Here is a 56,305-nt window from a genome sequence, read left to right on the forward strand (position 1 = left end):
CAGGGTTACGACGTGGTGATGACGCCGGGGCAGGCTTATTATCTCGACATGGCGCAGGCCGAAGCCTGGGACGAGCCCGGCGCGGCATGGGCGGGCCATTCAGCCCCCGAACATAGCTATGCTTACGAGGCCGAGGGCGAGCTGCCGCAGGCGTTGCAGCAGAAGATGCGCGGCATCCAGGCCTGCATCTGGACTGAAAACTTTCTCTCCCGCGCCTATTTCAACCGGCTGGTCTTTCCGCGTCTTCCTGCTGTCGCTGAAGCCGCATGGACGCCGCTGGAGCGCAAGGATTGGGACCGGTTCGCAGCGATCGTGCGGATGTGGCCTATGCTGTAGGAAGCAATGCTTCCGCCTTCAGCCCGAGCAGCGCTGCGCCGATCAGGCCGGGTTCGATGCGGCATTGGCTGCGCACCACCAGCGGGCGGTCGAATTTGCGCAGGATGCGGGCGCGTACGGCGTGGTCGAGTTCGGCAAGCAGTGGCTCGACGTTGGACAGGCCGCCGCCGACCGGGACGATGGTGGCGCCGGTGATGTTGATCGTCAGCGCCAGGGGCGAGGCGACGAGATCGACATAGACGTCGATCGTCACTCTCGCCTTCTCATCGCCTTGCTGCCATTGAGCGATGATCTCTTCGCTGGAAAGATCGAGATCGTGCAGCGTCTTGTGCAGCCGTTCCAGGCCGCGGGCGCCGCCGACGGTGTCGACGCAGCCTTTCTGGCCGCAGCCGCAGGCATAGGCGGGAATGGCGACCGGCGGATTGCCGGCCGAGGAAGCGATGATCGGCCCGTGGCCCCATTCGCCGGCGAAGCCGCCGGCCTCGTTGACGAGACGGCCGTCGGCGACCAGGCCGCCGCCGACGCCGGTGCCGAGAATGGCGCCGAAGACGATGCGGTGGCCGCGACCGGCGCCGAGGCCGGCTTCGGCGATTGCGAAACAGTCGGCGTCGTTGGCGATCAGCGCCGGCAGGCCGAGTTCGGCTTCGAGATCGGCGGCCAGCATGCGGTCGTGGATGCAGGGGATGTTGGCGCAGATCAGCCGCTGCGTATCGGGATCGACGACGCCGGCGATGGAGAGGGCGATACGGCTCGGCGCTTCACCGGTTTCATCGATGATGGCGCGCAAGGTCGCGACGAAAGCGGCGAAGTCATCTCTCGGCGTCGGGCGCCGGCCGAGGGGGACGATATCAGTCTCGGAGCGGGCGATGCCACCCTTGATGGCGGAGCCGCCGATGTCGAATGAGATGATCATTGCCACACTGCCGTTTCTCTGGTCTGTGGTGTCTGCTCGCACTGTTGGCGGGGAATTACAAGCCTTCATTCCGCCGCCCGCCAGGCGCTTGCGGCGTAGAGGGGGAATGATTGGGCCAAATCGCCGTCAACAGCCATTCCCGTTCCACAAGTCATTCAATTGGCATATTGCGCGGCCAAAATCCGAGCCTGCACTTCCACCATCCACTAGTATCATGACCATCGAAAACGCCGATTCCCATAGACGCCGAAGACCCCGTCCACCCCGTCCCAAAGGTCGCCGCCTCTCATCCATCCTGCGGCAGCTGGCCGGCGACCGGAGCCGAGAGCGGATTTCGATCGGCGACCTGTTCCAGACGATGGGCGACAGGGCGATCAGCGCGTTGATGCTGATCTTCGCGCTGCCGAACGCTTTTCCGACACCTCCCGGGACGTCGGCCGTCCTCGGCGCGCCGTTGGTCTTCCTGGCGGTACAGTTGACCTTCGGGCTGAAACCCTGGCTGCCGAAGATGATTGCCGACCGTTCGATGCGGCGGGAGGATTTCGAAACCATTGTCGGGCGCATCCACCGCTGGCTCGCCTGGGCGGAGCGGATGCTGAAACCGAGGCTGGCGATCTTCGCCGAGCCGCCGGCCGAATATCTCGCCGGGGCCGCCTGCCTGCTGCTGTCGATCGTGCTGCTGCTGCCGGTGCCGCTCGGCAACATGCTGCCGGCGATCACGATCTCGGTCTTTGCTTTCGGCATATTGGGCCGCGACGGGCTCTTCGCGCTGATCGGCTTCATCATGACGGCCGTGTCGCTGGTCGTTGCCGGCGGCGTGATCTATGGCCTGGCGAAGACGGCGATCTATCTCGTCATGCAATGGTTTGCCTGAATGGGGTTTGCCTGAGCAAGCATCGGTTATTTGGCGGCGCTCATTTCAACAGGCTCGACATTTGCCGGAATTTTGTTTTCATCTGGCGCGATAGATTTCAAATCATGTTCGGCGGCGGCACGCCGGCTCACTTTGCGTGGTAGGCATTCAATGGCAAAAAGATCCGAGACCGCGGCACGCCTCGACGATGCGGCACGTGCCGGCTGGCTCTATTACGTCGCCGGGCGCACGCAGGACGAAATCGCCGCCGCGATGGGTATCTCGCGGCAATCGGCGCAGCGGCTGGTGTCGCTGGCGGTCGCCGAGCGCCTGATCAAGGTGCGGCTCGACCATCCGATCGCTGCCTGCCTGGAACTCGCCAGTCAGCTGCGGCGGAAATTCGGGCTGAAACATGTGGAGGTGGTGCCGAGCGATTCCGGGTCGTCGGCAACCGTCGGCATTGCCGAAGCGGCCGCGGCCGAGATCGAGCGGTGGCTGAAACGGGCTGAGCCGATCGTGCTCGCCGTCGGGACCGGCCGTACGCTGAAGGCGGCCGTCGACCAGCTTCCGGCGATCGAATGTCCCAATCACCGCATCGTTTCATTGACCGGCAATATCGCCCCGGATGGATCGGCTGCCTATTACAACGTCATCTTCAGCATGGCCGATGCGGTGAAGGCGCGGCACTATCCGATGCCGCTGCCGGTGCTCGTCACCTCGGCGGAAGAGCGGGAGCTGCTGCATGGCCAGCAGCTGGTGCGCTCGACGCTCGACATGAGCGCCCAGGCCGATGTCACCTTCGTCGGCATCGGCGAACTCGGCATCGACGGGCCGCTCTGCGTCGACGGTTTCCTCGAGAAGGACGAGATGATGGAGCTGATGCGCGGCGGGGCGGTCGGCGAGATCTGCGGCTGGATCTTCGATGTCGACGGCAGATTGCTCGACAACCCGATCAACGAGCGCGTCGCCTCGGCGCCGATCCCGTCCCGCGACGCGTCGATGGTCATCGGACTGGCCAAGGGCAAGCGCAAGTTCAAGGCGATCCGGGCTGCCGTTGTCGGCCAGCAAATCAATGCGCTGATTACCGACGAAGAGACAGCCGAGTTTTTGCTCAAGAGCTGAGCAAAAAATACACCATTTGAATCAATAGCATACCTATTTCCTTCGGCACCGCAGCAACGATTGCCGATTGACATTCTTTGCTGCTTGGTGAGTAATTGCCCATGAGCGAAGCGAATGCTCACACCCATCTTCTGGGAGGAAGATATGACATTGAGAACTTTTCTGCTGGGCGCCTGCTCAGCGCTGGCGTTTGCCGGCATGGCTTCGGCCGAGACGCTGACGATCGCAACCGTGAACAACGGCGACATGATCCGGATGCAGAAGCTGACGGATGATTTCAAGGCGAAGAATCCCGGCATCGACCTTGAATGGGTTACCCTCGAAGAGAACGTGCTGCGCCAGAAGGTCACGACCGACATCGCGACCAAGGGCGGCCAGTACGACGTTCTGACGATCGGCACCTATGAGGTTCCGATCTGGGCAAAACAGGGCTGGCTGCTGCCGCTCGACAATCTCGGCGCCAACTACGACGTCGACGACCTGCTGCCGGCGATCCGCAGCGGCCTGACCGTGGACGGCAAGCTCTATGCTGCGCCGTTCTATGGCGAAAGCTCGATGGTCATGTATCGCAAGGACCTGTTCGACGCCGCCGGCCTGAAGATGCCCGACGCGCCGACCTGGGATTTCGTTGCCGACGCTGCCCGCAAGATCACCAACAAGGACAAGGAAATCTACGGCATCTGCCTGCGCGGCAAGGCCGGCTGGGGCGAGAACATGGCGTTCCTCACGGCCATGTCCAACTCCTTCGGCGCCCGCTGGTTCGATGAAAAGTGGAAGCCGCAGTTCGATCAGCCCGAGTGGAAGGACACGTTGGACTTCTACGTCAAGCTGATGAAGGATGCCGGCCCTCCGGGCGCGTCCTCCAACGGCTTCAACGAAAACCTGGCGCTGTTCCAGACCGGCAAGTGCGGCATGTGGATCGACGCAACCGTCGCCGCTTCCTTCGTCGCCGATCCGAAGCAGTCGCAGGTCGCCGACAAGGTCGGCTTTGCCCTCGCCCCGGACAAGGGCCTCGGCAAGCGCGGCAACTGGCTCTGGGCCTGGAGCCTCGCCGTCCCGGCAGGTACGCAGAAGGCGGAAGCTGCCGAGAAGTTCGTCGCCTGGGCGACGAGCAAGGACTACAGCAATCTCGTCGCCGAGAAGGAAGGCTGGCTGAACGCACCTCCGGGCACCCGCAAGTCGCTCTATGCGAATGCGGACTACCAGAAGGCGGCGTCGTTCGCCAAGATGACGCTCGACTCGATCAACTCGGCCGATCCGACCAAGCCGACCGTCAAGCCGGTCCCCTATGTCGGCGTCCAGTTCGTGGCGATCCCGGAGTTCCAGGGCATCGGCACGGCGGTCGGGCAGCAGTTCTCGGCAGCGCTTGCCGGCCAGATCTCGGTCGACCAGGCCTTGCAGAGCGCACAGCAGCTGGCGACGCGTGAAATGACCAAGGCCGGCTACATTAAATAATACCTCCCGAGCCAAGAGGCGGATCCTTGACAATCCGCCCCTCTGGGCCGCCGATGCCCGAATTGCATCGGCGGCCGCTTTTTCAGACAAAGCTTTCCTGCGGCCGCTCCCCGCTTCAGATCAGATCGGTGATTGCCATGGCAACCTTGCATACCCGCTCCGCCGCGCGCCTGATGATTGCGCCTTCCGTGCTGCTCCTCTTTGCATGGATGATCGTCCCGCTGGCGATGACGATCTATTTCTCGACCCTGAATTACAATCTGCTCAATCCCGGCATGGAAAGCTTCGTCGGTTTTCTGAATTACGAATATTTCCTGTCCGATCCGGCCTTCTTCGCCGCGCTGGTCAATACGCTGCTGCTCGTCGCCGGCGTGCTCTTGATCACCGTCATTGGCGGCATCGCCTTCGCGCTGCTGCTCGATCAGCCGATGTATGGGCAGGGCATCGTGCGCATCCTTGTCATTGCGCCGTTCTTCGTCATGCCGACCGTGGCGGCACTGGTGTGGAAGAACATGTTCATGAACCCGGTCAACGGCCTCTTTGCGCATCTTGCCAAGGCGTTCGGCCTGCAGCCGATCGACTGGCTGGCCAATGCGCCGCTGTTCTCCGTCATCCTCATCGTCGCGTGGCAGTGGCTGCCCTTCGCCACCCTCATCCTGCTGACCGCGTTGCAGTCGCTCGACGAGGAGCAGAAAGAGGCGGCCGAAATGGATGGCGCCGGGCCGATCTCGAAATTCATCTACATCATCCTGCCGCATATGGCGCGCGCCATCACCGTGGTGATCCTGATCCAGACGATCTTCCTGCTTTCGGTCTTTGCCGAAATCCTCGTCACCACCAATGGCGGGCCGGGCACCGACAGCACCAATCTCACCTATCTCGTCTATGCACAGGCGCTCCTGCAGTTCGATATCGGCGGCGCATCGGCCGGCGGCATCGTCGCGGTCGTGCTTGCCAATATCGTCGCGATCTTCCTCGTCCGCCTCGTCGGCAAGAATCTGGAGGCTTGAGATGGCCAGAAAAGTCACAACGCAGCGCAAGGTCATCGTCACCGCGATCGCCTGGACGCTCGGCATCCTGATCTTCTTCCCGATCCTCTGGACCTTCCTGACGAGCTTCAAGTCGGAAGCCGATGCCATCGCCTCGCCGCCGCAATTCCTGTTCTTCCACTGGACGAGCGAAAACTATGCGGAGGTGCAGAGCCGGTCGAACTATCTCAGCCACTTCATGAATTCGGTGATCATTTCCTTCGGCTCGACGCTGATCGGCCTGATCATCGCGATCCCGGCCGCCTGGGCGATGGCGTTTTCGCCGACCAAGCGGACCAAGGACGTGCTGATGTGGATGCTGTCGACCAAGATGATGCCGCCGGTGGGCGCGCTGATCCCGATCTATCTGCTGTTCCGCAATTCGGGTCTGCTCGACACCCGCACCGGCCTGGTGATCGTGCTGACGCTGATCAACCTGCCGATCATCGTCTGGATGCTCTACACCTATTTCAAGGAAATCCCCGGTGAGATCCTCGAAGCGGCCCGCATGGACGGCGCATCGCTGATGAAGGAGATCGTCTACGTGCTGACGCCGATGGCGGTGCCGGGCATCGCCTCGACGCTGCTTCTGAACATCATCCTCGCCTGGAACGAGGCGTTCTGGACGCTCAACCTCACCGCCTCCAAGGCGGCGCCGCTGACGGCCTTCATCGCCTCCTATTCCAGCCCGGAAGGCCTGTTCTACGCCAAGCTGTCGGCGGCCTCGACCATGGCGATCGCGCCGATCCTGATCCTCGGCTGGTTCAGCCAGAAACAACTCGTCCGCGGCCTGACCTTCGGCGCAGTGAAATAAGAAAAGGGAGAGAAACATGGGCAGCATTACCCTTCAGAAGGTTTCCAAGGTCTTCGGCGAAGCCAAGGTCATCCCTTCGATCGATCTCGACATCAAGGATGGCGAGTTCGTCGTCTTCGTCGGCCCGTCGGGCTGCGGCAAGTCCACGCTGCTCAGGCTGATCGCCGGGCTCGAGGACGTCTCCGGCGGCAAGATCGTCATCGATGGCCGGGACGCCACCGAAAAGGCGCCGTCGGAACGTGGCCTTGCCATGGTGTTCCAATCCTACGCGCTCTATCCGCATATGAGCGTGCGCAACAACATCGCCTTCCCGCTGAAGATGGCGGGCGTCGACAAGGCGGAGATCGACCGCAAGGTGACGGATGCCGCCCGGGTGCTGAACCTGACCGACTATCTGGAACGCAAGCCGCGTCAGCTTTCCGGCGGCCAGCGCCAGCGCGTCGCGATCGGCCGCGCCATCGTCCGCCAGCCTTCGGCCTTCCTGTTCGACGAACCGTTGTCGAACCTCGATGCCGCGCTGCGCGTCAATATGCGCCTCGAAATCAGCGAGCTGCACCAGCAGCTGAAGACGACGATGGTCTACGTCACCCACGACCAGGTCGAGGCCATGACCATGGCCGACAAGATCGTCGTCTTGAACAGGGGCAATATCGAGCAGGTGGGCTCGCCGCTGGAACTTTACAGCCGCCCGCGCAACCTTTTCGTCGCCGGCTTCATCGGCTCCCCGAAGATGAATTTCATCAAGGGCCAGAACGCTGCCCAGCTCGGCGCCCATACGATCGGCATCCGTCCCGAACATGTGCTGTTGTCGATGGAAAGCGGCGACTGGAAGGGCAGGGTGGTGGTCGCCGAGCATCTCGGCTCCGACACCTTCCTGCATATCGATGCCGAGGGCATCGGCATGGTGACGGCGCGCGGCAGCGGCGATTTTGCCGCCAAGGCCGGCGATACGGTCTACCTGACGCCGGACCGTTCGCGCATTCACAAATTCAACGAGGGCGGTCTTGCCATCTGAGGCGGCGGCCGGCTGGGGGCAGGCATGCGAGCCGGGCGATGGCGTCCGGCCGTCTCGGCAAGACCTTCAAGAGGACTGAAACATGACGTGCAAATTATCGCTGGCAACACTTTCCGACGCGGCGCGCACTGCCGCCATTCCCGGATATGACAGGGCGTCGCTGAAAGCCGGCATCGTGCACTTCGGCGTCGGCAATTTCCATCGCGCCCACCAGGCGATCTATCTCGACGATCTCTTCAACACAGGCGCGGATCACGACTGGGCGATCGTCGGCGCCGGTGTGCTGCCATCCGATGCCGCCATGCGCGAAAAGCTTGCGGCGCAGGATTTCCTGACGACGGTGGTCGAACAGGACAACAACAAGACGGCGGCGCGCGTCACCGCGCCGATGATCGACATCCTGCCGGTCGGCGATCCCGCCGCGATCATCGCCAGGCTTGCCGACCCCGAGATCCGCATCGTCTCGCTGACGATCACCGAGGGCGGTTATTTCATCGATGCATCGGGCACCTTCAATCCGGCCCATCCTGATATCGCCGCCGATGGGCACAGCCCCGACGCGCCGAAGACGGTCTTCGGCCTGATCGTCGCCGGCCTGAAGGCGCGCAAGAACAAAGGCCTCGTGCCTTTTACCGTCATGTCCTGCGACAACATTCCCCATAACGGCACCGTCACCGCCAATGCCGTGGTCGGCACGGCCGCCCTTTCCGACTCTGGCTTTGCCGAGTGGATCCGCGCCAATGTCGCCTTCCCGAATGCGATGGTCGACCGCATCACGCCGGCGACTGGCCAGCGGGAGATCGATTTCCTCAGGGACAATTTCGAGATCGAGGATAATTGGCCGGTCTACTGCGAGGAATTCAAGCAGTGGGTGCTGGAGGACAAGTTTACCGCCGGCCGCCCGGCGCTGGAAAAGGTCGGCGTCACCTTCGTGCCCGATGTCACGCCCTATGAGCATATGAAGATCCGCATCCTCAACGGCGGCCATGCGGCGATCGCCTATCCGGCGGCGCTGATGGACATTCATTTCGTGCATGATTCCATGGAAGATCCGCTGATCCGCGCCTTCCTCGCCAAACTCGAGAAAGACGAGATCATCCCGATCGTGCCGCCGGTGCCGAACACCTCGCTGACGGATTACTTCGCCCTGATCGAGCATCGCCTGCTCAATCCGAAGATTGCCGACACCATTCCGCGGCTGGCTCAGGACGGATCGAACCGCCAGCCGAAATTCATCCTGCCGTCGACGCTCGACAATCTCAGCCAGGGCAGGGACGTCGTCGGCCTGGCGCTGGTTTCGGCGCTCTGGTGCCGTTACTTCGCCGGCAAGACCGACAGCGGCAAGGATATCGTCTTCAACGACGCCAGCGCCGAGCGCCTGCATGCGGCGGCTGTGAAGGCCAAGGACGATCCGTCGGCCTTCCTCGTCTTCGACGACATCTTCGGCGAAGTGGCGAAATCCGAACTTTTCCGCAGGCGTTTTGCCCATGCTCTCAAAACCCTGTGGGAAAAGGGCACGCGGGAGACGCTGCAGCTCTATCTCGACGGCAAGCTCGCAGTGTAGGGAATCCGGATGCCGCCGTCCGTCCCGTCTTGCGGGTAAAGCGGGACGTCGCGCGTGCGAAATTGAACTCAGGTTGGATCCTCCATGGCTGATGCTGAACCACGGCTGATCATCTTCGATTGCGACGGCGTGCTCGTCGACAGCGAGCCGATCTCGATCAGCGTGCTGGTCGCGGCGATGAACGATCTCGGCGTCTCGATCACCGAGGACCAGGCCTATGAGCGGTTTCTCGGCCGCAGCCTGTCGACGCTCGTCGACAGGCTGGAAACCGAATTCAACGTCCATGCCGGGGAAGAATTCCTCGAACGCATCCGCACCGATCTCTATGCCCGTTTCCGCACCGAGCTGAAGCCGATCAAGGGTATTGCCGCGACGATCGATGGGCTCGGCCTTCGCTGCTGCGTCGCCTCCTCAAGCCAGATGGAGCGAATCCGGCTGTCGCTGTCCGTCACCGGACTGCTCGACAGATTGCCCGATATCTTCAGTGCGACGATGGTCAAGCGTGGCAAACCGGCGCCCGATCTTTTCCTGCATGCGGCGCGCGAAATGCAGGTGGAGCCTGCTCATTGCATTGTCGTTGAGGACAGCCCGGCCGGCATTGCCGCCGCCAAGGCGGCAGGCATGACGGTCTTCGCCTTCACCGGCGGATCGCATGCCAACTTCGCCGGTTATCGCGCCGAACTCGACCGGCTTTCGCCGGAAGTGGTGTTTGACGCCATGCCTGAATTGATACACCTTGTCCGCAACCATAAGCTGGACGGGATCAAGATTTGATGCGGGATCATGTGGTTGCGGTGGATGTCGGCACCGGCAGTGCGCGCGCCGGCGTCTTCGATGCCCGCGGCCGCCTGCTCGCCAAGGCCGAACATCCGATCGTGATGAACCGGCCGCGCGAAAACCATGCCGAACACGATTCCGAGGACATCTGGTCCGCCGCCTGCACGGCGGTGCGCAGCGCCATGGAGCAATCCGGCATCGCTGCGGCCTCGGTCGGCGCGATCGGCTTCGACGCCACCTGCTCGCTTGTCGTGCGCGACATCGAGGGCCGGCAGCTCAGCGTTTCCACCGGCGGCGAGCGGCGTTTCGACACGATCGTCTGGCTCGATCACCGGGCGCTGAAGGAAGCCGATTTCTGCACGGCGACGGAGCACGCCGTGCTCGAACATTCCGGGCACGTCATGTCGCCCGAGATGGAGATGCCGAAGCTGATGTGGCTGAAGAAGAAGCTGCCCTCCACATGGGAAAAGGCCGGCTACTTCTTCGATCTCGCCGATTTCATGACGTGGAAATCGACCGGATCGACCGCTCGGTCGCGCTGCACGCTGACGGCGAAATGGAATTATCTCGCCCATCTCGAAACGGGCTGGCAGCAGGATTTCCTGGAGCGGATCGGTCTCGAGGACCTTCAGGCGCGCGGCCAGCTGCCGGATGAGACGGTGCCGGTCGGCGGCAGCGTCGGCCGGCTGACGCTCGTTGCGGCAGAGGCGCTGGGGCTGACCACGGACTGCCATGTCTCGGCCGGGATGATCGACGCCTATGCCGGCGCGCTCGGCGCACTCGGCGGTTATGCCGCCGATCCGGTGAAACGCGAGCACCAGCTGGCGCTGATCGCCGGCACGTCGAGCTGCATCGTCACCTTCTCCAGGCAACGCAAGCCGAGCCATGGCATGTGGGGTCCCTATTACGAGGCGGTCTTCCCGCAATCCTGGCTGGTGGAGGCCGGCCAATCGGCGACCGGCGCGCTGCTCGACCACATCGTTCGCATGCATGCTGCCGGCGGCGAGCCAACGGCGGCGCTGCATCAGAGGATCGTCGCACGCATTGCCGAATTGCGGGCCGAGGAAGGCGATGCTTTCGGGGCGCGCATTTTCGTGCTGCCGGATTTCCACGGCAATCGTTCGCCGCTCGCCGATCCGCACGCCGTCGGCGTCGTCAGCGGGCTCAGCCTCGATACGTCCTTCGATGGCCTCTGCACGCTTTACTGGCGCACCGCCGTGGCGATTGCGCTCGGCATCCGCCATATCCTTGAGATGATGAAAGAATACGGCTACGTGCCCGATACGCTGCATATTGCCGGCGGGCATGTGAAGAACCCGGTGCTGATGGAACTCTACAGCGATGCCACCGGCTGCAAAGTCGTGGTGCCGAAGATGAACGAGGCGGTGCTGCTCGGCACGGCGATCGCCGCATCCGTCGCCTGCGGTTTGCACGGAGATCTGGCGGCGGCCGGCGAGGCGATGTATCCGGGCGGCGACGAACGGCTTCCCGACAAGACGAAGCAGGCGCTCTACGACCGCGACTACCGCCGTCTTCTCGCCATGCACGGGCACAGGGCCGAACTGGAAACAATGCAGTAACGGTTCAGTGGTTTGCCGCCTCGCCGAGGACGGTCGCGAATTCCATCATGCGGCGGCGGCGCAGACCGGCCTCTTCTCCGACTTCGAGGATGACCGATTCCGACAGGCAATCGAGCAGCGCGATCAGCGGCGGAAGATTATCGAGATCCGGCGCGCGGGCGGGCGGCAAGGGCAGCATGACATTCGACTGGTCTGCCATCCAGTCCGCCTGCTGCGGTGAAATGAGCACGACCTTATAGCCGTAGCGCCGCGCGGTTCGGGCAAGCAGCCGAGCCTTGGCGAAGCGGCGACAATCGATGATGACGAGCAGCGCATCGTCGACCGCCAGCCGGGCGAAGAGCTCGGCAAAACGGTTGTCGGCGCCATCGAGCGTGCGCACGCCGTCACGGGCTTGCGTCAGCCGCTGGCAGAAATGATGGGCAAGGCTCGCAAGCCGGGCATGCGTGGCGATCGACACTTCGCGGGCGGTGCTGATCAGGCTGACGGCTTCGGACCAGTGCGGCTGCGCCGTCAGATGATAGATATGGTGGAGCGCCTGGATCTGTTCGGCAACCAGCACGGCGAGCGGCTTTCCCTCGGCGGCGTCCTGATGCAGCTCGCTCATGGCGCTTTGCAATTGCGCCGGCGATGTCGTCACGGTCTCGCGAATCTCCACTTTGACACTGTCCAAGCCCTGATAGCCGAGCGCGCGCAGGAAGCGCCCGACGGTCATCGGCGAGAGATCCAGCCTGTCGGCGACTGATGCAGCCGTCTCGAACGGCAGGTCGTTCAGGTGTTCGGTGAAATATTTCGCGATACGGCGTTCGGCCGGTGTGCCGGTTTTTGCGTATTGCCTGAGTTTTTGGACAAAGTCTTCCACATCAGCCTCCCCCGTTTTACCTCAGAGGCGTTCCGTGGATGCGCTGTTGCGACCCCTTGTCTTTGCAACTATTTCGGAAGCTGCTTCTCAGGCCCATGCATATTGATACGCGACAATACTATATTAGCATTTAATTTTCGACAAGTTTTCTATTACCGCCTGCAATTTTATTCTCTCTTGTCGGTGGCATCAATCTTGCCTACATCTTCCGCGCAACCGGAGACGCCTGAGACATGATCCTTGACGCCGCTCGACTATCGCTGACCAATTTGTTCGCGCCGGAAACACGCTCGGTCTTCTGGAAAGTGCTCGGCCTGACGGTTCTCGTGCTGGTCGGACTCTGGTTCGCGCTGCGCGGGGCCTTCATGGCTTTCCTCTTTCCCTGGCTCACCAGCTTCGTTCCCGATGTGCCGGATTGGGCGGGATGGCTCGCCCTGGTTTTCGCAATCCTTGCCGGTATCGGCCTTGCGCTGGTGCTGGCGTTGTTGCTTTCGCCGGTCACGGCGCTGATCGCCGGCCTGTTCCTCGACGATGTCGCCGATGTCATCGAAAAACGCGACTACCCCAAGGATACGGCGGGCACCGCCATGCCGCTCGGCCCGGCGATGGCAAGCTCGATCAAGTTCCTCGGCGTGGTGATCCTCGGCAATATCGTGGCGCTGCTGCTGCTGTTCATCCCCGGCGTCAATCTGGTCGCCTTCTTTCTGGTGAACGGCTACCTGCTCGGACGGGAATTTTTCGAATTCGCCGCCATGCGCTTCCGTTCGCCTGGGGAGGCGCGGCTCTTCCGCGCCAAGCACGCCTCCACCGTCTTCCTTGGCGGGCTGGTGATCGCGCTGTTTCTGGCGATCCCCTTCGTCAATCTTCTGACACCGCTCTTTGCCGCCGGCATGATGGTGCATCTGCACAAGATGGTTTCCGCACGCGACGCCGGTTTTCGGGTGTGAGGTTCAGCCGGGCAGGGCGGCGGCGTCATACATCGCCGCGAATTCGGCGCTCGGCGGAATCGGCGTGATGATATCGATCAGCACGCCATTCGGATCGGCGGTGATGAAGTGCCGCTGGCCGAAATCCTCATCGCGGATCTCGCGGAGAATTGGCAGGCCGGCGCTCCGGCAGGTTTCGTAGACACGATCGACATCCTCGACCTCGAAATTGAGCAGCAGGCCGCGAACGCTGGCGCGAGCGAGGTCAGGAATGGTCTCATGGCTGCTGTCGAGGATGGCGAGCGCGACATGCTCCGTCTCGGTCGATTGCAGGTGGATGTACCAGTCGTTTTCGAACAGCGCCCGAAAGCCGAAGTGGCCGCTGTAGAAGGCGGCGGTGCCCGAAACATCGTCCGTCATGATCACCGGGTAGTAGCTGGTCGATTTCATGTCTCGCTCCTTTCTGTTTTACATGCAGCCTGTATGTTTTTGGCTATTAACATACATGCAGTTTGTATGTAAATAGGTGCCATGAGCCGGAGCAATCGCGAGAGAACGGAACAGACAAGGCAGGCGCTGATCGACGCCGGACGGTGCATCTTTGTCGAGAAAGGCTATGCCGAAACGGCGACACCGGAGATCGTGACCGCGGCAGGGGTGACGCGTGGGGCGCTTTACCATCATTTCGAAGACAAGAAGGCGCTCTTCCGCGCGGTGATCGCGTGCGAAATGCAGGAGGTGGCCAGGACAATCGAGGCGTCTTCAGCGCCGGAGGATGGACCGCGCGATGCGTTGATTGCCGGCGCCTCGGCCTATTTCGCCGCAATGGCGCAGCCCGGGCGAACACGGCTGCTGCTGATGGAGGCGCCCGCCGTTCTCGGCTTGCCGGCGACTGCGGCGCTGGAGGCCGAGAATGCGGAGGCGAGTTTGCGTGCAGGACTTGCGGCGCTGATGCCCGCGGCAGGGGCCTTGCTCGACCCGCTGACATCGCTGCTGTCGGCCGCCTTCGACCGTGCGGCGATCGCGATCGAAGCGGGCGGGGAGAGGCGGGATTACGAGCAGGCGATTGCAGCCTTACTCGACGGCCTCGCCGATCACCTGCGGCGGTAGCTCGACGAGCGGGGCCGGCACATCCCAACTCTTTTCCGGCGACTTGCAGAGATCGGCGATGACGCAGCGCTCGCATTCGGGACGGCGTGCCTTGCAGGTATAGCGGCCGTGCAGGATCAGCCAGTGATGGGCGTGATAGAGGTAATGTTGCGGGATCACCTTCATCAGCCGCGCTTCGACCTCGTCAGGCGTCTTGCCGGGGGCAAGCCGGATGCGATTGGCGATGCGGAAGATATGCGTGTCGACGGCCATCGTCGCCTGGCCGAAGGCCATTGAGAGTACGACATTGGCGGTCTTGCGGCCGACCCCCGGCAATTTCACCAGTTCGTCGCGCGTCTCCGGCACCTTGCCGGCGAAATCATCGACCAGCATCTGCGAGAGTGCGATGACGTTTTTCGCCTTGTTGCGATAGAGGCCGATCGTCCTGATATGGTCGCGCAGCCGCTCCTCGCCGAGATCGAGCATCTTTTCCGGGGTATCGGCAACCTTGAAGAGCGCGCGGGTCGCCTTGTTGACGCCGACATCGGTCGCCTGCGCCGACAGCGCGACCGCGACGACCAGGGTAAAGGGGTTGGTGTGCTCGAGCTCGCCCCTCGGTTCCGGCCGCTGCACCGAGAAGCGGCGGAAGATCTCCTCGCGCTCGGCCAGTGAATAGGCGGTCTTCACCGCCGCAGCCGCCGGCTTGCGGCGGGCGATCACATTCGAATTTTGCGACGGTCCGGTCACGGATTTGGGTTTCGGATTTGCCATGGAAACTCTATACTCAGCAGCCATGATGGAAAGCAACGCCGACAGCTCCCACGAGCAGCCTGTTTTCGCCGCCGAGCTCTTTCCCCACCGGTCGCTCGGCCGCCGGGGCTTCAAGGTGCTGCTGATCCTGTCCGGTTCCGTCTGCTTCTTCTACGGCATGTTCTTCATCGCCACCGGCGCCTGGCCGATCGGCTTCTTCTTCGGGCTGGATTTCCTGCTTCTCTACGGCGCCTTCTGGCTGAGCTACCGCTCCGGAAGGGCGCGTGAGGAGGTGACGGTGTCGCGCACCGACGTTTCGGTGCGCAAGTTCGCGCCATCGGGACGGATGGTGGAGCATCACTTCAATCCGTTCTGGGCGCGCTTCCTTATTCGCCGGCATCACGAGATCGGCATCCTTTCCATGCAGATTTTCGGAGAGGGCCGGCGCACCGATATCGGCTCCTTCCTCAATCCCGACGACCGTGAAAGCTTCGCCAAAGCCTTCAAGGGCGCACTCGCCACAGTCAAGCAGCGTATCTGAGCCCATCTGGTGGTGCGCAAGAAACGGGTGGTTTGCGAACACCCTATTGATTATCTCCTTATGACAAGGAGAAAGACGATGAATATGATTGCGAACCTGCAAACAGACATCACGCCTGACGGCCCTGATTATGACATTGTCCGCCGCGTGATCGAACTCATCACCGAGGATTATCGCGACCAGCCTTCGCTGGAGGTGATCGCGGCGCGGCTCAATCAGTCTCCGACCCAGCTGCAGAAGACCTTCACCCGCTGGGCCGGCCTGTCGCCCAAGGGTTTCCTGCAGGCAGTGACGCTCGATCACGCCAAGCGGCTGCTGCGCCAGGATGACATGCCGCTGCTGGAGACCTCGATCGAGGTCGGCCTCTCCGGGCCGAGCCGGCTGCACGATCTCTTCGTCACCCACGAGGCGATGTCGCCTGGCGAATGGAAGGCGAAGGGCGGGGGTCTCACCATCCGCTACGGCTTCCACATCTGTCCCTTCGGCATCGCCCTGATCATGGTGACCGACCGCGGCCTTGCCGGCCTTGCCTTCAGCGATTCCGGCGACGAGAAGGCCTGCCTCGAGGATATGACCTGCCGCTGGCCGAATGCCCAATATGTCGAGGACCTGCAGGCGACGGTTCCCTATGCCGCCCGCATCTTCGAGCCCGGCAAATGGTCCTCGGAACAGCCGCTGCGGGTCGTGCTGATCGGCACGGATTTCCAGGTCAGCGTCTGGCAAAGCCTGATGAAAATCCCGTTCGGCAAGGCCGTCACCTATTCCGATATCGCCAGGGATATCGGCCGGCCGACGGCGCAGCGCGCCGTGGGGGCGGCGGTCGGGGCCAACCCGATCTCCTTCGTGGTGCCATGCCACCGGGCAGTCGGCAAGAACGGCGCGCTGACCGGTTATCATTGGGGGCTCACCCGCAAGCGGGCGATGCTTGGCTGGGAATCGGCGCACGCTTGAGGGTAGAAGCGGAGGTCGGTCGTCGCTTGTCGCTCCGACCGTTCGCTCCTGGCGTCGCTCACCCCCTCATCGCCTCGCTATCGCTCCGGCACTTCTCCCCGCTGGGGAGAAGAGGGATGCGGCGATATTTCCGCCAGTTCCAGCAACGCCCGTGCCGCGCTCTCGTCCGTGATCAGCGTGTTGCAGCCGATGCGCTTGATCGTCGCGCGGATGGCGACGGCACGGTGGGCGCCGCCGGAAGAGAGCACGATATGTTTGGCCTCCTTCAGCGTGTCGAGATCGACGGACATGACCCGCCGATTGATCGAATGGTCGACCGAATTGCCGTCCTCGTCGAGGAAGTTGAACATCGTGTCGCAGACGCAGCCGGCATCGATCAATTGCTGCAGCTCGGCCTTCGAGATCCAGCCCTCCGACAGCGAAGTCGAATGCGGGCCGATATCGCCGCAGCTGACGATCGCCAGATCGAGGCTCTCAGCCAGACGGTAGATCGTGTCGAGCCCGCATTTCTCAATTAGATTGCGCTTGGTCTCGACGGAATCGACGAGGAGCGGCGCCAGGAACATATAACATTCGGCGCCGAGCTGGTTGGCTAGCCGCCATGTGTAATCGATGGGGTTCGTCTGATGCACGGCGACGATGCCGCCCAAGAGCGAGACGACCTTGCAATTGGCGCGGCGCGGCGGCCGGAAGCTCGACAGCGAGGCGGTCATGGTGCGGCCCCAGCCGACTCCGATCGTATAGTCGTCGGGGATGGCTTCGGACAGGAACTGGCCAAGCGCCAGGCCGACATTCTTTGCCAGCGCATTGACGTCGCCGTTGACCGGTGCGGGGACGACGATCGCCTCGTCAAGACCATAGGCGCGCTCCAGTCTCACCGAAAGCTCGACGCAGTCGCCGATCGAATCGTTGATCCAGATCTGGACTTCGCTGCGCTTCATCGCCTCGTCGAGCAGGCGGATGACAGTGGTGCGGCTGATGCCGAGCTGTTCGGCGACGTCCTTCTGGGTTAGGCCCTCATTGTAATAGAGCCATGCGGCCCTCAGCCGCAGCGAGGATGCCTCCGAATAGGCGGTGTGCGTGCCGCGTTTGAGCTTGACCACATCTCCTCCAGCCGAATTTCCGCCCTAAATCCCTCTTGGGATGAACGGCTGTCACGGCGCGTTTGTTGGGGGGATAATGACGGGTGTGACACTTATGTCAATTGAAATGCACAAATGTCCTTGACTTTTCCTTGGGCGAGCGGCGATAGTCCTGGCGATACGAAATCGTTCTGTCCGTCCGAGGAGGACATAGTGCGGGCATGCCGAAAGTCACGACCGGCCTTCCAGCCGCAGGCGGCATCGCCTGCGTTCGGTGTGCGGTTTGCCCGCGGGAACACGGCCACTGTCCTTCACGTTTATGAATCATCCGTGACGGATGCGCGCCTTTTCGCCTGCAGCATGCAGACAACCTGTCGGTAGATCACCTTTGCCGGGCGGAACTCGCGCCGGTCGCAGCCCAAGTTCAACAAGGATTATTGACCATGACATCCAAGCTTGACCAACTCCGCGAGATTACCACCGTCGTTGCCGACACCGGCGACATCGAGGCCGTCGCCCGCCTGAAGCCTGTGGATTGCACGACGAACCCGAGCATCGTGCTGAAGGCATTGGGCACGCCGATGTTTGCCGACGCTATCAAGGAAGCCGTCGCCTGGGGCAAGAAGCAGGGCGGCAATTCCGAAGCCGTGTCTTCGGCCGTCGCCGACCGTCTCGCCATCTCCGTCGGCGCTGCGCTGGTGAAACTCGTCCCCGGCCGCGTCTCGACCGAGGTCGACGCCGATCTGTCCTTCGATACCGAGGCTTCGCTTGCCAAGGCGCGCTCGATCATCGCCGCCTACAAGGACCGCGGCATCGATCAGGACCGCATCCTCATCAAGCTCGCTTCCACCTGGGAAGGCATCCGCGCCGCCGAAGTGCTGCAGAAGGAAGGCATCGACTGCAACCTAACGCTTCTCTTCAGCAAGGCCCAGGCGATCGCCTGCGCCGACGCCAAGGTGTTTCTGATTTCGCCCTTCGTCGGCCGCATCCTCGACTGGTACAAGAAATCAACCGGCAAGGATTACACGGCCGAGGAAGATCCGGGCGTTATCTCCGTCCGTGAAATCTACAACTATTACAAGGCGAACGATATCAAGACGATCGTCATGGGCGCCTCCTTCCGCAGCGCCGGCGAAATCGAAGCCCTTGCCGGCTGCGACCGCCTGACCATCAGCCCGAACCTGCTCGACGAACTCGCCAACGATGAAGGCAATCTGGAGCGCAAGCTCTCGCCGGAAGGCCGCAAGCCGGATCCGAAGGTTTCTGTCGACGAGAAGACCTTCCGCTGGATGATGAACGAAGACGCGATGGCGACGGAAAAACTCGCCGAAGGCATTCGCGCTTTCGCCAAGGATCTGGGAACATTGCGCACCATGGTGCAGAAGGAACTGCAGCTCGCCGCCGCCTGATAGCGCACGGCATGCAATCGAAGGCGCGGCTGCCGCTGGCAGGCGCGCCTTTTTCGTGCTGTTATCAACGACATATGCTGTCGGAGACTGGTATGGCGGATGAGGAACGGGCAAATTCGCTTGCGGCATTTGCCTATAAGCATGCGAGCTTCATCATATCAGTCCTTGCCGGGCTGGCGGTCTTCCTGGCTGTGACCTCGCGCGACGTCAGCGCCGGCAACATCCTGTTCGGCTGGAATGTCAGCGCCGGCGTTTTTGTCGCGCTCAGCTGGCGCAAGATGCTGCGGGCGACGGTCGAAAGCATCCGGAAACGCTCCGCGGATCTCGATTTCTCCGACACCGTCCTTTTGGCTCTTTCGATCGGTGCAGCACTTGCCAGCATCGCCGGCATCGGGCTCGAGCTTCATTCGATCAAGGAAGCAACACCTGACGTCGCGCTGGCGCGCGCAGGGGCTGCGGTACTGACGATCCTGATCTCGTGGATGTTTCTGCACACGCTCTTCACCATCCATTACGCCCATTATTTTTATGGCGGTGCCGACGAGGTGGGCGGCCTCAAGTTCCCTGATGGGATCGAAGAGCCAGGCTACTGGGATTTCCTCTATTTCTCCTTCACCATCGGCGTTGCCGCGCAGACGGCGGATGTCGCGGTCAGCTCGACCAGCATGCGCAAGCTGACGCTGCTGCATGCCGTGCTGTCGTTCCTGTTCAACACGACGATCCTGGCGCTGGCGATCAATGTCGGGGCGAGCCTGCTATAATGCACGCTATCGCCGTAGCCGTGAGGATCCGAGCCAGAGAGCCATCACAGTCGAAAGGCAAGGTCGAATAGCTGAACGCAGGAGGGTATGATGGAAAGCGCCTCAAGCCGGCCTGGACCGGCGGATCTCATTCTTCTCGCAGGCAGGCTTCTGCTGTCGCTGATCTTCCTGCATGAAGGTTCGGTACTCGCGGCAAATCTCACCGCGACCGTCGACACCTTCGCAACACTGGGGCTTTCGGCGCCGGTTGCATTTGCCACCATCGCCCTTCAGATCGGCGCCGGCCTTTCGCTCGCGACGGGTTTCCTCAGCCGGCTCGGCGCATTCGCATTGGCGCTCTTCTGCCTGGCGACCGCCTTGCTCTTTCACACGAATTTTGCAAGCCAGAACGAGCTCCTGCATTTCGAGAAGGACCTGGCGATTGCCGGGGGCATGTTCGTGCTGGCGGCGTCAGGTGCAGGATCGGTATCGATCGACAATCTGCTGCGAAAGCGAACAAACAGATTGCATCCCTGGCTGCGGGCGGTGCTGTAACCGAAGCTTCGCGCGCCATCCCCCGGCGCAATAAAATCGAACAAAACCGAACAAACGATAGCGTCGATGAGGGCTACACTGATGGCGACAGGTCAGGAGTGTGCCAGTGATGTCTTCCGTGCAAAGCAATCAGCAAAAGCCAATTCTCGTCTTTCTCGGAAAAGGCGCTGCCTGCAATATCGTCTCGACATTGAATGAGAACGGATATGCCGCGACGGCTGTATCCTCGGTGCCGGAACTCTTCGACGCCTTGCGTTCGGAGCGATATCTGCTGGCCGTAACGACGCGGCCGGATATCGATATGGTCAGAAATATCAAGGCGATACCGGTCGTCAATCTGGAGGTATTTTTCCATGCCGCCCAGCCGACGGCAAAGTCCGTTCACGCGTCGAAGGAATTCGACGGCGCCGCCTTTCTGAAAGGGGTCGCGGCCCTCACGGAGTCCAGAACGAGCAGGATTGCGGCGGCCCAATGCCGTCGAGATCTATGATGCGGCGAGCAACCGTCTCCTGGCTTCCTACGTCACCAAGCAATATCCCAATGCGATGAATATCGGCGCAAGCTTCACGGCGATGGATGCTTCCATGGTGGGCATCCGCAAAGGCGCCGACGCTCTCCTTGCCGAGTTGAAATAGGCCGAGGGTCGAAAGGGCTGGGGCGTGCTCAATGCGCCGCTGCCCTGACGTTCACCGCTGGTGGTCAGGCACGGGACGGCGCTCACCTCACAAGATCGCCTGGCCGGCCATCAGCGCAAGGACGAGGAAGATCAGGAAGATCACCAGCGCAATGCCGAAGAGAACGCGGGCGATGGTCGCAGTGGCTGCAGAGACGCCGGAAAAGCCGAAGAAGCCGGCGATGATTGAAATCACGAAAAATATCAGAGCCCATTTCAGCATGGCATCATCCTTTGCGTTTGCTGGAAGACGCGGCAGCCGCGAAATTGTTCCCGATCGCATGCGATGAGATCGCCACCGCCGCCGCCCAAGCGAATATGAACGCGCTGAAACTTGGCCTGCGCCGCTCCGGATCCGGCCTTTCCCGCCGCTCAGCCGTGATTGATCATCACGTGGCGCACGGCGGTGTAATCTTCGAGCGCATAGACCGACATGTCCTTGCCGTAGCCCGATTGTTTGACACCGCCATGCGGCATCTCGTTGGCCAGCATGAAATGCGTGTTGATCCAGGTGCAGCCATATTGCAGCCGGGCGGCCGTCTTCATGCCGCGGCCGATATCCTTGGTCCACACCGAGGAGGCCAGGCCGTAATCGCTGTCGTTTGCCCAGGCGACGGCATCGTCGGCATCGGAAAAGCGGGTGACCGAGACAACAGGGCCGAAGACTTCGCGGCGGACGATCTCGTCGTCCTGCAGGGCGCCTGAGATGACGGTCGGGGTGAAGAAGAAGCCCTTGTCGCCGGCGACCTTGCCGCCGGTGGTGATTTCCATGTGCTTGTGTTCGGAAGCGCGGGCGACGAAGCTTTCGACACGGTCGCGCTGGCGCCTGGAGATCAGCGGGCCGATTTCGTTTTCTGTGTCGTCGGCCTGGTTGAAGCGGATGCTTGCGACGGCCGAGGAGAGATCGGCGACGAAATTGTCGTAGACCTTGGCGTCGGCATAGATGCGGCAGGCGGCGGTGCAGTCCTGGCCGGCATTGTAATAGCCGAAAGTGCGGATGCCTGACACGACGGCATCGATATCGGCGTCGTCGAAGACGATGACCGGGGCCTTGCCGCCGAGTTCCAGGTGGGTGCGCTTGACCGTCTTGGCGGCGGCCTGCAGCACCTTCTTGCCGGTGGCGATATCGCCGGTGATCGAGACCATGCCGATCTTGGCATGGTTGATCAGCGCGTTGCCGACGCTTTCGCCGCGGCCGAGAATGACGTTGACGACGCCTTCGGGCAGGATCTCGGACAGCAGTTTCGCCATCTTCAGCGACGTCAGCGGTGTCTGCTCCGAGGGCTTGAAGACGACGGTATTGCCGCCGGCGATCGCCGGCGCCAGCTTCCAGGCCATCATCATCAGCGGATAGTTCCATGGCGCAATCGAGCCGACGATGCCGATCGGATCGCGGCGGATCATCGAGGTGTGGCCGGGCAGATATTCGCCGGCGGCCGGTGCGTGCAGATTGCGCACGGCACCCGCGAAGAAGCGATAGCAATCGACGATCGCCGGGATTTCGTCGTTCAGCACTGCATTGATCGGCTTGCCGCAGTTCAGCGCCTCGAGCGTGGCGAAGCCGGCGGCGTCCTTTTCGATGGCGTCGGCGATCTTCAGCAGATAACCGGAGCGCTCGCCCGGCGTTGTCTGTGACCAGCCGGCGAAGGCCTTTTCGGCGGCTTTGACGGCGGCGTCGATCTGAGACAACGAGGCTTCGGGAAGGTCGATCACCGTCTCGCCGGTCTTCGGGTTCAGGATGTGCTCTTCCGTCTCCGTGCCTGTTTCGAAGCGCGAACCGATCAGCATCTGGGTATCCATGATGTTCTCCCTGTTATTTGCCGCCGCCGGCGATCTGGTCGCCGTCGCGGGTGAGGTAATAGGCTGCCAGGATCGGCAGGAAGGTGACGAGGACCACCACCATGGCGACCACATTGGTGACCGGGCGCTGGCGCGGGCGGATGAGTTCTTCGAGCATCCAGATCGGCAAGGTCGATTGCTGCCCGCCGGTGAAGGTTGTGACGATGACTTCGTCGAAGGAAAGCGCGAAAGCCAGCATGCCGCCGGCCAGAAGGGCGGTGCCGATGTTCGGCAGGATGACATGACGGAAGGTCTGGAAGCCGTCGGCGCCGAGATCCATCGACGCCTCGATCAGCGAGCTGGAGGTGCGGCGGAAGCGGGCGACGGCATTGTTGTAGACGACGACCACGCAGAAGGTGGCGTGGCCGAGCACGATGGTCCAGACCGAAAAAGGGATGTCGAACAGGCTGAAGGCGGAGCGCAGCGCAATGCCGGTGATGATGCCGGGAAGCGCGATCGGCAGGATGACCAACAGCGAGATCGCCTCGCGGCCGAAGAACTTCGTCTGGCTGACGGCCGCCGCGCAGAGCGTGCCGAGGACGAGCGCGATCGCCGTGGCAATGACGGCGACCTGCACGGAAAGACCGAGCGCCGACCAGACATCCGGCCGGTTCCAGGCGACGGTGAACCATTGCAGCGTCAGGCCGGGCGGCGGCCATTGATAGCTCTTTTCCTCCGTCGTGAAGGCATAGACGAAGATCAGCAGGATCGGCAGGTGCAGGAAGAGCAGGCCGCCGCCGGCGGCGATCTTCAGCGGCAGCGGCGATCTCTTGAGGTCAGAGCGCATCGAAGGCCCCCAGTCTTTTGGCGAGCGACAGATAGAGCGCCATGATGACGATCGGCACGACGGAGAAGGCGGCGGCGAGCGGCACGTTGCCGGCCGTTCCCTGCTGGGCGTAGACGGCCTGGCCGATGAACAGCCTGGACGAGCCGATGATCTGCGGGATGATGTAATCGCCCAATGTCAGCGAGAAGGTGAAGATCGAACCGGCGACGATGCCGGGCAGCGCGAGTGGCAGCAGCACGGTGCGGAAGGTCTGGCGTGGCGTGGCGCCGAGATCCGCCGAGGCCTCGATCAAATTGCCGGGCACTCGCTCGAGGGCCGCCTGCGTCGGCAGGATCATGTAAGGCAACCAAACATAGACAAAGACGATGAAGGTTCCGAGATAGCTCACCGAGAGCGAATTGCCGCCGACGACAGGCAGGTTCAGGATGCCGTCGAGCAGCCAGGAGAGATGGAGCTTCTCGAAGATCCAGGTGAGGATGCCTTCCTTGGCGAGGATCAGTTTCCAGGCGTAGATCTTGACGAGATAGCTCGACCACAGCGGCAGCATGACTCCGAGATAGAAGAGCACCTTCCATTTGCCTTGCGCATAACGCGCCGCGTAATAGGCGATCGGGAAGGCAATCAGCGCAGAAGCGACGGTGACCAGTACCGCCATGACGACGGTGCGGATGATGATGTCGAAATTCGTCGGGCTCAGCAGCTGGGCGTAGGTCGCAAGGGTGAATTCGTAATTCACCAGCCCGGAGAAATCGTCGATCGAGAAGAAGCTCTGCAGCAAGAGGGCGATCAGCGAGCCGATATAGATGATGCCGAGCCAGAGCAGCGGCGGCGTCAGCATCAGGAAGAGCAGGAGCTTCGGGTGGCGCCAGAAGACATCCGACATCCGGCCGAAAAACCCGCTACGCCCCGGAAGGATCGATGTCTTGCCGCCTGAGAGGGTGAGCGCCGTCATGCCGCATCGTCCATGTAGTGGATATCGGCCGGCTGCCAGGCAAGCCGGATACCGGCGCCGACATCAGGCACAGGCCCACCGGCCGGCAGCATCACATGCAGCCGGCTGCCGCGCAGATCGACGCCGAGACGGGTGGCGGCGCCGAGGAAGCTCGCATGTTCGACTGTGGCCTCGATGCCGTCGCCTGCCAGGCGGATCGCCTCGGGCCGCAGGCTCGCCCAGCGTTTCTCGCCGCCGAGCGAGGCCATCAGTTCAGGCGCGATCACATTCGAGGAGCCGACGAAATCGGCGACGAAACGGGTCTTCGGGCGGCGGTAGATATCCTGCGGCGTGCCTTCCTGGACGATGTTGCCATTGTTGAAGACGGCGACGCGATCGGCCATGGACAGGGCCTCACCCTGATCGTGCGTGACGAAGACGAAGGTGATGCCGAGCGCGCGCTGCAGGCTCTTCAATTCCTCCTGCATCTGCTCGCGTAGCTTCAGGTCCAGCGCGCCGAGCGGCTCGTCGAGCAGCAATACCTTCGGCTTGTTGACGAGGGCGCGGGCGAGCGCCACGCGCTGCCGCTGGCCGCCGGACAGCTGACCGGGTCTGCGGGCGCCGTAACCCGGCAGCTTGACGAGGTCGAGCGCATCGCCCGCCGCCTTCATCCGCTCCGCCTTGCCGACGCCCTTGACCATCAGCCCGTAGGCGACATTGTCAAGAATGTTCAAATGCGGGAAGAGCGCATAATCCTGGAACACGGTGTTGACGTTGCGGCGATAAGGCGGAACGCCGTCTGCGGTCTCGCCGAAGATCTGGATATGACCTGATGTCGGCTGCTCGAAGCCGGCGATCAGCCTCAGGCACGTCGTCTTGCCGGAGCCGGAGGGGCCGAGCATGGCGAAGAATTCGCCCGGCGCGATCTCGAGATCGACGCCGTCGACGGCGCGAACCTGGCCGAAATGGCGCGATACCTGCTGGAAACGGACGGCTGACGTCATGGGGAACTCCGGGGTCACTATGTTCGCGATGTCGGCCCCTCATCCGCCCTGCCGGGCACCTTCTCCCCGCAGGCGGGGAGAAGGAGACTCCTGGCGCCGTTTTTCTTCACAGGGCTTGCGCAGGGCACGTCCCCTCTCCCCGCAAGCGGGGAGAGGGTTAGGGTGAGGGGCTAGGACGCAATTACCGCCCGCCGATCACGCCGATATAATCCGAGACCCAGCGGTGGTACGGCACGCATTCGCTCTGTGTCGTGCATTTGGCGACCGGGGTCTTCCAGAACTTGATCTTGTCGAAGTGATCGAAGCCGTTGGTGGCGCAGCCGGTATCACCCATCAGCGCGTTGCCCTTGCAGGCGGCGGGAACGGAGGGCACGGCGCCGAACCAGGCGGCGGCGTCGCCCTGGACCTTGGCCTGCAGCGAATGTTCCATCCACATATAGGCGCAGTTCGGATGTTCGCTGTCAGCGTGCAGCATGGTGGTGTCGGCCCAGCCGGTGACGCCTTCCTCCGGGAAAGTGGAGGCGATCTTCTGCTTGTCGGCCTGCAGCAAGTTCACCTGGAACGGCCAGGAGCCGGAGGCGACGACGCCTTCGTTCTTGAAGTCGTCGATCTGGATCATCGCATCGTGCCAGTAGCGCGAGACGAGCTTGCGCTGGCCGCGCAACAGGTCGAGGGCGGCCTTGTATTGGTCCTCGGTCAGTTCGTAGGGATCCTTGATGCCGAGATCCGGCTTGTGGGCCATCAGATAGAGGGCGGCGTCGGCGATATAGATCGCGCCGTCATAGGCCTGGACGCGGCCCTTGTTCGACTTACCATCAGGCAGGGTCTCCTCCTCGAAGACGACCTTCCAGCTGGTCGGCGCCTTGTCCTTGAAGGCGTCGGTATTATACATCAGCACATTCGGGCCCCAGAGATAGGGCACGCCGTAATGTGCGTCGCCGACCGTATACCACGGGCCTTTCTGCAGGCGTTCGTCGACGGTCTTGAAGCTCGGGATCAGATCGGTGTTGATCGGCTGGACACGCTTGCCGGCGATCAGGCGCAGCGAGGCGTCGCCGGATGCCGTGACGAGATCGAAGCCGCCCTCGTTCATCAGCGAGACCATTTCATCCGAGGTGGCGGCGGTCTTGACGGAAACCTTGCAGCCGGTCTCCTTTTCGAAATCGGTCACCCAGTCGTAGTTCTTGTCGGTTTCACCGCGTTCGATATAGCCGGCCCAAGCGACGATGCTGACCGCTCCTTCGCCCTTGCCGAGCGCCTTCAGCGGTTCGGCGGCAATCACCTGCGTCGCGAAGCTCAGGCAGGCGAGCGCTGCCGTGCAGGATTTCAAGAGATGCGTCATCATCCGTCTCCCGGTTTGGTGCCACTTTTCGTGGCCGTTCGTTCCCGCTTATGAAGGTGAGCCGAAAAAGCCGCTTTCGCAAATTCATTTATCAGAAAGGCGATATCGGAAATTCCGATATCAACGTATGCGGCCGGAGCGCATGCTTTCGGCGATCCCGACGAAATCGCGTGCTGCCTGCGGCAGGCTGGAGCCCTTGCGCCAGACCATGCCGACCTGGACGACCGGCAGCGAGCCGGAAACGTCCCGGCTCTCGATGCGGTCGCCTTCCAGCGACCACGGGCGGTAGACGAGATCGGGCAGCAGCGCCACACCGGCACCCGTCGCCACCAGGCTGCGCACCGCTTCCACCGAGCGGGTGCGGAAGGCGACATGCGGGCGGGCGCCGAGGGCCGAGAGCAGTTTGCCGGTATTCTCCTCGATTTCGTCGACCGTCAGCATGATCAGCGGTTCGCGGGCGATGTCGGCGACCGAGATGATGTCGGCCGACACCAGTGGATGGCCCATCGGCAGCCAGAGGCGATAGGGCGAGGTTTCGAGGATTTCGGCCTGCAGCGCCATACGGTCGCGCAGGTTTGAGATCACCATGACGGCGACGTCGAGTTCGCCGCCGACCAGGAGATGTTCGAGGTAACCGCCATTGTCCTCGATGGCGCTGACCTCGATGCCCGGGCAGGCGCGCCGGTATCGCGCCAGGAGGTCGGAGAGCACGTAGCCGGCAACGAGCGAGGTGACGCCGATGTTCAGCGTGCCGGAAAGGGCGCTTTGCTGGCCGGAGAAGCTGGTGCGCGCATCGGAGACGGAGGCCAGGATCTTCGTTGCGTGACGCAGGAACTGATGGCCGTTATGCGTGATGGTCAGGCCGCGCGGATGGCGCTCGAAGAGCGCAACGCCGAGGTCGGTTTCGAGCTCTTTCAGCGCCTCCGTCACCGAGGATTGGGAGATCGACAGGTTCTGTGCGGCGCGCGTTACCGAACCCTGTTCGGCGACGGCGACAAAATATTGAACCTGGCGAAGCGTGAAGGCCATCAGCGTTTAGAGCATGGCGGAACAGGCCGTGGCAAGCGGCCGGAAAATGCGGACCTTTTTTGGTCTTTTCTCAAAATGGCGCAGGCTTCGCATCCTCACTTAAACTTTCGGAAACGTCATTTCCTTAGCATTATCAGCACTTGTCCTGCGTTGGAGTTTCAGATGGCGGAGCAGTTGGCGTGAAGGCCTTACTGCGCATGTTCCGGCCTTCCCGGAAATTGGCAATCATCATCGGTGGAGTCGCTCTTCTGGCGGGCGTTTCCGGCGGCGCGGCCGTTTATGTCGGCAAGGACAAGCTGATCGGTGCCGCCGGCGGCGGCTCCGGGCTCGAATGCAGCGACGTCAATCTGGTGACGATCCGCAAACAGAACCACATCTGGGTGCGCAAATACATCAAGACCGAACCGACCGACGGAATGACGCGCGTCAGGACCGCGCTTCGTGTCGCCCAGGCCGTTTATGCCGCGCAGAAGCCGGATCTGGTCCAGGTGGTGGTGCTCGACGAGAACGGCCCGACATTGCGCTCCGACATCCGCGGTCGGGCGATCGGCGCCGATGTCGTCTATATCCCGCATCCCGACAAGACCGTTCCCGGCCTCGACGACAAGTCCTATACGGCGCGCTACTATGACGGCAGGGCCAGTGAAAACGGGCTGTTCTTCGGCGAGCGGATCGATCTGCCGATGGATGAGATCGCCATGATCAGCGCCGGTTTCAAGGATCCCGAGGATTGCGTCGACCCGGTCGCGGTCGGCTCGACCACAAACGCGGCAAAGGGCAAGGAAAAGAAGTCCGCAGGCGGCGCCCATGGCGCAGCGCCGGCGGCCGAACCCGAAAGCGAGGCGGCGCCTGCCGCCGAGGGCGGTGCCGATGTGGTAGCCGAGGCACCGGCGGAAGAGCCGCCGGCGGAAGCGCCAAAAACCCACTGAACGCAAAACGGAGCGCCGGTCGGCACTCCGCTTATTTTGTTTGACGTTTTATTCCGTCAGTCGGCCTTGTTGCGGCGGGCCGGGAAGAGGATGACGTCGCGGATCGAGGGGGCGTTGGTCAGCAGCATGATCAGGCGATCGACGCCGATGCCGAGGCCGCCGGCCGGCGGCATGCCCTGGTCGATCGCATCGAGGAATTCCTCGTCCAGCTGCTTTTCCTTTTCGCCGCGGGCATGCGCCTGTTCGAGCTGTTCGACCATGCGGCGGCGCTGCTCCTCGGGATCGTTGAGTTCCGAAAAGGCGTTGCCGAGTTCCCAGGCGTTGCAATAGGTCTCGAAGCGCTCGACGAGCCGCGGTTCGCCCGGCACTTCCTTGGCGAAGGGTGAGATGTCCTTCGGGAAATGCGTGACGTGAGACGGCTGGATTAGCGTCGATTCAACCATCTCCTCGAAGATGAAGGCAAGGCATTCACCCCAGGTCCAGTCCTTCTCGACCGCGAAGCCGGCAGCCTTGGCGGCGGTGCGCGCTTCCTCGTCGGTCTTGATCGCGAGGAAATCGATGCCGGTCGATTCCTTGACGGCGGCGGGCATCGGCACGCGCTTGAACGGTCCCTTGAAGGACAGGCGCTTGTCGCCGAAGTCGAATTCCGTCGTGCCGTGAATGGACAGCGCCAGGGTCTCGAACAGCCGCTCAACGAGATCCATCATGTCCTCGTAATCGGCATAGGCCCAGTAACATTCCATCATCGTGAATTCGGGATTGTGCCGGGTGGAGACGCCTTCGTTGCGGAAGTTCCGGTTGATCTCGAAGACCTTGTCGGTGAGGCCGGAGACCAGCGTGCGCTTCAGGAACAGTTCCGGCGCGATGCGCAGATACATGTCGAGCTTCAGCGTGTTGTGATGCGTCTTGAACGGCTCGGCGGTGGCGCCGCCATAGATCGATTGCAGCATCGGCGTCTCGACTTCCATGAAGCCGTCATTTTCCATGAAGCGGCGGATGCCGGAGACGATCTTCGACCGCTGCTGGAAACGCAGCTTCGAATCCTCATTGGTCAAGATGTCGAGATGGCGCTTGCGATAACGCAGCTCGATGTCGGAGAGGCCGTGCCACTTCTCGGGCATCGGCAGCAGCGACTTGGTCAGCATCTCGATCTTCTGGGCGTTGATCGTCAGCTCGCCGCGCTTGGTGCGGCGCACGATGCCGGTGATGCCGATGATGTCGCCGATGTCGATCATCGGCAGCAGGGCGCGGGCCTCTTCCGGTGTCGTGTCCTTGTGGCTGAAGATCTGGATCTTGCCGGAAGCGTCGCGGATATCCATGAACATGCCGGAGTTGCGCGAGGAATAGACGCGGCCGGCGACGGTGACGACATCCTGCGTCTCGACGTCGGGTTCCAGAGATTCGTACTTGGCGCCGAGCTCGGCATTGGTCAGCGTCCGGTGGAAATGCGCCGGATAGACGTCGCCGATCTGCTCGCGCAGCAGCTTCAGCTTCTGGGCACGCACCTCAGTCGCGTCGGAGGAAAGGGTGTTTTCGGTCTTGTCGTTCATGTCATTCGCCTCATCGATGCGGCACGAATTCTAAATCAATGGTTCCGCGGTTCGAAGCGCGGCGGCTGGCTCGGCTCAACCGTCCCCCTTGTGGGGAGGGTCGGAGCGAAGCGGAGGGGAGGGGTTTCTTGAAAAAAAGCCCCTCCCCAACCCCTCCCCACAAGGGGGAGGGGCTCCACAGTCATTTCGAGCCGACGAGAGCGGCGACGGCTTGGGCTGCGAGCTTCAGGCGCTGGCGCACCACCGAGCGGCCGAGGATCGCCATGGAATCGAAGAGCGGCAGGGAGCGCGACGAGCCGGAGACCGCGACGAAAAGCGGCGAGACCACGACCTTGAGCTTCTTGCCCATGCGGTCGGAGATGGCGCGCAGCTCCGCCTCGATCGTCTCGACATTCCATTCCAGGATCTTTTCGAGATCCGGCTGAACGGTGTTGAGAATCTCCAGAATCTCTTCCGGCGGCGACTTGATCTTGGCGAAGTCGGACGGCTGCAGGCCGAGGTCGGACTTCAGCAGGAAGCCGGCGAGGTCGGGCAGTTCGCCGAGCTTGGAAATACGCGTCTGCGATAGGCGCAGGCCAGCCCGCAGACGGTCGTTTTCCATTGCCCAGCTCAGCACTCGCGCCTGGAACTCCTCTTCGGAAAGCTTCTCGCGGATCCAGCGGCCGTTCAGCCAGTCGAGCTTCTGGATATCGAAGATCGCGCCGGCCTTGGAGAGGTTCTCGGGGTCGAACTTCTCGGAGAGTTCGTCTATCGTCAGAAGCTCTTCGCCTTCGGCGATCTGGATGAAGAACAGGCCGAGGAAGTTCATCAGCGCTTCGGGGATATAACCGAGCGCGGAATAATAGGAGATCGAGGTCGGGTTCTTGCGCTTCGACAGCTTCGACTTGTCGGCATTGCGCATCAGCGACAGATGCATGAAGACCGGCTGGTCCCAGCCGAAATAGCGATAAAGCAGGATGTGCTTCGGCACCGAAGCCAGCCATTCCTCGCCGCGCGCCACATGGGTGATCTTCATCAGATGGTCGTCGATGACGTTGGCCATGTGATAGGTCGGCATGCCATCGGCCTTGATCAGCACCTGCATGTCGACGGAATCCCACGGGATGGAGACATCGCCGTAGACGCCGTCGGTGAAGTCGCAGGAGCCCTCAGCCGGGATCTTCATGCGGATGACGGTCGTCTCGCCGGCGGCCATACGCGAGGTCACTTCCTCGGCCGTCAGGCTGAGGCAGAGACCGTCATATTTCGGCGGCTTGCCGGCGGCGCGCTGCGCCTCGCGCATCTGTTCGAGGCGCGCGGGTGTGCAGAAACAGCGGAAGGCATGGCCCTTGTCCAGCAACTCGTCAGCGTAAGGCTGGTACATCGGCTTGCGGTCGGACTGGCGATAGGGGCCGTAAGGACCGCCGATATCGGGGCCTTCCTTCCATTCCAGCCCGCACCATTTCAGCGCGTCCAATACCTTCGTTTCGAATTCCGGGGTCGAGCGCGTGGCGTCGGTATCCTCGATGCGCAGGATGAACTCGCCGTCGTGCTTCTTGGCGAAAAGGTAGTTGAAGAGAGCGATGTAAGCGGTGCCGACATGCGGCTCGCCGGTCGGCGAGGGAGCGATGCGGACGCGGACGCCGGAAGTTGTCATTGGTATGGCCCGTCAATGAACGCCGGACGGCTTTCCAGGGAAAGCGACGTTCGGCCGAAGGATGCAGATATCTTCATCGGCAAACCGGCCGAAAAGGGGCATGCGCCCGCACTATCCGCCGATCGTCCGTTCGGCTGGCCTTAGGCCATATTCAACCGGGCGCGTCAAGAAAAACCACGTCTGCAAAGGCCCGAGGGCGGTGAGGGACGGCGCACCGGTTGCGGCGCGCCGTCCAGCTTCAGTCTCAGTGAGCGCCGCCGCGTTTGCGGTTGCGGGCGTTGCGCGCGATCATGTTCAGCACTTCTACCGCTGCCGAGAAGGCCATGGCGGCGTAGACGTAGCCCTTCGGCACATGGAAGCCCATGCCTTCGGCGATCAGCGTCGTGCCGATCATCAGCAGGAAGGCGAGCGCCAGCATGACGATCGTCGGGTTCCTCTCGATGAAGTTGGCAAGCGGGTTGGCGGCAACCAGCATGACGGTGACGGCGGCGATGACGGCAATCACCATGATCGGCAGATGCGGCGTCATGCCTACGGCGGTGATGATGCTGTCGACCGAGAAGACGAGGTCGAGCAGCAAGATCTGGCCGATCGCCGATGCAAAGCCCGTCGTGACAGATGTCGCGATGAAATCCTCCTGATGGTCTACAGGATCGACCGTGTGGTGAATTTCCTTGGTGGCTTTCCAGACGAGGAACAAGCCGCCGGCGATGAGGATCAGGTCCTTCCAGGAAAAGCCGTGGCCGAAGGCCTCGAACAGCGGTTCGGTCAGTTGCACGATCCAGGCGACGGTGCCGAGAAGGGCCAGGCGCATGACCAGCGCAAGACCGATACCGATCTTGCGGGCTTTCTCCCGGTGCTCGGGCGGCAGTTTGTTGGTGAGAATGGAAATGAAGATCAGGTTGTCGATCCCGAGAACGACTTCCATCACCACCAGCGTGATGAGCGCCACCCAGGCGGCCGGATCCTGAATGAGCGTCATGATTTCCTGCATCAGCGTATATCCCTCTTGCGTCACATGATTGGATGACGCGCGCAATGTAGTGTCGGCGGCCTGCCACGCAAGCGCCGCAAGGGGGTATACGAAATTGGTGTGACTTTTATTCCTTGATCGGCAACCAGATTTCGGTGACGCCCATGCCGGTATGGGGATCGAAGCGTTCGTCATAGCGCTCGAACATATCGGGTGTGGCGCCGTGCTCGAGGCCGGAGGTCGGCCACCATGTGCCGAAAATCCGGTTCATGGTCACGGAAATGCCGGAGACATGGCCGCGATGGGTGAAGACGACGTAGCGCTGCCCCGGAAGCTTGAGCGTGGCAAAATCCGCCGGCAGATCACCGGCGTCGGCCACTTCCGCGGCGGCCATATAGCGGAACTTCTCCGCTTCGCCGTCGATATGCGTGCAGATGCCGTAGGCGACGTTGCCTTTCTGGCCTGATATATGGCCGAAATGGGCATTGAACTTCTGCCAGAGAGAGGGAATGGCGGCATTGCCGCCATAGGGATAGATCTCCTGCAAGCCGGCTAAGAGCATCGGCGGCAGGGTTTCGAAGCGGGGCGGTTCGAGGTCGTTGAGGTGGGCGGGGTCCATTCTGATCGGCTCCAGCAAGACAAGGTTACGGGCGTGCCCCTGTTTGCGCACAGCATCCGGCGTCATGCCGAACTGGTCGCGGAAGGCACGGGTGAAAGCCTCGTGCGAGCCGTAGCCCGCGCAAAGCGCAACCTCGAGAATGGTGGATGAACCCCCGACAAGCGCGGGCACGGCGCGGCTGAGGCGCCGCCCTCTGATATAGCCGCTGATCGAGTGGCCGGTGGCCAGCCCGAAGACGCGCGACAGATGGTAGCGCGACAATCCGGCTGCTTCCGATATCTCTTCCAGCGACAGATCGCTTTCGAAATGGCTCTCTATGAACCATATCGCCCGTGCGATGGCGCTCATCCGTACTCCCCTGGTTGCGGCTTCTTCCTTAGAAAAAAGTCGGCAGCCGGGTTTGATCGTTGTTGCGCAGTTTCGGCCGAAGGGAAGCGACCGTCAAGGATGCAGTCAGCCGGCGCCGTGCCGGCGGGCGCCGTAGGCGGCCATGAAGACGTGGATCGCGCCACGGATGACGCGGTCGATTTCCTCGCGGGACGGGGGCTCTTCCATGCTTCCGAACAGGCGGAGCTTGAAGAAGCTGCCGCTGGCGAGATCGAGAAACTGGCCGGCGGCCAGATCGATGTCGTCGATCTTGAGCGTGCCTTCGGCGACGTGCCGTTCGAGGAAGTCGCGCATGATGGTGCGCAGGTTTACCGGGCCCTTGAAGAAGCGTTGACAGAGCACCGGCATGCGGTCGCGCACGCCGAGAACGGTGCGCATCGCATTGATGACCTTTTCGTCGGTCATGTGGGTGACGAAGCTTATCCCGAATTCGTAGAGGCCGGCTTCAGGATCGTCATGTTCGGCAAGGGCGGTGCGCACGGCGGCCACGAAGGCGGCGCGCTCGTCCTCGATCATCGCCGAAAACAATTCTTCCTTATTGGTGAAATAGACGTAGAGCGTGCCCTTGGAGACGCCGGCCTCGCGCGTCACGTCGTTCATGCTGGCGGCGTCGAATCCCAACTTCATGAAGACGCGCTTGGCGCCGGCGAGAATCTGCTGGCGCTTGGCCGGATCTTCGCCCGCGGCAAATCGGCCTCCTCCGACGGGGGGACTGAAGACGGCGGCGTGGTCGGGTTTCAGCGTCATGTCTCTTTAACCGTGTTCACGGTTTCGTATTTTCTTTAAAAGAAATCGAACCGATTGGTTCTATACATCTTGATATGACGGTAAAACAGGTTTAAGTCAACTGAACCGAACCGTTCAGTTCGATTATTTACTCCAAGATCGGTAAAGTGGTCATGTCGAGCAACCAGAAAAGCAACGTCGCGCGGATCGTCAGCGAAAATGCCGGAGCCGAAGAGGTGAAGGCCGAAGTCGCAAGCGTTGCCGAGGCTCCGACGGCGGAAGCCCGCGAGGTTCCATCAGCGCCTGCGCAGTCGGCGCCGGCTTCGGTCGCCGCGCCCGCGGCTGCCAAGAAGCGCCGCAGCCCGGTGCTGCCGATCGTCGTGCTCGCCATTCTCGCGGGCGGTGGCTGGTATGGTTACGAATGGTGGACGAACGGCCGCTTCATGGTGTCGACCGACGACGCCTATATCGAGGGCGATATCGCAACGATTTCGCCGAAGGTCACGGGCTACGTCGCGAAGGTGAATGTGGTCGCCAACCAGGAAGTCAAAGCCGGCGACGTGCTCGCCACGCTTGATAATGGCGACTATCAGAACGCTCTCGACCAGGCGCAGGCCCAGATCGCCACCGAACAGCTTTCGCTGCAGCGCGTCGACGCGCAGATCGAAGGCGCCAATGCCAGCCTTGCGCAGGCGCAGGCGCAAAAGGTGGCACTCGAAGCGGCCGTTCGCGGTGCCGAGATCACCCAGAAGCGCCAGAGCGAGCTGCAGGCGAAGTCGGTCGGCACCGCCGCCGATCTCGACAATGCCAATATCGCGCTCGACCAGGCCAAGGCCAATCTTGCCGGCGGCGACGCCAACATCACCGCCGCGCAGGCCAACATCACCATTCTCCAGGCCCAGCGCAAGGAGGCCGAAGGCTCGGTCCGGTCGCTGGAAATCTCGCGCGACAAGGCCGCCCGCGACCTCTCCTTCACCGTGCTCAAGGCGCCTTATGACGGCATCGTCGGCAACCGCTCGGTCCAGGAAGGCGATCTCGTTTCGCCCGGCCAGCGGCTGATGGCGCTCGTTCCGGTGCATGAGCTCTATATCGACGCCAACTTCAAGGAAACGCAGATCCAGCATCTGGTTCCCGGTTCGAAGGTCAACGTCCATGTCGACGCCTATAGCGACCATCCTGTCGTCGGCACCGTCGAATCGATCTCGCCGGCGTCCGGCTCGGTCTTCTCGCTGCTGCCGCCGGAAAATGCCACGGGCAACTTCACCAAGGTGATCCAGCGCGTGCCGGTACGCATCGCGCTGCCGCAGGATGCGCTCGATAGCGGGCGCCTGCGGGCGGGCCTCAGCGTCGTCGTCGACGTCGATACCCGCACGGCGCCGAACAAGTAAGCCTTTAAAAAAAGGCGGAGGTGGTCCGATGGCCGGAAGCGCGACAGCAACAGCGGGGACGATCCCGGCAGCGCCCGCCCACGCCGACGAGCGCATGGATCCGAGGAAGCTCATCGCCTTCTTCGCGATGGTGCTCGGCATGTTCATGTCGATCCTCGACATCCAGATCGTCTCGGCCTCGCTTGCCGAAATTCAGGCCGGCCTTTCGGCCGGCAGCGACGAAGTCGGCTGGGTGCAGACGGCCTATCTGATCGCCGAAGTGATCATGATCCCGCTTTCGGGCACGCTGGCGCGCATCATTTCGACGCGGTATCTCTTCGCGATCTCGGCGGCCGGTTTCACCATGGCGAGCGCGCTCGCCGCGACGGCGACGAATATCGACCAGATGATCGTCTACCGCGCCATTCAGGGTTTTATCGGCGGCGGCATGATCCCGTCGGTGTTCGCGGCCGCCTTCACCATCTTCCCGGCGTCGAAGCGCAGCATCGTTTCGCCGATCATCGGCCTGATCGCGACGCTGGCGCCGACCATCGGTCCGACGGTCGGCGGCTATCTCAGCCACGCCTTCTCCTGGCACTGGCTGTTCCTCGTCAATATCGTTCCCGGCATCATCGTTACGATCGTCACCTGGAACTTCATCGATTTCGACAAACCGGAACTGTCGCTCTTCAAGAAGTTCGACTGGTGGGGACTGATCTCGATGGGCATCTTCCTCGGCACGATGGAATATGTGCTCGAAGAGGGCAATTCGAACGACTGGTTCAACGACAGTTCCATCGCGATTGCCGCCGTCGCCTCCGGCGTTGGAGCCATCGTCTTCTTCTATCGCGCCTTCACGGTGGAGTTCCCCGTCGTCGATCTCAAGGCCTTTGCGAACCGGAATTTCTCCTTCGGTTCGATCTTCTCCTTCGTCATGGGCATCGGCCTCTACGGCCTCACCTACATCTACCCCGTCTATCTCGGCCGTATCCGCGGCTATGATTCGCTGATGATCGGTGAGACAATGTTCGTCTCCGGGCTTGCGATGTTCTTCACCGCGCCGATCGCCGGCAAGCTGTCGACCAAGATGGACCTGCGCCTGATGATGGTGATCGGCTTCACCAGCTTCGCTGCCGGCACCTACATCATGATACACCTGACGGCGGATTGGGATTTCTACGAGCTCTTCATTCCGCAGATCCTGCGCGGTTTCGGGCTGATGATGTGCATGGTGCCGATCAACAATATCGCGCTCGGCACGATGCCGCCCTCGCGCATCCGCGGCGCGTCCGGCCTGTTCAACCTGACCAGAAACCTCGGCGGCGCCGTCGGCCTTGCCGTCATCAACACCGTGCTCACCAACCGCCAGGACGTGCATTACGAGCGGCTGCGGGAGAATATGGACTGGGGCAATCCGGCGGCCATCGATCAGATGAACAACATGGCCGCCAATTTCAACACATACGGCATGGATGGCGCTTCGGTCGCGATCAAGCAGATGGTCGGCCTTGCCACCAAGCAGGCGGTGATCCTCTCCTTCAGCGACGTCTTCCTGATCCTGACCGCGCTTTTCGTTGCGATGATCTTCGGTGTCGCCATGATCAAGAAACCCGCGCCGCAAGGCGGGGGAGGCGGTGGCGGCCACTGACCTCCGGCCTGCCGCCCCTTGAAAAGGCCCTCTCCGGAGGGCCTTTTTGCTTGCCGCTTTCCGGCCGGTATGTCATCAGCATCTAATCCTCGGTCGGCTGGTCCGAAGTGGACCGGCCGGAAAAACAGTGCGCCAATCGGCCCGGTCTATTTTTTGATTTACGTACATCAAATTTGGCGCTAAGGGTCTCGTCAGGAGGAATGATGAGGCCAACAGTTCACGATATCGCCGCCGCTGCCGGGGTCAGTCTTGCGACTGTCGACCGGGTTCTCAACCAGCGCCCGGGCGTGCGCCACGTCACGCGGGCGAAGGTCGAGACCGCAATCCGCGAGCTCGGTTATATCAGGGACGTGGCTGCCGCCAATCTTGCCAAGGGGCGCACCTATCCGCTGGTCTTCATTCTGCCGGCCAGCGACAATTCCTTCATGCATGGGCTGAATGCCGAGATCCGGCAGGCGGTCCTGCGCTCGCCGGCCGAGCGCACCGATATCCGCATCATCGAGGTGCCGGCCTTCGATCCGGCCGCCCTCGTCGCAGTGCTCGAAGGGCTTTCCCGGGAAAAGCCTTGCGGCATCGCGATGGTCGCGACCGATGCGCCTGAGGTGCGCGCCGTCGTCGACAAGCTGGTGCGCGAGCGCTTTCCCATCGTCACCCTGGTTTCCGATCTCACCGGGTCGCTGCGCCATCATTATGCCGGTGTCGACAATATTGCGGCCGGCCGCACGGCGGCCCGTCTGCTCGGCCGCTTTCTCGGGCCGCGAAAGGGTGAGATCGCCGTGCTCGCCGGCTCCATGCTGGTGCGCGACCATCGCGAGCGGCTGGAAGGCTTTGCCTCTGTCATGGCCGCGGAATTTCCCGATCTTGCTGTCCTGCCGGTTCTCGAAGGCCGCGACGACCCCGAAGCCGCCCACAGGCTCGTTGCCGATGCGCTCGGGAATGCCGGCATCGTCGGCGTCTACAGCCTCGGCGCCGGCAATCGCGGCCTCATCCGGGCGCTGAAGGAGAAGGCCGTCGACCGGACGCTGACCGTGATTGCCCACGAGCTGACCGTCCACACGCGCGCAGCGCTCATCGACAACACGATCGATGCGATCCTCAATCAGGACGCCGGCCATGAGGTGCGCAGCGCCATCCGCATATTGAAAGCCAAGGCGGACGGGCTTGCCGTCATCGACGCGCAGGAGCGCATCCGCCTCGACATATTCGTGAAAGACAATCTGCCGTAACGGCAAAGGAGAAGACCCCATGTATCTCGGTCTCGATCTCGGAACCTCCGGCGTCAAGGCGATGCTGATCGACGGCGATCAGACGATCGTCGGCTCGGCCAATGGTTCGCTCGACGTTTCCCGGCCCCACTCCGGCTGGTCGGAGCAGGAGCCGTCCCACTGGGTGCGTGCGACGCAAGAGGCCGTCGCGGGCCTGAAGGCGAAGCACCCGAAAGAGCTTACCGCGGTCAAGGGCATCGGCCTTTCCGGCCAGATGCACGGCGCGACGCTGATCGATGCTAGCGACAAGGTCCTGCGCCCCTGCATCCTCTGGAACGACACGCGTAGCCATGTCGAAGCCGCGGCCCTCGATGCGGATCCGCGCTTCCGCGCGCTCACCGGCAATATCGTCTTCCCCGGCTTTACGGCGCCGAAGCTCGCCTGGGTCGAGAAGCATGAGCCCGACATTTTCTCCAGGATCGCCAAGGTGCTCCTGCCGAAGGACTATCTGCGTCTTTGGCTGACTGGCGATTATATCTCCGAAATGTCGGATTCGGCCGGCACCTCCTGGCTCGACACCGGCAAACGCGCCTGGTCGGCCGATCTGCTCGCTGCCACCCATCTTTCCGAGGAGCAGATGCCGGCGCTTGTCGAAGGCACCGAGCAGGCCGGTACGCTGCGGCCCGAACTGGCGGCGCAATGGGGCATATCGGGCAATGTCGTCGTTGCGGGCGGCGCCGGCGACAATGCCGCATCGGCCTGCGGCATGGGGACCGTCAGCGATGGCGCCGCCTTCGTCTCGCTCGGCACGTCGGGCGTGCTCTTTGCCGCCAACGGCTCCTATCTGCCGAAGCCGGAAAGCGCCGTGCATGCTTTCTGCCACGCGCTGCCGAACACCTGGCACCAGATGGGCGTCATCCTGTCGGCCACCGATGCGCTCAACTGGCATTCCGGCGTCACCGGCAAGTCGGCCGCCGATCTCACCGGCGAGCTTGGCGAGACGCTGAAGGCGCCGACCGGCGTCACCTTCCTTCCCTATCTCTCCGGCGAGCGCACGCCGCACAATGATGCCGTCATTCGCGGCGCTTTCATCGGCCTCGAACATGAAAGCAGCCGCGTCGTTCTCACCCAGGCGGTGCTCGAAGGTGTCGCTTTCGCCATCCGCGACAATCTCGAAGCGCTGCGCTCGGCCGGCACCGGCATCTCCCGCGTCACCGCGATCGGCGGCGGTTCACGCTCGCATTACTGGCTGGCGTCGATCGCGACCGCGCTCGGTGTTCCGGTCGACCTGCCGGCCGACGGCGATTTCGGCGCGGCCTTCGGTGCCGCCCGCCTTGGCCTGATCGCCGCGACGGATGCCGATCCGATTGCCGTCTGCACGCCGCCGGTGACCTCAGGTACGATCGAGCCGGTGTCGGCGCTGAGCGGCGCTTACGAGGATGCCTACACGCGTTACCGCGCACTCTATCCGGCGATCAAGTCGCTGGCGCATTGAGAACTGGAGCCAGCGGCCCCCTCATCCGCCTGCCGGCACCTTCTCCCCGCTGGGGAGAAGAGACTCGCAGCGGCGCCTCATTCCCCTTCTCCCCTGGGGGAGAAGGTGGCCCGAAGGGTCGGATGAGGGGCCGGATGGCACAAACGACAAGACTGAATTACGGACCCAAGGAGACCCAACATGAGCACCGGATTTTTCGGCGATATCCAAAAAGTAAAATACGAAGGCCCCGACAGCACCAATCCGCTGGCCTTCCGCTACTACCAGCCTGATGAAATCGTCATGGGCAAGCGCATGGAGGACCATCTGCGCTTTGCGGTGGCCTATTGGCACACCTTCACCTGGCCGGGCGGCGATCCCTTCGGCGGCCAGACTTTCCTGCGCCCCTGGTTCGAAGACACGATGAAGGCCGCCAAGCTCAAGGCCGACGTCGCCTTCGAATTCTTCTCGCTGCTCGGCGCGCCCTATTACTGCTTCCACGACGCCGACGTGCGTCCGGAAGGCAAAGACTTTGCCGAGAACACCAAAAACCTCAACGAGATCGTCGACTATTTCGCCGAAAAGCAGGCCGCTACCGGCACCAAGCTGCTCTGGGGCACGGCGAACCTTTTTTCGCACCGCCGCTATATGTCGGGTGCAGCCACCAATCCGGATCCGGATGTCTTTGCTTTCGCGGCTGCGACGGTCAAGACCTGCATCGACGCCACGCAGAAGCTCGGCGGCGAGAATTACGTGCTTTGGGGCGGGCGCGAAGGCTATGAAACCCTGCTCAACACCGATATCGGCCGCGAGCTTGACCAACTCGGGCGCTTCCTCAACCTCGTCGTCGAATACAAGCACAAGATCGGCTACAAGGGCACGATCCTGATCGAGCCGAAGCCGCAGGAGCCGACCAAGCACCAGTATGATTACGACGTCGCGACCGTTTACGGTTTCCTCAAGAAGCACGGCCTCGAAAACGAGGTGAAGCTCAATATCGAGCAGGGCCATGCGATCCTTGCCGGTCACTCCTTCGAGCACGAGCTGGCGCTTGCCAATGCGCTTGGAATCTTCGGCTCGATCGACATGAACCGCAATGACTACCAGTCCGGCTGGGATACCGACCAGTTCCCGAACAACGTTCCCGAAATGGCGCTCGCCTATTATCACGTTCTGGCAGGCGGCGGCTTCAAGACCGGCGGCACCAACTTCGACTCGAAGCTGCGCCGCCAGTCGCTCGATCCGGCTGATCTGCTGATCGGTCATATCGGCGGCATGGATTGCTGCGCCCGCGGCCTGAAGGCCGCTGCCAGGATGATCGAGGACAAGGCTCTGTCGCAGCCGCTCGCCGATCGTTATGCCGGCTGGGAATCCGCCGAGGCACAGAAGCTGTTCCGCGGCGAATATTCGCTGGATGAGATCACCAGCTGGGTCGAGACCAAGGACGTCAACCCGCAGCCGAGATCCGGCAAGCAGGAGCTGCTCGAAAACGTCGTCAACCGTTACGTCTGATCAAGTGCGCCGGCGGCCAGCGGTCGCCGGCGCAATTTTTGTAGCCGGCTCTATCTCTGTTCAGCGTTTCAACCAGTTGCGCGACGGTGCGGAGACGGAGTTTCGGACCACCAGATCCGGCCTCAGCAGGATTTCCGTTTCGGTCGGCCGGCCATCGGATAGGAGCTCGAGCAGCAGCGCCATCGCCTGTTTGCCGATCGCCGTTCGCGGCTGGCGGATCGTCGTCAGCGGCGGGGATATGAAGACGGCCTGCGGCACGTCGTCGAAACCGGTCACCGAAAAATCCCTTGGGATGTCATAACCTCGCGCGCCGAGGCCGACCATGACGCCGATCGCCGTCTGATCGTTGACGCACATGAAGGCTGTGGGAAGCGTGTCGCGCATGAAGAGTTGCTCCACAGCATGCCGGCCGCTTTCGATCGTGCCGTCGCCTTCGAGCACGATCCTCATGTCGGGTGGGACGCCGGCGGCGTCGAGACCGGCATCGTAACCCATGCGGCGCCTGGAATAGGCAAGCCGGGTGCGCGAATCGCCGATGAAGGCGATCTTGCGATGGCCTTCGGCCAGCAGCAGGTCAACCGCCTTTCGCGCCCCCTCGGTATCGTCGACGCCGACATAGGGAATGCCGCCATTGAAGACGGGCTCGAAAACGCCGACACTCGGCGGCAGCCGCGCCGTCATCGTCTGATGCCCGAAGGGCAGGATGCCGGTGAACAGGATCAGCCCGGCAGCCTGGTTGGAATTCAGGAATTTCAGGTATTCGAGCCCGCGCTGGGCGTCGTTCTGCGTATGGCCGATCAGGATGCCGTAGCCATGCGCGCGCGCCTCGTTTTCCAGCCCGACGAGAATGTTGGAGAAGTTGGGGTCGCCGATGTCGGGCGCCACCACCAGGATCATATTGGAACGGCCGAGCCTCAGGCTGCGGGCCATCGCATTGGTGGTGTAGCCGGTGACGGCGATCGCCTGGTTGACCTTGAGTCGGGTGGAGTTGGCGACCTTCTCCGGCATGTGGATCGCCCGGGACACCGTCGCGATGGAGACCTCGGCGATCCGGGCGACGTCTTCGATTGTTGCGGGCGTGGAATTCGACACTGAGCTCTGCCTTGGGCTGTCTTCGCCGCGACACTACACAGACTTGTCGACAGGTCAAAGGCAGGCTTCAACGGATCTGCGTAAATCCACCATGTAAACCTTTACATGCCTGATGTAAAGGTTTACATAAACTCCAAAGCGGACGGGAGCCGCAGCGCATAGCATCCGAAAACAGCAAGCGGTTTTCAGAATGGGAATGTGCGCTAGTTCAAGGTGATGGAGCGGCTCCGGCAGGTTCTGCCGGATGCAAGGCGCTCTTGGGGGAGGGCATAATGACTGTGGAGATCGCCGACACCGCACCCGTGGTGCTGTCCGCCAGGCGTATATGCAAATCCTTCAGCGGCGTGCAGGTGCTTTTCAGCGTCAATTTCGATCTCCGCGCCGGCGAAATCCATGCATTGATGGGTGAAAACGGCGCCGGCAAATCCACGCTCGTCAAGGTATTGTCCGGTTTCGAACAGCCGAGTTCCGGCGAGATCCTGCTTGACGGCAAGCCTGTCGTCCTGCCGCCCAATGGCGCTGCCGAGGCGCTCGGCATCGTCATCATTCACCAGGAATTCAATCTCGCCGAACATCTGACCGTGACGGAGAGCCTCTTCCTCGGGCGCGAAGTCACCCGCTTCGGCGTGCTCGACCGCAAATATATGCGCTCGGAGACCCGCAAGATTCTCGATGTGCTCGGTTCGCATGTCGATGAGAATGCGCTTATCAGCACGCTTTCCATCGCCGACAAGCAGATGGTCGAGATCGCCAAGGCAATCAGCCGCGATGCGCGGGTCGTGTTCATGGACGAGCCGACCGCCGTCTTGTCGCGGGAAGAGACCAATATGCTCTTCAGGCAGGTTCGCAAGCTGCGCGATCAGGGCACCAGCTTCGTCTTTGTTTCGCATAAGCTCGACGAAGTGATGGAATTGACCGATCGCGTCACGGTGCTGCGCGACGGCCAATGGATCAAGACGTCGCCGACATCCATTCTGGACGGAGAATCGATCGCGCAGCTGATGGTCGGCCGCGAGCTTTCCAGTCTCTATCCTGCTAAGGTCGAGCCCGATGTCGACGAGGAGATCGTCCTGAGCGTTGCCTCGGTGTCGACGGGCTATGTCAGGGATGCGAGCTTCGAGGTGCGCAAGGGCGAAATCATCGGTTTCTCCGGCATGATCGGTTCCGGCCGCACCGAGTTGATGGAAGCGATCGCCGGGTTGCGGAGCCGTCTCGAGGGTGAGGTGGTCATCAAGGGGGCGGCTGTTCCCTCCGGCGACGTGCATGCCGCCAATCGCTGCGGCCTGGCCTATATGACCAAGGACCGCAAGTCGAAGGGCCTGCTGCTGCGCTCCGGCATGGTCACCAATCTGACGCTGCAATCGCTCGGACGGCATTCTCGCCGAGGATATCTCAGCCCCGGCAGCGAAGCGGCCGCGATGGCAAAGGCCAAGCGCCGTTTCGACATCAGGGTTCGCGACGGCAACATCGTCGCCGGCCGGATGTCGGGCGGAAACCAGCAGAAGCTGCTGCTTGCCAAGGTGATGGAGACCGAGCCCGACATCATCATCATCGATGAGCCGACGCGCGGCATCGATGTCGGCACCAAGCAGCAGATCTATCATTTCATCTCGGCGCTCGCCCGGGACGGCCGCTCGATCATCATCGTCTCATCGGAGATGCCTGAAGTCATCGGCCTCTGCACGCGGGTGGTGGTGATGCGCGAAGGGTATATCGTCGGCGTGCTCGAAGGGGATGAGATTTCCGAGCAGGAGATCATGCGTTACGCCGCCGGACTGAAGAGGAAGGCGGCGGCCTGAGGGCCGAAGCGGACAGATAAGATGCCCAGAAAAGATGGGATGGGAGGTTGGTTTTGGAAATGAGTGTCAACGAGGAGACCAGGGAAATCCGGCGCCGATCCTGGCGGGATGTCGACCTGCGTGCGGTCGCGCCTTTCGTCGCCCTGGCGCTGCTTCTGATCGTCGGAGCCCTGGTCAATCCCAATTTCATCGGCATCACCAACCTTGCCAATGTCGCGACGCGCAGCGCCTTCATCGCCATCATCGCCGTCGGCGCGACCTTCGTGATCTCGGCCGGTGACCTCGACCTGTCGGTGGGCTCGATGGTGGCCTTCGTCGCCAGCCTGATGATCCTGCTGATGAATTCGGGCGCCATCGAAAACCCGGCGCTGATGCTGACGGTCGCGGTGGTCTTCACCATGGTCGCCGGCTCGCTTTGCGGCCTGGCGAATGGCCTGATCACCACGGTGGGCAAGATCGAGCCGTTCATCGCGACGCTCGGCACGATGGGCATCTATCGCGGCCTGACAACATGGCTGTCGCAGGGCGGCGCGATCACGCTGCGCTCCGCCGATATCCAGACGCTCTATCGTCCGACTTATTTCGGCACGATCGCCGGCGTGCCGGTGCCGATCGTGGTGATCCTGGCGGTGACGGCGGTTGCGGCCTTCATCCTCTACCGCACCCGATACGGGCGCCATGTCGTCGCAGTCGGGTCGAACAGCGATGTCGCCCGCTATTCCGGCATCGCGGTCAACCGCGTCAGGACGATCGCCTTCGTCATCCAGGGCCTGTGCGTCGCCATTGCCGTGCTGCTCTATGTTCCCCGTCTCGGCTCGACATCGGCGACGACGGGCATCCTGTGGGAGTTGCAGGCGATCACGGCGGTCGTCGTCGGCGGCACGGCGCTGAAGGGCGGCGCCGGCAGGGTCTGGGGCACGATCTGCGGCGCCTTCATTCTCGAACTCGTCGGCAACATCATGCTGCTTTCGAATTTCATCAGCGAGTATCTGATCGGCGCCATCCAGGGTGCGATCATCATCATCGCCATGTTCGTCCAGCGCTCGCTGGTGCGCAAACCATAAGGCAGACGGTTCTCGGATTGGCCGGGCTTCACAGGGCACCCGGCTCGGATTGGACAAGTCCCTGATATTTTTGGGAGGAAATAAGCATGCGCAAGCTCATGTTGGGTCTGGCCGTTGCGGGGGTGGCTTTTGCCGGCGCAGCCTACGCCCAGGACAAGAACTACACGATCGGTGTGTCCATTCCGGCCGCCGATCACGGCTGGACCTCTGGCGTCGTGTTCCATGCCGAGCGTATTGCCAAGAAGTTGATGGCCGAACATCCGGGCCTGAACGTCATCGTCAAGACCTCGCCGGATGCCGCCACGCAGGCAAACGCCGTGCAGGATCTCGACACGCAGGGCATCGATGCGCTCGTCATCCTGCCGTCGGATCCCGATCCGCTGGTCAACGCCATCAAGGAAGTCAAGGGCAAGGGCAAGTTCGTCGCGCTTGTCGACCGTGCACCGTCGAACAACGACAACTCCGTGCGCGACCTTTATGTTGCCGGCAACAATCCGGCGCTCGGCGAAGTCGCCGGCAAATATATTGCCGAAAAGACGCCTGACGCCGAAGTCGTCGTCATCCGCGGCCTGCCGATCCCGATCGACCAGCAGCGCCAGGACGGTTTCGACAAGGGTATCGCCGGCTCCAAGGTCAAGATTCTCGACCGCCAGTACGGCAACTGGAACCGCGACGACGCCTTTAAGGTCATGCAGGACTATCTGACCAAGTATCCGAAGATCGACGTCGTCTGGTGCCAGGATGACGACATGGCCGTCGGTGTTCTGCAGGCCATCGAGCAGGCCAAGCGCACCGACATCCAGTATGTCATCGCCGGCGCCGGCTCCAAGGACATGGTCAAGAAGGTCATGGATGGCGACAAGCTGATCCCGGTCGACGTTCTCTATCCGCCGGCAATGGTCGGCACGGCGATGGAGCTGACGGCCGCCGCGCTCTACGATCAGGTCCCCGTTCATGGCAACTACATCCTCGATGCGACGCTCGTCACCAAGGAGAATGCCAAGAACTTCTACTTCCCCGATTCGCCGTTCTGATCGCGATCGGAGATGTGCGCCCATTCGAAAGAATGGGCGCCTTTCTGTCTTTCCATAGGCATGCAGCCTGAAAATGCTGCACGTACCTCTTGCCCGCCAAAGCCCATCATGATTAGCTCGCAGCCATATCGCATCCGGGCTTGCGCCAGATCCGAGAGCGAGGGCGAAGAGGCACCTTGCGCCCGCCAAATTGCGTGCTACAACACTTCAGAAACGTTTACGGTCGATATTTCAGGGAGGAATCTGACATGAAGACGATCAAGGGCCCCGGCCTTTTCCTTGGCCAGTTCGCGGGCGATGCCGCGCCTTTCAATTCCTGGGATGCGATCACCAAATGGGCGGCCGACATCGGTTACAAGGGCGTCCAGGTGCCGACCTGGGCGAGCCAGCTGATCGATTTGAAGAAGGCTGCGACCTCCAAGGATTATTGCGACGAATTCGCCGGCAAGGCCCGCGAAAACGGCATCGAGATCACGGAACTCTCCACCCATCTGCAGGGCCAGCTCGTCGCCGTTCACCCGGCCTATGACGAAGCCTTCGACGGGTTCGCAGCCTCCGAAGTGCGCGGCAATCCGAAGGCGCGCCAGGAATGGGCGGTCGAGCAGGTCAAGATGGCGCTGACGGCATCGAAAAACCTCGGCCTCAAGGCGCATGCGACCTTCTCCGGCGCGCTCGCCTGGCCCTTCATCTATCCCTGGCCGCAGCGTCCCGCCGGCCTGGTCGAAACAGCCTTCGACGAACTCGCCCGCCGCTGGACGCCGATCCTCAACCATGCCGATGAGAACGGCATCGACGTCTGCTACGAGATCCATCCGGGTGAAGACCTGCATGACGGCATCACTTTCGAGATGTTCCTGGAGCGCGTGAAGAACCACCCGCGCGCCAACATGCTCTACGATCCCTCGCACTATGTCCTGCAGTGCCTCGATTATCTCGACAATATCGACATCTACAAGGACCGCATCAAGATGTTCCACGTCAAGGATGCGGAGTTCAATCCGACCGGGCGTCAGGGCGTCTATGGCGGCTATCAGGGCTGGGTGGAACGCGCCGGCCGCTTCCGCTCGCTCGGCGACGGCCAGGTCGATTTCGGTGCGGTGTTCTCGAAGATGACCGCCAATAATTTCGACGGCTGGGCCGTGGTCGAATGGGAATGCGCACTGAAGCATCCTGAGGACGGCGCCCGCGAAGGGGCCGAGTTCGTCGCCGCCCACATCATCCGCGTCACGGAAAAGGCCTTCGACGATTTTGCCGGCAGCGGCACGGACCAGGCGGCGAACCGGCGGATGCTGGGGCTTTCCTAAACAGGGCATCTGGTGGGTGCCCCTCACCCTAACCCTCTCCCCGTAAACGGGAGAGGGGGCTTGCCCGACCAAACGTTGAGAGCGGAAAAGACGCTGCGGCATATCCCCTTCACCCCGCTTGCGGGGAGAAGATGGCGGCAGCCGGATGAGGGGCGCGCATCCGCACCAGGCTAAATTTCAGGAGGAATCAATGGCAATCGAAGCATCATCCGAACAGACCCGCGAGCCGCGCATCCGGCTCGGCATGGTGGGCGGCGGCGCCGGCGCGTTCATCGGCGCGGTGCACCGGATCGCGGCGCGTATCGACGATCAGTACGATCTCATCGCCGGCGCGCTGTCGTCGACGCCCGAGAAGGCGGTTCAGTCCGGCCGCGACCTCGGCCTCGATCCATCGCGGACCTATTCCAGCTACCGCGAAATGGCGATCCGCGAGGCGAAGCTGAAGAACGGCATCGAGGCGGTGGCGATCGTCACGCCGAACCATGTGCATTACGACGCGGCCAAGGAATTCCTGAAGCGCGGCATCCATGTCATCTGCGACAAGCCGCTGACATCCAACCTTGCCGATGCGAAAAAGCTGAAGAAAATTGCCGACGACAGCGGCGCGCTCTTCGTGCTGACGCATAATTACACCGGTTATCCGATGGTCCGCCAGGCGCGCGAGATGATCGCCAACGGCGAACTCGGCGATATAAGAGTCGTCCAGGCCGAATATCCGCAGGATTGGCTGACCGAGGCGGTCGAGCAGACCGGCCAGAAGCAGGCCGCCTGGCGCACCGATCCGGCGCAATCCGGCGTCGGCGGCTCCACGGGCGATATCGGCACCCATGCCTATAATCTCGCCGCCTTCATATCGGGCCTGGAACTCGACAGCCTGGCTGCCGATCTCGACAGTTTCGTTCCCGGCCGGCGGCTGGATGACAATGCCCATGTCATGCTGCGTTTCAAGGCGAAGGGCTCGGAGAAGCCGGCTAAGGGCATGCTCTGGTGCAGCCAAGTGGCGCCCGGCCATGAAAACGGCCTGATGGTGCGCGTCTACGGCAGCAAGGGCGGGCTGGAATGGACCCAGAAGGATCCGAATTATCTATGGTACACGCCGTTCGGCGAGCCGAAGCGACTGATCACCCGGGGCGGCGCCGGTTCGGGCGCGGCTGCCGGCCGTGTCACCCGCGTGCCGTCAGGGCATCCGGAGGGATATCTCGAGGCCTTTGCGACGATCTACACGGAAGCCGCGCATGCGATCAATGCCCGAAAGAAGGGCAAGGCCGTCGACAAGGCGGTGGTCTACCCCACCGTCGATGACGGCGTGAAGGGTGTGGCCTTCGTCGAGGCTTGCGTCGCGTCCTCGAAGAAGAACGGCGCCTGGGTCAAGGTCTGAAACTACCGATCCGCGTCGCCCAATGAAAAACGCCGAGGCGGCTCAAAGTCGCCTCGGCGTTTTCACGTATGCTGATCAAGCAGCAGCAGTGCGGCCGCGCTTCAGCAGATTATCGACGCTGAGCGGTCCTGCACCCGCCGCCACCAGATACAGAAACACGAAGCAGAACAGGATCGCCGCGACGCCGCCATTCTGCGCGGGGTAGATGCCCTTCGAGGCATGCCCGATGAAGTAGGCGAAAGCCATCAGGCCGGAGAGCACGAAGGCTGCGATCCGGGTCTGGAACCCGACCAGAACCAGGAAACCGAGGGTGAGTTCGATAAGCCCGGCGATCCAGGAGAGCGAGCCCATGGGCGGCACGCTGGCGGCGGCCGGGAAATGCAGGATCTTCTGTGTTCCGTAACTGAACAGCACAAGTGACGAGACGATGCGCAGCAGGCTCAACAGATGCGGCTGCAGCAGGTGGATCGAAGACAGCATCGGATTCCTTTCATGTTTGCGATATCCTGGCTGTGTCCGCGATCACAGGCGCGACGGCAAGTCACGAGTGCTGACATTCGTGTTATGAGGGCAGTCAGAGCGAAAAGCGCGACGGGCCGGGGTGAGGCAGCGCTGCAGTCCTTGCCGATCTGCGTTCCGACTGTAACGTTACAGTTTTTCTCCGTCCGGGCCTGTACTTTGCTTTCCGGCTTGGCTAAATCCGAGCGCAAACGCTCCATTCACACGCTGAGACGGGATTTACAGATGATCGATGCGAAGACGCTTGCAGGCCGCCTTCCCGGCGATTTCACCTTCGGCGTCGCCACCGCCGCCTTCCAGATCGAAGGCGCGGCCAAGGCCGACGGGCGCAAGCCGTCCATCTGGGATGCCTTCTGCAATATGCCCGGCCGCGTCTACAATCGCGACAATGGCGACGTCGCCTGCGATCACTATAACCGGCTGGAGCAGGATCTCGATCTCATCAAGGAGATGGGTGTCGAAGCCTACCGCTTCTCCATCGCCTGGCCGCGCATCATCCCCGACGGCACCGGTCCGGTGAACGAGGCCGGCCTCGATTTCTACGACCGGCTGGTCGACGGCTGCAAGGTGCGCGGGATCAAGACCTTTGCGACGCTCTATCATTGGGATCTGCCGCTGCTGCTTGCCGGCGACGGCGGCTGGACGGCGCGCTCGACGGCTTACGCCTTTCAGCGTTATGCCAAGACGGTGATGAACCGTCTCGGCGATCGTCTCGACGCTGTCGCAACCTTCAACGAGCCGTGGTGCATCGTCTGGCTCAGCCATCTCTACGGCATCCATGCCCCGGGCGAGCGCAATGTGCAGGCGGCCCTTCATGCCATGCATTATATGAATCTTGCCCACGGTCTCGGCGTCGAGGCGATCCGCTCGGAAGCCCCCAACGTGCCTGTCGGGCTCGTGCTCAACGCCGCCTCGGTCATTCCCGGCTCCGACAGCCCGGCCGATCTCGCCGCCGCCGAACGCGCACATCAGTTCCACAACGGCGCCTTCTTCGATCCCGTCTTCAAAGGCGAATATCCGAAGGAATTCGTCGAGGCGCTCGGCGACCGCATGCCCGCCATCGAAGACGGCGACATGAAGCTCATCAGCCAGAAACTCGACTGGTGGGGCCTGAATTACTACACGCCCGAGCGAGTGACCGACGATGCCGAACGCAAGGGCGATTTCCCCTGGACGGTGAAAGCGCCGCCCGCCAGCGACATCAAAACCGATATCGGCTGGGAAATCTATGCGCCGGGATTGAAGCTCCTGGTCGAGGACCTTTACCGCCGCTACGAACTGCCGGAATGCTACATCACCGAGAACGGCGCCTGCGACAACACCGGTGCCGTCAACGGCGAGGTCGACGACACGATGCGTCTCGACTATCTCGGCGACCATCTCGATGTCGTGGCCGGCCTCTTCAAGGACGGCTATCCCATGCGCGGCTATTTCGCCTGGAGCCTGATGGACAATTTCGAATGGGCGGAAGGCTATCGCATGCGCTTCGGTCTCATCCATGTCGACTATCAAACCCAGCTGCGCACGGTGAAGAAGAGCGGCAAGTGGTATCGCGAACTTGCAGCACAATTCCCGAAGGGCAATCACAAGGCGGGTTAGGTGGGGCGGCTGACGTTGCTTCCCTGAATTTTTCGCAAAGAAATAGGTCCTCGCAAATCTTCAACAGGTGGTTGCTTAAACGTTTTTGAACCCTTGACTGGCAAAGTCGGACGGTCAGGGAGTCGTAATGCAGACAGCCGGAAAGTTGCAGAGCAAGGGATTGGGTATAGGCCGCCACATCGCCGTGACGGGCGTGCTGTTTTCCTTTGCCGTCATCGTCGCGATCGCCACCATCATGGTGCTGACAGCGCTCGAACGCGTGGCCGAAAATTCCAATCTCCTCGATGACGAGCGCTCGCGCGAAACGACGATCGGGGCGTTGAAGACTTTCGAGGACCAACTCGGCGCGACGCTCGACGATTACGCCGCCTGGGACGACGCCGCCGCCAACGTCTATGCGCCCGACGGCATGGCCTGGACGGTGAGCAATTACGGCGAGATGTCGGTCAACAGCGCGCTTTTCGACATGGCGATCGTCATCGATGACGGGAAGATGCCGATCATGGCCTATCGCGACGGCAAGCCGATGGAGGAGCCGTTTGCGGATTTCTTCACACCGTCGCTCTGGACCTTGTTCGAGACGGTGAAGGCAGCCGGGCCGACCGGAACTCCGCAGGCGGTCGGCTTCGTCACCACCAAACGGGGTATTGCCGCTGTCGGCGTGGCGCTGGTGCGAAAGAAATCCGGTGCGCTGGATGCGCCTGCCGGGAAGCACCGCTATCTCGTTTTTGCCCGCCATCTCGATAACGACAGGGTGGCCGCGCTCGGCCAGACCTATGTCATCGGCGGGCTGAGGCTGGCGCCGGCGAATTTCGAGGCCAATTATTCCGTGCCGATCGTCGATCCGGCCGGGGCAACGCTCAAAAAGCTGGTCTGGACCTCGCGGTCACCCGGTGATGTCGGCTATGCACAGGTGCGGCCGATGGTCATTCAGGCGCTCGGCCTGGTCGGACTGTTCTTCGTGGTGCTGCTGGTCATCGGCTGGCTTGCCGGCCGCCGGTTGAAGGCCGAAGAAAACAACGCTCGCGAAGAGGCGCTGCGCGACCGGCTGAGCGGCCTTTCCAATCGCGACGGTCTCGGTCTTGCCGTCGACCGCTTCGTCGTCGAGGCGCGCCAGACCAAGCGCAACGTGCTGCTCCTCTATCTCGACCTCGACGGTTTCAAGGAGGTCAATGACAGCTATGGCCACGGCACCGGCGACCAGTTGATCCGCGCGGTCGCGGCCGGGCTGGACGTGCTAATTCCGCAGGGCGCGGTTCTCGCCCGCATCGGCGGCGATGAATTTGCGATCGCCTTTCTCTCGGATGGCGAGAATGCCGCGGCCCTGCAACTTTCCGAGCAGATCCTCGATTTTCTCGTCGAGCCGCTGGAGATCGGCCGTCGTGTCGTCGTCGTCGGAGCCAGCATCGGCATCGCCATGTCGCCTGCCGGGACGATCGAGCGCGAGGAACTGGTGCGCCGCTCCGATCTTGCCATGTACAAGGCGAAGGAAGCCGGCCGCGCGCGCATGACGCTCTACGATCCGTCGATGGATGCCGATCGGGAGCAGCGCAATGCGCTGGAACTCGATCTGAGGATGGCCATCGAAAGCGGCGACCTGACGCTCGCCTACCAGCCGCTGATCGATGCGGCCTCCTATGCGCCGACCGGCGTCGAGGCACTGGTCCGCTGGAACCGTCCGGGTCACGGGCCCGTCTCACCCGAGGTTTTCATCCCGATCGCCGAGACCAGCGGCCTGATCGAATCGCTCGGCCTGTTCGTGCTGCGCAAGGCTTGCGAGACAGCCAAGCAATGGCCGGAACTCAATGTCTCGGTCAACGTCTCGCCGGGTCAGTTCCGCAATCCCGCCTTCGCCGATTATGTGCGCTATGTGCTGAAGCAGACGGAAATCGAGGCCGGCCGTATCACGCTCGAGATCACCGAAGGTTACATGATCCAGAACCCGCAGCGCACCCGCCAGTCGATCGAACGGCTGAAGGCGCTGGGGGTCAAGGTGGCGCTCGACGATTTCGGCTCCGGCTTCTCCTCGATCGGATATCTCAGGCAGTTCGGCTTCGACCGGATCAAGATCGACCGCTCGCTGGTCATGGGGGTCAACGAGGATAGGCGCCAGCGCGAGATGCTACAGGCGACGGTGGCGCTCGCCCGCTCGCTCGACATTCCGGTGACGGCCGAGGGCATCGAGACCGAGGAGCAGGCAATCGCCATGCGCCTCTTCGGCTGCGATTGCCTGCAGGGTTATTTGTTCGGAAAACCGATGACGGCCGATCGGATAACCGAGATGCTTCATGAGCGGCATGCCGCCGAGCCGTCAGGCCGCCGTCTCGGCGCAGCCTGACGGGCGGACAGGTTCCCGTAAAATGCGGCTGATCCGGAAAGGATCCTCGCTCAGCTGCCGATATGGCGCTGGCCGCGCTTCCGGGCGAGGGCGATCTGGTGCTGCCGCTGACGGTAGCGCAGCCGATCCTCTTCCGTGCGCGTATGATAGCAATGGCTGCAGGAAACGCCTTCCTCGTAGAGCGGCGAGGTGATTTCCTCTGCAGTGATCGGGTTGCGGCAGGCATGGCACAGCCTGTGTTCGCCTTCCTTCAGTCCGTGCTCGACGGAGACGCGTTCGTCGAAAACGAAGCAGGCGCCGTCCCAGAGGCTTTCCTCCTGCGGCACTTCCTCCAGATATTTCAGGATGCCGCCCTTCAGATGGTAGACCTCGTCGAAGCCCTCGGCCTTCATGAAGGCGGTGGCCTTCTCGCAGCGTATGCCGCCGGTGCAGTACATGGCGATTTTCGGCTTGTTGTGCAGGCCGGAATTCTGGCGCACCCAATCGGGAAATTCGCGGAAGGTCTTCGTCTTCGGGTCGAGCGCGCCGCGAAAGGTGCCGATTGCCGTCTCGTAATCGTTGCGGGTGTCGATGACGATCGTATCGGGATCGGAAATCAGCGCGTTCCAGTCCTGAGGCGCGACATAGGTGCCGACCACCTTGTTGGGGTCGATATCCTCGACGCCCATGGTGACGATTTCCTTTTTCAGCTTCACCTTCATGCGCAGGAAGGGCATTTTCGAGGCGCGGCTTTCCTTATGCTCCAGCCCAGAAAATTCCGGCTGGGCGCGCAGGAAGGAGAGCACGGCGCCAATGCCGGCATCCGGGCCGGCGATCGTGCCGTTGATGCCCTCATGCGCCAGAAGCAGCGTTCCCTTGACGCCGTTCTCCTCGCAAAGCGCCTGCAGCGGCGCCTGGAGGCTGGCAAAGCGCGGCACGGAAACGAAATGGTAGAGTGCGGCCACGAGGAACGGGCTGGTATGTGTCAGGCTGTCGGTCATGGGGCGGAAATACAGAAAATCGGCGGCTCGCGCAATTGCCTTCGCCGGTGGCGGCCTTGGCTTGAGCGATTACGCTTTCGGCTGCCATTCGGAAAACGGCCGCACGCCAAAGCTTCGGTCGGGAGTGTCGTCGAGGATGCTGATGAACTCGATCGAGTGTCCGTCGGGATCCTTAAAATAGATAGACAACGCCGGCATCCAGCCGAGAACCACCGGCTCCGTTGCCGGTTCACCCGTAAAGCCGAGAGGCTCGACCCCTTTTGCCTTGAGGAGGGCGGGCGCCTGCAGCATGCCGTCGGCGGTCATGCGGAAGGCGATGTGCAGCCGCATCTTCAGGGGCCCGGTTCCGGTTTCCCAAAGGCCGAGCATGCCGGTCTTCCTGTCATCCACCCAGAGGAAAGCGACTTTGCGCTCCTCGAACAAGGCCGCCGGTTCGAGCCCGACGACATCGCGGTAGAAGTCCGTGGAGGTCTGGAGATCGGCAACGGTCAGATGGGTCTCGTAGAGCCCGAGCAGCTTTGGCGTCGCGGTATTTTCGGCGGTCATTTCTTCCTCGCGGGTCAGGTCTCTGCTTTTCGACCGCCGGAGGCTAGGACCTCAAGGTTGGTTGAGGTCAATAGGTTTTCTTGCGATATTTCAGAGGTGCTGGCGCAATTGAAATTATAACGCCGCCTCTCAACTGCCGGCCGTCAGCCAGAGAAGCTCGATGCGCTGCGCTTCCTCGTCGGGATCATCGGCAAAGACGGTTTCGGCTTTGACAAGCGCTTGGCGCCGGTCTTCCTGCTGGCGGAAGATGATGGCGTCGAGCAGATGGGCAAGGTCGTCATTGCGGGTGAAGAGCTGCGGCTCGGCCTCGACCAGCTCGCAGAGCACGGCAAGATCGTGAATGTGGCCGAGATCCTCGACGAGTTCCTTGGCCGCATCGCGTTTGGCCTTCATCGCGCCCGGCCAGACATCGCGCAAGAGGCTATGATAGAGCCGGTAGTCGTAGGTGCGTTTGCGCAGATTGTGGAAGTCGTCGGCCGATGCTTCGCCGTGGCAGGCCGCAAGCGCCGCCTTGGCCTTTCGTGCGGTGCGTCGCCAGCTCTTCGCCAGCTTGCGGGCATTCTTGCGGTGGCCGCCGTTAAATGAGACGGCATCCAGGGCGGCGATCGCCTCCTTCAGAACATCCGAGGTTTCCGCCAGCCGCTGTTCCAGGCCGATTTCGG

The 56,305-nt window shown here is 62.2% G+C and carries 52 protein-coding genes and 2 pseudogenes (2 of these 54 only partly in view); 32 read left to right on the forward strand and 22 right to left on the reverse strand.

Annotated elements, in window-relative coordinates; translation table 11 throughout:
- On the forward strand, positions 1 to 336 hold the final stretch of the coding sequence (locus QMO80_RS15865) for a beta-N-acetylhexosaminidase (protein WP_283200199.1). Its footprint begins 1,575 nt before the window's first position; 336 of the gene's 1,911 nt are visible here — the last part of the coding sequence; its start codon lies off the left edge, out of view; the stop codon is at positions 334 to 336.
- Here the strand turns inward: QMO80_RS15865 and QMO80_RS15870 are convergent.
- The gene (locus QMO80_RS15870; protein WP_283197412.1) at positions 326 to 1,249 is read right to left on the reverse strand and encodes an ROK family protein; all 924 of its coding nucleotides are present in this window, start codon (positions 1,247 to 1,249) and stop codon (positions 326 to 328) included. The two genes, QMO80_RS15865 and QMO80_RS15870, sit on opposite strands and share 11 nt — an antisense overlap.
- Positions 1,250 to 1,544: 295 nt before the next feature.
- On the opposite strand from QMO80_RS15870, the gene QMO80_RS15875 reads away from it, so the two are divergent.
- The 9 genes from QMO80_RS15875 (at position 1,545) to QMO80_RS15915 (ending at position 11,457) form a co-directional block, all read left to right on the forward strand.
- Positions 1,545 to 2,123 carry an exopolysaccharide biosynthesis protein gene (locus QMO80_RS15875; RefSeq protein WP_283200200.1) on the forward strand — a complete coding sequence of 193 codons (579 nt, stop codon included), beginning with the start codon at positions 1,545 to 1,547 and terminating at the stop codon, positions 2,121 to 2,123.
- A gap of 150 nt (positions 2,124 to 2,273) precedes the next feature.
- Positions 2,274 to 3,224, forward strand: a complete 951-nt coding sequence (locus tag QMO80_RS15880) for a sugar-binding transcriptional regulator (RefSeq protein ID WP_283197413.1) — start codon at positions 2,274 to 2,276, stop codon at positions 3,222 to 3,224.
- Positions 3,225 to 3,368: 144 nt separating this feature from the next.
- Positions 3,369 to 4,679, forward strand: a complete 1,311-nt coding sequence (locus QMO80_RS15885) for a sugar ABC transporter substrate-binding protein (RefSeq protein WP_283197414.1) — start codon at positions 3,369 to 3,371, stop codon at positions 4,677 to 4,679.
- A 137-nt stretch (positions 4,680 to 4,816) separates the two neighbouring features.
- Positions 4,817 to 5,689, forward strand: coding sequence for a carbohydrate ABC transporter permease (locus QMO80_RS15890; RefSeq protein WP_283197415.1), 873 nt, complete (start codon positions 4,817 to 4,819; stop codon positions 5,687 to 5,689).
- A gap of 1 nt (position 5,690) precedes the next feature.
- Positions 5,691 to 6,521, forward strand: coding sequence for a carbohydrate ABC transporter permease (locus QMO80_RS15895; protein ID WP_283197416.1), 831 nt, complete (start codon positions 5,691 to 5,693; stop codon positions 6,519 to 6,521).
- Positions 6,522 to 6,537: 16 nt separating this feature from the next.
- A complete protein-coding gene (locus QMO80_RS15900; protein WP_047616223.1) occupies positions 6,538 to 7,536 on the forward strand; it encodes an ABC transporter ATP-binding protein in 999 nt (332 codons plus the stop codon).
- A gap of 82 nt (positions 7,537 to 7,618) precedes the next feature.
- On the forward strand, positions 7,619 to 9,100 hold the full coding sequence (locus QMO80_RS15905) for a mannitol dehydrogenase family protein (protein WP_283197417.1): 1,482 nt from the start codon (positions 7,619 to 7,621) through the stop codon (positions 9,098 to 9,100).
- Between the two features lie 84 nt (positions 9,101 to 9,184).
- Complete coding sequence (locus QMO80_RS15910) at positions 9,185 to 9,874, forward strand: HAD family phosphatase (RefSeq protein ID WP_283197418.1); 690 nt, start codon at positions 9,185 to 9,187, stop codon at positions 9,872 to 9,874.
- Entirely contained in the window at positions 9,874 to 11,457 is a 1,584-nt protein-coding gene (locus QMO80_RS15915; RefSeq protein WP_283197419.1) for an FGGY-family carbohydrate kinase, read from the forward strand. The genes QMO80_RS15910 and QMO80_RS15915 overlap by 1 nt, the downstream gene beginning before the upstream one ends.
- A 4-nt stretch (positions 11,458 to 11,461) precedes the next feature.
- Here the strand turns inward: QMO80_RS15915 and QMO80_RS15920 are convergent, their stop codons facing one another.
- Entirely contained in the window at positions 11,462 to 12,316 is an 855-nt protein-coding gene (locus QMO80_RS15920; protein WP_049734806.1) for a MurR/RpiR family transcriptional regulator, read from the reverse strand.
- A gap of 233 nt (positions 12,317 to 12,549) precedes the next feature.
- Here QMO80_RS15920 and QMO80_RS15925 point away from each other — a divergent pair, with 233 nt between their 5' ends.
- Positions 12,550 to 13,263, forward strand: a complete 714-nt coding sequence (locus QMO80_RS15925; protein WP_283197420.1) for a sulfate transporter family protein — start codon at positions 12,550 to 12,552, stop codon at positions 13,261 to 13,263.
- A gap of 3 nt (positions 13,264 to 13,266) precedes the next feature.
- On the opposite strand, the gene QMO80_RS15930 is transcribed toward QMO80_RS15925, so the two are convergent.
- Complete coding sequence (locus QMO80_RS15930; RefSeq protein WP_283197421.1) at positions 13,267 to 13,692, reverse strand: VOC family protein; 426 nt, start codon at positions 13,690 to 13,692, stop codon at positions 13,267 to 13,269.
- An 81-nt stretch (positions 13,693 to 13,773) separates the two neighbouring features.
- Between QMO80_RS15930 and QMO80_RS15935 the strand changes: the two genes are divergently transcribed.
- Positions 13,774 to 14,352 (forward strand): TetR/AcrR family transcriptional regulator, encoded by a 579-nt coding sequence (locus tag QMO80_RS15935; protein ID WP_283197422.1) that lies wholly within the window; start codon positions 13,774 to 13,776, stop codon positions 14,350 to 14,352.
- Here the strand turns inward: QMO80_RS15935 and nth are convergent.
- Positions 14,317 to 15,126 (reverse strand): endonuclease III, encoded by an 810-nt coding sequence (nth, locus tag QMO80_RS15940; protein WP_283197423.1) that lies wholly within the window; start codon positions 15,124 to 15,126, stop codon positions 14,317 to 14,319. The two genes, QMO80_RS15935 and nth, sit on opposite strands and share 36 nt — an antisense overlap.
- Here nth and QMO80_RS15945 point away from each other — a divergent pair.
- Positions 15,125 to 15,622, forward strand: coding sequence for a DUF2244 domain-containing protein (locus QMO80_RS15945; RefSeq protein ID WP_283197424.1), 498 nt, complete (start codon positions 15,125 to 15,127; stop codon positions 15,620 to 15,622). The genes nth and QMO80_RS15945 overlap by 2 nt on opposite strands.
- 78 nt (positions 15,623 to 15,700) lie before the next feature.
- On the forward strand, positions 15,701 to 16,573 hold the full coding sequence (locus QMO80_RS15950) for a bifunctional helix-turn-helix domain-containing protein/methylated-DNA--[protein]-cysteine S-methyltransferase (protein WP_283197425.1): 873 nt from the start codon (positions 15,701 to 15,703) through the stop codon (positions 16,571 to 16,573).
- Between the two features lie 77 nt (positions 16,574 to 16,650).
- Here QMO80_RS15950 and QMO80_RS15955 read toward each other — a convergent pair whose 3' ends face one another.
- Positions 16,651 to 17,676 carry a sugar-binding transcriptional regulator gene (locus QMO80_RS15955; protein WP_283197426.1) on the reverse strand — a complete coding sequence of 342 codons (1,026 nt, stop codon included), beginning with the start codon at positions 17,674 to 17,676 and terminating at the stop codon, positions 16,651 to 16,653.
- Between the two features lie 422 nt (positions 17,677 to 18,098).
- Between QMO80_RS15955 and tal the strand changes: the two genes are divergently transcribed.
- The 5 genes and pseudogenes from tal to QMO80_RS15980 form a co-directional block, all read left to right on the forward strand.
- Positions 18,099 to 19,064 carry a transaldolase gene (gene tal / locus QMO80_RS15960; protein WP_283197427.1) on the forward strand — a complete coding sequence of 322 codons (966 nt, stop codon included), beginning with the start codon at positions 18,099 to 18,101 and terminating at the stop codon, positions 19,062 to 19,064.
- 92 nt (positions 19,065 to 19,156) lie between these two features.
- Entirely contained in the window at positions 19,157 to 19,825 is a 669-nt protein-coding gene (locus QMO80_RS15965; protein ID WP_283197428.1) for a DUF1345 domain-containing protein, read from the forward strand.
- An 87-nt stretch (positions 19,826 to 19,912) separates the two neighbouring features.
- Positions 19,913 to 20,359, forward strand: a complete 447-nt coding sequence (locus QMO80_RS15970; protein ID WP_283197429.1) for a DoxX family protein — start codon at positions 19,913 to 19,915, stop codon at positions 20,357 to 20,359.
- A 100-nt stretch (positions 20,360 to 20,459) separates the two neighbouring features.
- Positions 20,460 to 20,831: pseudogene (locus QMO80_RS15975) on the forward strand (hypothetical protein); the annotation flags it as partial.
- 1 nt (position 20,832) lies between these two features.
- A pseudogene (locus tag QMO80_RS15980) lies at positions 20,833 to 20,994 on the forward strand (DUF3313 family protein); the annotation flags it as partial.
- 87 nt (positions 20,995 to 21,081) lie between these two features.
- Here the strand turns inward: QMO80_RS15980 and QMO80_RS15985 are convergent.
- The 7 genes from QMO80_RS15985 to QMO80_RS16015 form a co-directional block, all read right to left on the reverse strand.
- On the reverse strand, positions 21,082 to 21,255 hold the full coding sequence (locus tag QMO80_RS15985; protein ID WP_003552965.1) for a DUF1328 domain-containing protein: 174 nt from the start codon (positions 21,253 to 21,255) through the stop codon (positions 21,082 to 21,084).
- Positions 21,256 to 21,404: 149 nt separating this feature from the next.
- Positions 21,405 to 22,832: a gamma-aminobutyraldehyde dehydrogenase gene (locus QMO80_RS15990; protein WP_283197430.1), complete on the reverse strand. Its 1,428-nt coding sequence runs from the start codon at positions 22,830 to 22,832 to the stop codon at positions 21,405 to 21,407.
- Positions 22,833 to 22,845: 13 nt separating this feature from the next.
- Complete coding sequence (locus QMO80_RS15995; RefSeq protein ID WP_283197431.1) at positions 22,846 to 23,658, reverse strand: ABC transporter permease; 813 nt, start codon at positions 23,656 to 23,658, stop codon at positions 22,846 to 22,848.
- Positions 23,648 to 24,610, reverse strand: coding sequence for an ABC transporter permease (locus QMO80_RS16000; RefSeq protein ID WP_283197432.1), 963 nt, complete (start codon positions 24,608 to 24,610; stop codon positions 23,648 to 23,650). Before QMO80_RS16000 ends, QMO80_RS15995 begins: the two co-directional genes overlap by 11 nt.
- Positions 24,607 to 25,593: an ABC transporter ATP-binding protein gene (locus QMO80_RS16005; protein ID WP_283197433.1), complete on the reverse strand. Its 987-nt coding sequence runs from the start codon at positions 25,591 to 25,593 to the stop codon at positions 24,607 to 24,609. Before QMO80_RS16005 ends, QMO80_RS16000 begins: the two co-directional genes overlap by 4 nt.
- 181 nt (positions 25,594 to 25,774) lie before the next feature.
- Positions 25,775 to 26,935: an ABC transporter substrate-binding protein gene (locus QMO80_RS16010; protein WP_283200201.1), complete on the reverse strand. Its 1,161-nt coding sequence runs from the start codon at positions 26,933 to 26,935 to the stop codon at positions 25,775 to 25,777.
- 120 nt (positions 26,936 to 27,055) lie between these two features.
- Positions 27,056 to 27,964 carry a LysR family transcriptional regulator gene (locus QMO80_RS16015; protein WP_283197434.1) on the reverse strand — a complete coding sequence of 303 codons (909 nt, stop codon included), beginning with the start codon at positions 27,962 to 27,964 and terminating at the stop codon, positions 27,056 to 27,058.
- A 179-nt stretch (positions 27,965 to 28,143) separates the two neighbouring features.
- Here QMO80_RS16015 and QMO80_RS16020 point away from each other — a divergent pair, with 179 nt between their 5' ends.
- Positions 28,144 to 28,893 (forward strand): hypothetical protein, encoded by a 750-nt coding sequence (locus QMO80_RS16020; RefSeq protein ID WP_283197435.1) that lies wholly within the window; start codon positions 28,144 to 28,146, stop codon positions 28,891 to 28,893.
- A gap of 56 nt (positions 28,894 to 28,949) precedes the next feature.
- On the opposite strand, the gene lysS is transcribed toward QMO80_RS16020, so the two are convergent.
- From lysS to QMO80_RS16045, 5 genes are all read right to left on the reverse strand, one after another.
- Entirely contained in the window at positions 28,950 to 30,443 is a 1,494-nt protein-coding gene (gene lysS, locus QMO80_RS16025) for a lysine--tRNA ligase (RefSeq protein WP_283197436.1), read from the reverse strand.
- A 181-nt stretch (positions 30,444 to 30,624) separates the two neighbouring features.
- On the reverse strand, positions 30,625 to 32,079 hold the full coding sequence (gene gltX / locus QMO80_RS16030) for a glutamate--tRNA ligase (protein ID WP_283197437.1): 1,455 nt from the start codon (positions 32,077 to 32,079) through the stop codon (positions 30,625 to 30,627).
- Positions 32,080 to 32,323: 244 nt separating this feature from the next.
- Positions 32,324 to 33,073, reverse strand: a complete 750-nt coding sequence (locus tag QMO80_RS16035; RefSeq protein WP_283197438.1) for a TerC family protein — start codon at positions 33,071 to 33,073, stop codon at positions 32,324 to 32,326.
- A 106-nt stretch (positions 33,074 to 33,179) separates the two neighbouring features.
- Entirely contained in the window at positions 33,180 to 34,019 is an 840-nt protein-coding gene (locus QMO80_RS16040) for an AraC family transcriptional regulator (RefSeq protein ID WP_283197439.1), read from the reverse strand.
- Positions 34,020 to 34,124: 105 nt separating this feature from the next.
- Positions 34,125 to 34,805, reverse strand: a complete 681-nt coding sequence (locus tag QMO80_RS16045) for a TetR/AcrR family transcriptional regulator (protein ID WP_071091108.1) — start codon at positions 34,803 to 34,805, stop codon at positions 34,125 to 34,127.
- Between the two features lie 152 nt (positions 34,806 to 34,957).
- Between QMO80_RS16045 and QMO80_RS16050 the strand changes: the two genes are divergently transcribed.
- The 5 genes from QMO80_RS16050 (at position 34,958) to xylA (ending at position 41,990) form a co-directional block, all read left to right on the forward strand.
- A complete protein-coding gene (locus QMO80_RS16050) occupies positions 34,958 to 36,172 on the forward strand; it encodes an HlyD family secretion protein (RefSeq protein WP_283197440.1) in 1,215 nt (404 codons plus the stop codon).
- 28 nt (positions 36,173 to 36,200) lie between these two features.
- Positions 36,201 to 37,799 carry a DHA2 family efflux MFS transporter permease subunit gene (locus QMO80_RS16055; RefSeq protein WP_283197441.1) on the forward strand — a complete coding sequence of 533 codons (1,599 nt, stop codon included), beginning with the start codon at positions 36,201 to 36,203 and terminating at the stop codon, positions 37,797 to 37,799.
- Between the two features lie 203 nt (positions 37,800 to 38,002).
- Positions 38,003 to 39,025, forward strand: a complete 1,023-nt coding sequence (locus QMO80_RS16060) for a LacI family DNA-binding transcriptional regulator (protein WP_283200202.1) — start codon at positions 38,003 to 38,005, stop codon at positions 39,023 to 39,025.
- Positions 39,026 to 39,044: 19 nt separating this feature from the next.
- Positions 39,045 to 40,499, forward strand: coding sequence for a xylulokinase (xylB, locus tag QMO80_RS16065; protein WP_283197442.1), 1,455 nt, complete (start codon positions 39,045 to 39,047; stop codon positions 40,497 to 40,499).
- Between the two features lie 180 nt (positions 40,500 to 40,679).
- Entirely contained in the window at positions 40,680 to 41,990 is a 1,311-nt protein-coding gene (xylA, locus tag QMO80_RS16070) for a xylose isomerase (RefSeq protein WP_283197443.1), read from the forward strand.
- 60 nt (positions 41,991 to 42,050) lie between these two features.
- Here xylA and QMO80_RS16075 read toward each other — a convergent pair whose 3' ends face one another.
- Entirely contained in the window at positions 42,051 to 43,082 is a 1,032-nt protein-coding gene (locus tag QMO80_RS16075) for a LacI family DNA-binding transcriptional regulator (protein WP_049734779.1), read from the reverse strand.
- A gap of 272 nt (positions 43,083 to 43,354) precedes the next feature.
- On the opposite strand from QMO80_RS16075, the gene QMO80_RS16080 reads away from it, so the two are divergent.
- From QMO80_RS16080 to QMO80_RS16100, 5 genes are all read left to right on the forward strand, one after another.
- Positions 43,355 to 44,881, forward strand: coding sequence for a sugar ABC transporter ATP-binding protein (locus QMO80_RS16080; RefSeq protein ID WP_283197444.1), 1,527 nt, complete (start codon positions 43,355 to 43,357; stop codon positions 44,879 to 44,881).
- A 59-nt stretch (positions 44,882 to 44,940) separates the two neighbouring features.
- Positions 44,941 to 45,945 (forward strand): ABC transporter permease, encoded by a 1,005-nt coding sequence (locus QMO80_RS16085; RefSeq protein ID WP_283197445.1) that lies wholly within the window; start codon positions 44,941 to 44,943, stop codon positions 45,943 to 45,945.
- An 86-nt stretch (positions 45,946 to 46,031) separates the two neighbouring features.
- Entirely contained in the window at positions 46,032 to 46,979 is a 948-nt protein-coding gene (locus QMO80_RS16090) for a substrate-binding domain-containing protein (protein WP_283197446.1), read from the forward strand.
- A 248-nt stretch (positions 46,980 to 47,227) separates the two neighbouring features.
- Entirely contained in the window at positions 47,228 to 48,283 is a 1,056-nt protein-coding gene (locus tag QMO80_RS16095; protein WP_283197447.1) for a sugar phosphate isomerase/epimerase, read from the forward strand.
- 190 nt (positions 48,284 to 48,473) lie between these two features.
- Entirely contained in the window at positions 48,474 to 49,661 is a 1,188-nt protein-coding gene (locus QMO80_RS16100; RefSeq protein ID WP_283197448.1) for a Gfo/Idh/MocA family protein, read from the forward strand.
- A 75-nt stretch (positions 49,662 to 49,736) separates the two neighbouring features.
- On the opposite strand, the gene QMO80_RS16105 is transcribed toward QMO80_RS16100, so the two are convergent.
- Complete coding sequence (locus tag QMO80_RS16105) at positions 49,737 to 50,141, reverse strand: DoxX family protein (protein WP_049734773.1); 405 nt, start codon at positions 50,139 to 50,141, stop codon at positions 49,737 to 49,739.
- A gap of 264 nt (positions 50,142 to 50,405) precedes the next feature.
- Here QMO80_RS16105 and QMO80_RS16110 point away from each other — a divergent pair, with 264 nt between their 5' ends.
- Together QMO80_RS16110 and QMO80_RS16115 are read left to right on the forward strand one after the other, a co-directional pair.
- Complete coding sequence (locus QMO80_RS16110; RefSeq protein ID WP_283197449.1) at positions 50,406 to 51,779, forward strand: GH1 family beta-glucosidase; 1,374 nt, start codon at positions 50,406 to 50,408, stop codon at positions 51,777 to 51,779.
- A 127-nt stretch (positions 51,780 to 51,906) separates the two neighbouring features.
- Positions 51,907 to 54,117: an EAL domain-containing protein gene (locus QMO80_RS16115; RefSeq protein ID WP_283197450.1), complete on the forward strand. Its 2,211-nt coding sequence runs from the start codon at positions 51,907 to 51,909 to the stop codon at positions 54,115 to 54,117.
- Positions 54,118 to 54,167: 50 nt separating this feature from the next.
- Here QMO80_RS16115 and QMO80_RS16120 read toward each other — a convergent pair whose 3' ends face one another.
- The 3 genes from QMO80_RS16120 to QMO80_RS16130 all read right to left on the reverse strand — a co-directional run.
- Positions 54,168 to 55,097, reverse strand: coding sequence for a rhodanese-related sulfurtransferase (locus QMO80_RS16120; protein ID WP_283197451.1), 930 nt, complete (start codon positions 55,095 to 55,097; stop codon positions 54,168 to 54,170).
- Positions 55,098 to 55,166: 69 nt separating this feature from the next.
- Complete coding sequence (locus tag QMO80_RS16125; RefSeq protein ID WP_283197452.1) at positions 55,167 to 55,643, reverse strand: VOC family protein; 477 nt, start codon at positions 55,641 to 55,643, stop codon at positions 55,167 to 55,169.
- 129 nt (positions 55,644 to 55,772) lie between these two features.
- On the reverse strand, positions 55,773 to 56,305 hold the 3' portion of the coding sequence (locus QMO80_RS16130) for a CHAD domain-containing protein (protein WP_283197453.1). 376 nt of this gene lie beyond the right edge of the window; 533 of the gene's 909 nt are visible here — the last part of the coding sequence; its start codon lies off the right edge, out of view; its stop codon occupies positions 55,773 to 55,775.

The organism is Rhizobium sp. BT03, from assembly GCF_030053155.1.
Taxonomy (GTDB): domain Bacteria; phylum Pseudomonadota; class Alphaproteobacteria; order Rhizobiales; family Rhizobiaceae; genus Rhizobium.

What these genes read in the sequence shown, in the direction of transcription:
- tal (WP_283197427.1), top strand. Translation starts at nt 18,099, where the DNA reads ATGACATCCAAGCTTGACCAACTCCGCGAGATTACCACCGTCGTTGCC.
- QMO80_RS16060 (WP_283200202.1), top strand. Translation starts at nt 38,003, where the DNA reads ATGAGGCCAACAGTTCACGATATCGCCGCCGCTGCCGGGGTCAGTCTT.
- QMO80_RS15880 (WP_283197413.1), top strand. Translation starts at nt 2,274, where the DNA reads ATGGCAAAAAGATCCGAGACCGCGGCACGCCTCGACGATGCGGCACGT.
- QMO80_RS15885 (WP_283197414.1), top strand. Translation starts at nt 3,369, where the DNA reads ATGACATTGAGAACTTTTCTGCTGGGCGCCTGCTCAGCGCTGGCGTTT.
- QMO80_RS16080 (WP_283197444.1), top strand. Translation starts at nt 43,355, where the DNA reads ATGACTGTGGAGATCGCCGACACCGCACCCGTGGTGCTGTCCGCCAGG.
- QMO80_RS16095 (WP_283197447.1), top strand. Translation starts at nt 47,228, where the DNA reads ATGAAGACGATCAAGGGCCCCGGCCTTTTCCTTGGCCAGTTCGCGGGC.
- QMO80_RS15915 (WP_283197419.1), top strand. Translation starts at nt 9,874, where the DNA reads ATGCGGGATCATGTGGTTGCGGTGGATGTCGGCACCGGCAGTGCGCGC.
- QMO80_RS16090 (WP_283197446.1), top strand. Translation starts at nt 46,032, where the DNA reads ATGCGCAAGCTCATGTTGGGTCTGGCCGTTGCGGGGGTGGCTTTTGCC.
- QMO80_RS16055 (WP_283197441.1), top strand. Translation starts at nt 36,201, where the DNA reads ATGGCCGGAAGCGCGACAGCAACAGCGGGGACGATCCCGGCAGCGCCC.
- gltX (WP_283197437.1), bottom strand. Translation starts at nt 32,079, where the DNA reads ATGACAACTTCCGGCGTCCGCGTCCGCATCGCTCCCTCGCCGACCGGC.
- QMO80_RS15890 (WP_283197415.1), top strand. Translation starts at nt 4,817, where the DNA reads ATGGCAACCTTGCATACCCGCTCCGCCGCGCGCCTGATGATTGCGCCT.
- lysS (WP_283197436.1), bottom strand. Translation starts at nt 30,443, where the DNA reads ATGAACGACAAGACCGAAAACACCCTTTCCTCCGACGCGACTGAGGTG.
- QMO80_RS15895 (WP_283197416.1), top strand. Translation starts at nt 5,691, where the DNA reads ATGGCCAGAAAAGTCACAACGCAGCGCAAGGTCATCGTCACCGCGATC.
- QMO80_RS15910 (WP_283197418.1), top strand. Translation starts at nt 9,185, where the DNA reads ATGGCTGATGCTGAACCACGGCTGATCATCTTCGATTGCGACGGCGTG.
- QMO80_RS15925 (WP_283197420.1), top strand. Translation starts at nt 12,550, where the DNA reads ATGATCCTTGACGCCGCTCGACTATCGCTGACCAATTTGTTCGCGCCG.
- QMO80_RS16035 (WP_283197438.1), bottom strand. Translation starts at nt 33,073, where the DNA reads ATGCAGGAAATCATGACGCTCATTCAGGATCCGGCCGCCTGGGTGGCG.
- QMO80_RS16115 (WP_283197450.1), top strand. Translation starts at nt 51,907, where the DNA reads ATGCAGACAGCCGGAAAGTTGCAGAGCAAGGGATTGGGTATAGGCCGC.
- QMO80_RS16050 (WP_283197440.1), top strand. Translation starts at nt 34,958, where the DNA reads ATGTCGAGCAACCAGAAAAGCAACGTCGCGCGGATCGTCAGCGAAAAT.
- QMO80_RS15905 (WP_283197417.1), top strand. Translation starts at nt 7,619, where the DNA reads ATGACGTGCAAATTATCGCTGGCAACACTTTCCGACGCGGCGCGCACT.
- QMO80_RS16015 (WP_283197434.1), bottom strand. Translation starts at nt 27,964, where the DNA reads ATGGCCTTCACGCTTCGCCAGGTTCAATATTTTGTCGCCGTCGCCGAA.
- QMO80_RS16100 (WP_283197448.1), top strand. Translation starts at nt 48,474, where the DNA reads ATGGCAATCGAAGCATCATCCGAACAGACCCGCGAGCCGCGCATCCGG.
- xylA (WP_283197443.1), top strand. Translation starts at nt 40,680, where the DNA reads ATGAGCACCGGATTTTTCGGCGATATCCAAAAAGTAAAATACGAAGGC.
- QMO80_RS15990 (WP_283197430.1), bottom strand. Translation starts at nt 22,832, where the DNA reads ATGGATACCCAGATGCTGATCGGTTCGCGCTTCGAAACAGGCACGGAG.
- QMO80_RS15950 (WP_283197425.1), top strand. Translation starts at nt 15,701, where the DNA reads ATGAATATGATTGCGAACCTGCAAACAGACATCACGCCTGACGGCCCT.
- QMO80_RS16085 (WP_283197445.1), top strand. Translation starts at nt 44,941, where the DNA reads ATGAGTGTCAACGAGGAGACCAGGGAAATCCGGCGCCGATCCTGGCGG.
- QMO80_RS15985 (WP_003552965.1), bottom strand. Translation starts at nt 21,255, where the DNA reads ATGCTGAAATGGGCTCTGATATTTTTCGTGATTTCAATCATCGCCGGC.
- QMO80_RS16045 (WP_071091108.1), bottom strand. Translation starts at nt 34,805, where the DNA reads ATGACGCTGAAACCCGACCACGCCGCCGTCTTCAGTCCCCCCGTCGGA.
- QMO80_RS16000 (WP_283197432.1), bottom strand. Translation starts at nt 24,610, where the DNA reads ATGACGGCGCTCACCCTCTCAGGCGGCAAGACATCGATCCTTCCGGGG.
- xylB (WP_283197442.1), top strand. Translation starts at nt 39,045, where the DNA reads ATGTATCTCGGTCTCGATCTCGGAACCTCCGGCGTCAAGGCGATGCTG.
- nth (WP_283197423.1), bottom strand. Translation starts at nt 15,126, where the DNA reads ATGGCTGCTGAGTATAGAGTTTCCATGGCAAATCCGAAACCCAAATCC.
- QMO80_RS16105 (WP_049734773.1), bottom strand. Translation starts at nt 50,141, where the DNA reads ATGCTGTCTTCGATCCACCTGCTGCAGCCGCATCTGTTGAGCCTGCTG.
- QMO80_RS16005 (WP_283197433.1), bottom strand. Translation starts at nt 25,593, where the DNA reads ATGACGTCAGCCGTCCGTTTCCAGCAGGTATCGCGCCATTTCGGCCAG.
- QMO80_RS15995 (WP_283197431.1), bottom strand. Translation starts at nt 23,658, where the DNA reads ATGCGCTCTGACCTCAAGAGATCGCCGCTGCCGCTGAAGATCGCCGCC.
- QMO80_RS16110 (WP_283197449.1), top strand. Translation starts at nt 50,406, where the DNA reads ATGATCGATGCGAAGACGCTTGCAGGCCGCCTTCCCGGCGATTTCACC.
- QMO80_RS15930 (WP_283197421.1), bottom strand. Translation starts at nt 13,692, where the DNA reads ATGAAATCGACCAGCTACTACCCGGTGATCATGACGGACGATGTTTCG.
- QMO80_RS15945 (WP_283197424.1), top strand. Translation starts at nt 15,125, where the DNA reads ATGATGGAAAGCAACGCCGACAGCTCCCACGAGCAGCCTGTTTTCGCC.
- QMO80_RS16040 (WP_283197439.1), bottom strand. Translation starts at nt 34,019, where the DNA reads ATGAGCGCCATCGCACGGGCGATATGGTTCATAGAGAGCCATTTCGAA.
- QMO80_RS16120 (WP_283197451.1), bottom strand. Translation starts at nt 55,097, where the DNA reads ATGACCGACAGCCTGACACATACCAGCCCGTTCCTCGTGGCCGCACTC.
- QMO80_RS16125 (WP_283197452.1), bottom strand. Translation starts at nt 55,643, where the DNA reads ATGACCGCCGAAAATACCGCGACGCCAAAGCTGCTCGGGCTCTACGAG.
- QMO80_RS16010 (WP_283200201.1), bottom strand. Translation starts at nt 26,935, where the DNA reads ATGACGCATCTCTTGAAATCCTGCACGGCAGCGCTCGCCTGCCTGAGC.
- QMO80_RS15970 (WP_283197429.1), top strand. Translation starts at nt 19,913, where the DNA reads ATGATGGAAAGCGCCTCAAGCCGGCCTGGACCGGCGGATCTCATTCTT.
- QMO80_RS15900 (WP_047616223.1), top strand. Translation starts at nt 6,538, where the DNA reads ATGGGCAGCATTACCCTTCAGAAGGTTTCCAAGGTCTTCGGCGAAGCC.
- QMO80_RS15870 (WP_283197412.1), bottom strand. Translation starts at nt 1,249, where the DNA reads ATGATCATCTCATTCGACATCGGCGGCTCCGCCATCAAGGGTGGCATC.
- QMO80_RS15965 (WP_283197428.1), top strand. Translation starts at nt 19,157, where the DNA reads ATGGCGGATGAGGAACGGGCAAATTCGCTTGCGGCATTTGCCTATAAG.
- QMO80_RS15935 (WP_283197422.1), top strand. Translation starts at nt 13,774, where the DNA reads ATGAGCCGGAGCAATCGCGAGAGAACGGAACAGACAAGGCAGGCGCTG.